Below are 51,664 nucleotides of genomic sequence, written 5' to 3'. Positions count from 1 at the left end.
TATTCGGGATCTCAACCGGCTTATCCGGAGTCGTAGAGGAATCCTCCCAATCCGGAGTCTTGGTCGGCTCCTCGATCTCCACCGTGATGGTGTCAATGACCTTGCCGTCCTTGTCCTTGACCTCAACGACAATCTTGTCGCCCGGCTTAGCATCCTCGTTCGGCGTCACCGTGATGGTGCCATCCTCACCGATCTCAGCAGTACCCGGACCATCGGTCACCTCAACCGTGGTGCCATCCTCAACCGGACCACCCGTATTCGGGATCTCAACCGGCTTATCCGGAGTCGTAGAGGAATCCTCCCAATCCGGCTTTTCTGCCGGAGCATCCGGCTCTTCGACGGTGACAGTGACATCAACGTTGTCCTTGGTGCCATCCGGGTAGGTCACCTCAACCGGAACAGTGATCTCGGTACCAGGCTCAGCATCCCCCGGAACCGTAACAGTGATCTCACCAGTGTTCTCATCAATGGTCACACCATCCGGAACGTTCTCGCCCGGACCGAACTTGGTGCCCTCCGGAGCGTCGACGACCTTGCCCTCACCGTTCTTGTCCTTGAACTCAGGAGCATCAATCTTGACGTCGCTGCCCGGCTTACCAGAACCATCCTTGTAGCCCGGCTGAAGGTTCTCAGCCGCGTTCGGAACCTTCGGGTTGCTGTCATCCTCATCCGGGATACCGTCACCGTCATCATCCGGATCCGTAACGTCAGGCTCACCGTCACCATCGGTATCCAGCTTGAAGTTCGCGTCCGTCTTGTCGGTGCTGCCATCCGGGTAGGTCACCGTAACCGGAACATCGAACTCCTCAACGGTGTCCTTGTTCAGCTTCGACGGATCCGGGACCGTCACCGTGATCTCACCGGTGTTCTCATCGATCTTGACTTCGTAGCCCTCAGGAGCCTCGAAGCCCGGGGTAGTGAACTTGGATCCCTCAGGAGCCTTCGCGTCCTTGCCATCCTTGTCGGTGAAGGTCGGAGTCGACTTGGTGTCCTCGCCCGGAACAACCAGCTTATCCTCGTACTTCGGCTCGAATTCGTTGGACTGGTCGACCTTCGTGACTACCAGCGGGACACGGTCTACGTGACCGGCCTTGATCACCTCAGGTTCCTGTCCTTCCTCCGCAGCAGGGGTGACAATGTCATAGGTGACCGTCACATTTGGATTCTCCTGTGAGGGAGCACCCTCCCCTTCCGGAGTAGCAGTGGTCGGGGTACCCGTGATCTTGCGAGTCTCAGGGTCGAATTCCAGCCCGTCAGGGAGTCCCTCAACCTTGATGTTCTCAGCGACGGCACCCTCCGGGAGACCTTCCGGCTTCACTTCCTGGTCGTAAGGCTTACCGACGACGCCGTCGTTAAGCGGCGTGTCCGTAACGAACAGATCGTAAGACTTCGAGTTCTCAACGGTAGTAACAGTCGTATCACCGGCCTGCAACTCGGCTTCATTAATGACTGTCACCTTGTACGTGCCAGGCTTTTCCGGGGTACCAGAAATGACACCCGTGTTCGGATCGATCTCCATCCCCTCAGGGAGGCCTTCCGCACGGAAGTTCTTGTACGTAACACCATCAGCCGGCTCTGGAGCGACAGTTACGTCCTCCTCGCCGTCCTTGTAGTTCTCACCGACGGACCCAATAGGCAACGGATTACGGACTACGGCGGTGAACGCATCAGAGGCCAGCGGCGTTCGGTTGCCGGTGCCATCCTCAGCCCACAGCGTTGCGGTGTATGTGGTGGTTTCTTCCAAATCCTCCGGTACCTGGAAGTCAGCAGAAGGCAGCGAGTAATTATCTACCGGCAGGTCTTTGTGCTCAGCAACGACATTGCCCGCTGGGTCGGTCCAGATAATGTCGTACTTCAAGTTCTCGTGCGTCAGAAGACCAGTGGTCTCAGTGACGGCAGTGTCGCCCGCTTCAGCGGTATGAAGCTGCGAATCATAGTTAACGACATCGAAGTCCAACGGCGACGGGCTGAGGATGATATTCATGCCACGCTGATAATCCTGAAGCCTATCTTCAGACTTACCGACGGCCACGTTCTTACCGCCAGACCACGGGGCTGGATCAATACCGTTCATCCAGCGCTGGAACTGCCAGCCGGATTGCACGCCGATATTATTCGGCAGATCCACGGGACCAATGTACATCCAGTCCATGTTGATGTGCTTGGAATCAGTTGCACCATTGGACCAACGGCCCTCAGCCCAGGATTTTGCGGGCTGGTGGTATTTCTCGTCAGGAACAATGCCCTGGCGATCGCGAGCGTTTCCGTAAATACCCTTGAAGTAGAGCTTGTACTCACCCTTTTCATTGGTCTTAGTGGTAACGGTCTCTGCAATCCACTCGGGGTGCTCACCCTGGATTTGCTCGCTGATCCACTCCTGCATTTTGTTCTCGTCAGCGATTGTCCAGTCGCTACCGCGCAGATCCTTACCACCGAAGTTCTGCTTCACATACGTCTCGATAGCAAGGATCGCTTCATCGCTCAGATATGAACCAACAAGCTCCTGTCCACCCAAGACGAGGTCGCGCTGCTTACCCTGAATGGCGCCGCCACCCAGAATTGCGCCGGATTCCGCGTCAAGCGCACCATTAGGAACTGCAGAATTCCAGAAGACAACACCGCCAACAGAGCCGTTCAAGCCGTTGCCAACGTTTTCACCTTCGCCCGAAACTGCCCAATCCTCACGAGGCTGAGTCAGCGTGTAATCAGAGTTGCGGATGTAATTGATATCAAGCTGAGAGACCCTGTGGCTGCCCGAATCCCAGGAAACCATGTGGTTAAAGTCCGTAGCCGCCTGTGCAGGCGCCCAAGTGCTCGCGTACTGATTCATCAGACGCAATTCTTCTTTTTGACCGTCGGGCAGCTCTACCCAAACACGAATCTGCTCCCGCCAGCCATCAAGACGAGGGTTACCTGCCAGGTCTTTGAGGCCCGCTGAACCGGTTGAAGTTTCTGCCTCGAACACACGCATCCGATTAAGTTCGTCGAAGAACGGCTTCATCTCGATTGCATAAGAACCCTGCTCATTGGTGGTAGCAGTGTAGATCGGAGAGAAACGAACGTTTTTGTTTCCTTCCTTCCACTGTGCATAAACCTTGGCTCCTGCGATCGGCTTAGAGTAGTCAGCTAGCCCGGCATTCGTGGCCGACTGGGCATACACCTCACGAATGGTGCCCGAAATGGTAAAAGGCCCATTTGCAATACCCTCGGACTCAATTGCGGTCTCAGTGACCGGCACGGGGGCAGCATTATCCTGCGCAAAAGCAACCGGCTGCACCACCGGCGCAACGAGCGCCAGGGAGAGTGCCGCTGCTGCGATGGATGTGCCGCGGCGGCGGGTGATGTTCTTGATGTTCATGTGGTCCCTTTCGAAAAAGACTTTGAACGATGTATGGAGTTCTGGTTCGTGCCCTGCGCTTTGAGCGTTACGACACGGTCCGTACATGAGATGCGTTGGCGTCACTCAGCGCAAGTTGCGGGCACCATACGATTTCTCACAGCTACAGAAACTATCAGTGTCAAGAAAATGTATCCAGCCCAAAAGACTAGACAATTGGATCTGGCGTCACACCATTGGCAACACGCGCAACATACAGCAGGTAGAAGCATGGGCAGATGTATATAACTTTTTTAGTGACGCACGCCACTCAGGCCGGTTTCCCGCCCTAAAAGGGGCCGAAGCAGAGGAGCCACACGCGAAGAATCACAGAAACATTTTATGTTTTCTTTACGCGGCACGATTATTTTCAAGCCTTCAAGAATGGCAAAACCCACCGCCACTTCCCGTTGTGGGGAAGATAGCGGTGGGCTTTCTCAGATGAGAGACCTAGTGAGTCATTTACTCTTCGGTGTTCTCGTCAGCAGCCGGTGCTTCAGCGTCGTTTGCCTCAGCTTCAGCTTCCGGGTTTGCCGGGGCATCCTCGTTTTCCTGGCGCTTGCTGGAAGAGGAGCTGCTCTCCTGCTTCTCGAGCGAGGAGGCGTTGTCACCTTCCTTCTCGACACGGGTAGAGGAACCACCAAAGATCGAGTCGATATCCACATTGGTATCACGGATCTCCGTGTTACCCGGACCGCACTTGACTGCAATCGTGGTGATCGCAGCGATGCCGTAAGCCAGAACCGCGATGCCACCTAGGACGTGGCCCAGGTTTGCACCTGCACCCTTCAGCTGTGCCTGGAAGTCAGCGGCAGCCTTAGCCAGACGCGGATCCATGATGCCGAGCTGGTTCTGCAGAGCAGTGTTCGCATCCTGGATCTGACGACCAACCTGAGCCTGAATGTTCTGCAGACCCGGGATCGCAGTCTGGGAAGCAATACCCAGCGGAATCAGAGCCAGCAGCGGCAAACCAAAGCCAATCAGAGACTCGGTGCAGCCTTCACGGTCGGAGGAGCTGATCGGCTCTTCCTCGATCGTCACCGTGACGGTGTCGATGACCTTGCCATCCTTGTCCTTGACCTCAACGACAATCTTGTCGCCCGGCTTCGCATTGTCATTCGGGGTGACCTTGATGTTGCCGTTCGGCAGCAACTCAGCCGTGCCCTTGTCATTACCCTCGGTCACCTCAACGGTGGCACCTTCCGGAACCTCGAAGGACTTATCCTTCTCAACCTCAACCGGCTTGCCCGGGTAAGTCTCAGCATCGCCCCACGGATCGACGATCGTCACAGTGACTTCGTCAATGACGTTGCCGTTCTTGTCCTTGACCTTGACAACGATCTTGTCGCCCGGCTTCGCATCCTCATTCGGGGTGACAACGATGTTGTCATCCTCGTCGAGCTCAGCCTTGCCCGGCCCCTCTACCTCGAGAGTGGTTCCTTCCGGAACATCACCAGAGCCATCCTTCTTAGGAATCTTGATCTCGTTGCCCGCAGTACCGGTGGTGTCGTCCCAATCCGGTTTCTCAACCGGGGCTGCAGGCTTGCTGTCCGGGTCGAATGGGTCAGAGCACTTCTGGATTTCTTCGATGTTGGACACACCGTCGCCATCCCAGTCGTCACTCTCAGCCATCGGGTTGCCCTTCGCATCGAGCAGCGTGAAGTTAGCCGTAGCCTTATCCTTATCGCCATTCGGGAAGGTCACATCAATCACCGAGTTAGCAGCGAACAGTGGTTTGAGCTTCTCAATGAGATCCTTCGCCTCCTGCTCAGTGATCTCCTCGCCATTCTTGCACTTGTCACCAATGACCTTGCTGTGCTCGGAGGTGTAACGCTCCTTCAGCTTCTGGGAATCAACCTTGGCAACAACGACACCATTCTCATCCGGCTCCTCGATGGTCCACAGACCATCGTGAGTCTCCTGGTTCGGCTGACCATTGTCATCCTTAGCGGTGGCGTACTTAGTGCCCTCCGGGATCTCAGTCTTGTCCTTAGCCGGTACCGGCTTAGCCTTGATATCAGTATCGACCTGACCCTTACCGGGCTCATACTCGACGTCGTAGTCGCCGGTCACAGTGACAGTGACGGTCTCCTTATCAGTCGAACCGTCCGGATAAGTCACCTCAATTTCAACCTCGACCTTATCGCCCGGCTTAGCGTCCTCCGGCGGCGTCACCTTGATGTCACCGTTGTCACCAACAACCTCAACGGTCCAGTCGTTGCCCGACTGATCCTTGACCGTCTCAGGAACCTTGACATCGGAGCCCTCCGGCAGCTTGTCACCCGTGTTCGGGATATCTACCGGCTCATTCGGCTTAGTCTCAGAGTTCTCCCAGTCCGGGGTGGTCTTAGCGGCGTCATCACCATCGTTGGTCGGATCGCCGTCACCATCATCATCGTTCTGAACGGTAACGGTGAACTTCTCAACATCCTGCGAACCATCCGGGTAGGTCACAGTCACCCAAATAGTCGATTTATCACCGGTCTTGGCATCAGCCGGCGGAGTAACCGAAATCTCACCCTCCGGAGTGGAGGTGACAGTCCAGCCCTTATCCGAAACGGCGTCAACCTTCGAACCGTCCGGAATTGCCTCACCAGTGTTCGGAACCTTCACAGGCTCGCCCGCCGGGGTCTTGGAGTTCTCCCAAGACGGAGTAATCTCATCCGCCTGACCCGACTGCCCGTTATCGGTCGGCTTTTCGAAGCCCTCGGTAACCTCAACCGGAGCGTAAATCGTCTCCTTAGAACCATCCGGGTAGGTGGTCACAACAGGGATATTGTACTCGCCGACCGGCGTGTTCTCGTCTGGGGTGACGGTGATGGAGCCATCCGGATTGACCTTGATCCAATCCGGCCACTCCGGGTTACCCTCATCGTCGGCCAGCGGGCCGTCCGGACCAACGACCTGGTTACCCGGAGTGAACTTCGTTCCTTCCGGAAGCTCCGGAACATTACCCTCTTCATCTTCCTGCGTGTTCTTCGGCGCCGGAATCGTGGTGTCCTCGCCCTGCGGAGCAGTGGTCTCCTCATACTCCGGGGTGTACTTACCGTTATCACGTTCACGGTCGATGACCATCAAAGAGTCAGCGGAGACCACACGGTCGCCAACGACGAGCTCTGCATTGATGATCTCACCGCTCGGGTAATCCTCCGGAATGTCGAAGGAGCACTTGGAAGCTTCCGTTGCAGAGCCAATATTCTCGCAACGCTTGAGCTCCTTGCCCTTCTGATCGCGCCAGACGACATTCACCCAGTTCGAATCACCATCGAATGGCGGGAACGTACCGGTGACCTCAATCTCAGCGGTCTCACCAGGCTTTGCCGGGTTCTGGAACGCATCAAAGTTGGTGATGTTCAGCGACTGCTGCTCATTGACCATCACTGCGAAGTGCTGGTTCGCGATCGCTTTTCGTACCGGGCGCTTGTACGGCGTACCCGACGACCATGCGGTGTTGTCGTTGAAGTTGAAGAAAGAGTTGGTGATGTAAGGCGAGTAGGTGTCCATCGTCTTCTCACCAGTGGGATCGGTCACCCACATGAACAGGTTGTCAAAGTCGACGTAATCCGTGTCCTCATTAGAAGGATTCTCTGCATCATCGAAGCGCAGAGTGTAGTTACCCTCCTCATCGGTGTAACCCCACACCGTCTTGAGGATGTACTCAGGGTGATCCTCCAAAAGCTTCTTTGTGGCCGCCGTCTTCTCCGCAGGCGTGGTCAAATCCTTGACCTGCTGCTGGTTAGCAATGGCACCCTCGCGGGTAAGCGTGGAAGCGTAAACACGGTAGCCTGCAGCCGGACGGTCACGACGGTCGCGGTTCGGGGCGTTAGTAATCGAAGTGCCGTTGCCAGCCTCGAGCCACACTTCGCCCGCAATATAACGGTCGAGATCAGTCAGGGTCTCAGCATCACGACGGGCACCTTCCGTGTCCTCCACGGCCTTTTGCATGACAGGAGAGTCCTTGCCGACCATCCACTCAGCCGGACGCTCCTTCATGATCATGCCGGTCAGGTTCATTGCTGCACCCACAGACGGCCATGCACCGTTGTTCTGAGCCGTAGAAACATCAACGAACGAACCGGGAACAATTCCGTTTACCTGACGGAACGGCTCCACCAGCTGACCGCGGTCATTCTCGTATGGGTCGACCCACAGACGGTACTGCTGGCTGCCGCGTCCATGGAAGCGGTGGACCTTACCATTCGCATCCGTCCACTCCATGCCACCACGGCGCTTCGAACCGGAAACCGATTTGACACCATCAGTGCTGTTCTCGATTGTCTTAGCAGCCTCTTCTGCTGCCTTAACCTGCTCCTCATATTCCGGGGTACCCGGCTCAGCCGTGATCTCCGGAACACCCTCCGGAGTATCAACCTGCGGCAAACCAAAAGCGAACGTGCCCTGACCACCGTTCAATCCAACTACGGTGCCCTCCAGGTTGTGCACCTGGGTGCGGAAAATCGGAGAAACAGAGCCATCAACATCACGGAACTGCGCGTATACGTAAGTTCCCTCCGGAGCTGGCACACCGCCAGTACCACCAGAAGTAAACGGGTTCGCGGTCAACGAGTCACCCGGAGTGGCCTCGGTGATGTGACCGGAAAGCAGACCGTAGCCCTGACCGAACACATTCGTCAGGTGGGACGGCTGCGTAATGCGACCCGATGCGATCGGGTCAGCATCAATTACCTGCCTCTCAGCATGGATGGCATCTTCAAGCGAGTTGTCACCCGCAGGAGCTGCCACAGCTGGGCTGTCTGCATCCTGTTGCGCAAAGGCGACCGGCTGCACAGTCGGAGCCACCAGCGCCAAGGAGAGAGCCGCAGCCGCAATAGAAGTGCCACGGCGGCGAGCAATGTTCATTTTCCGCATGAGTTCCTTTCAAGAAACGTCAGTAGGGGTTCTCAAATCCAAAAGAGACGCATGGTGCGTCTTCCTATGAGTTGCGTTGGCGCTACTCAGGAAGCACTAGGAGCACCATACGTTTCCTCACAGAGACGAAACTATCACCGGAATGTATTTAAAGCCAGCTAAAGAATAAGCATCTCTTCGTAAGAGTGCCCTAAATTGTCTAGACAATAGACGTCCATACTGGCCATGGCGTTTTTAAATGTATGTACATATGGTGACAAACATAAATTACCGCCTCTAGCTGTGATGATAAACACTTGATGCGGGCTGGGAATTCTATGGCAGAGGCTGAAAACATCAGCTTCTGCATGAATCCTTTTGCCAAGCTTTTCGTTTTATTTACTGAACAATATACTTTCGGGCACCACATTCTTTTCGGAATCTACACAATTAGCCACTCAATAAACCCGCTTACTACACACGGCAATAATTTATAAACGCGGATTCTGGGGCTGAACAGATGGGAAGGAAGGGGCGTCGATAAGCGAAAAGCGCACACTCCCCTAGAGAGGGAAGGGCGCGCTGCGGCGTTGGTTTAGTTGTCTATGGCGTGTTTAGCGCTCCATGACGTCGTGGCGCACGATCGTCTGATCGCGGCCGGGGCCTACGCCGATGTAGGAAATCGGGGCGCCGGAGAGTTCCTCGAGGCGCAGGACGTAAAACCCAGTGAACCTGGACAGCAGCTTGACGAGAAAATATCATCGGATGCTAACTACGCGACGACAAGGAGAAGACTCATGCACAACGTCTCTCCTCGAACCGCCCGTCAGATTGCGACATACGAACTTCTTCTTCCGGAGCTCAAAATCAATGACCTCAGATTGTCCGACCACCCTGAGCTTTTGAAAGAAATCGATTCGCGCGTTGCCGTCACGCAGGGATCCGCCTTTCAATCGGCGGCCGAAGCGCTCAAAACGTGGATCAAGAACGACGATTACGAGTCGCTAATCGCGGCACTGACTAATCCAGGTGATGAGTTCGAGGCATACCGCGTGGTCAGCCCGCTCATTTCCGTTTTCGGTCACACGGTTTCGCGTTCGCCCCGTGTGGGTGCCGGTATTCAGCAACCGAATATCGTCAGGGGTTGACGGCTGGAGAGGAGCTTCGATCAGCGAAAAGCGCGCCCCCTCCCCTAACGGAAGGAACGCGCTAAAGCGTGAGACGTGGAGTGCAGAACGCGGCTAACGCTCCATAACATCGTGGCGCACGATCGTCTGGTCGCGGCCGGGGCCTACGCCGATGTAGGAAATCGGGGCGCCGGAGAGTTCCTCGAGGCGCAGGACGTAATCTTGGGCGCGCTGCGGAAGCTCCTCAAAGGTGCGGCAGCCGGTGATGTCTTCGTCCCAGGCGGGCATGGTCTCAAAGATGGGCTCGGCGTGGTGGAACTGGGACTGAGTAAGCGGCATTTCATCGAAACGCTCGCCGTCGACGTCGTAGGCGACACAGATGGGGATCTCACCAATGCCGGTGAGCACGTCCAGCTTGGTCAAGAAGTAGTCGGTGAAACCGTTGACGCGTGCGGCGTAGCGTGCGATGACAGAGTCGTACCAGCCACAGCGGCGCTTGCGGCCGGTATTCACGCCGACCTCACCACCGGTCTCCTGGAGGTAATCGCCCCACTTATCAAAGAGCTCAGTTGGGAACGGGCCCGCACCCACGCGGGTGGTGTAAGCCTTCACAATGCCCAAGCACGCGGTGATCTTCGTCGGACCGATGCCGGAGCCAACGCAGGCACCGCCAGAGGTCGGGTTGGAAGAGGTCACGAACGGGTAGGTGCCGTGGTCCACATCCAGCATGGTGGCCTGGCCGCCCTCCATGAGGACGTGCTCGCCACGGTCGAGTGCGGCATTGAGCTCCTGCTCAGCATCGATCACCATCGGCTTGACGCGATCGGCATAGCCCAGGAAGTAGCCCACGACCTCTTCAGGGTCGATCGCCTTGCGGTTGTACATCTTCACCAGCATCTGGTTTTTCACATCCAGAGCGGATTCGATCTTCTGGCGCAGGATGGATTCGTCGAACAGGTCCTGCACACGGATGCCCACGCGCGCGACCTTGTCAGCGTACGTCGGGCCGATACCGCGGCCGGTGGTACCAATCGCACGCTTGCCCAGGAAGCGCTCCTGCACGCGGTCCAACGTCTGGTGGTACGGGGTGACCAGGTGAGCATTGGAGCTAATGCGCAGGCGGGAAGCATTCGCGCCGCGGGCCTCCAGGCCGTCGATCTCCTCGAAGAGGGCCTCCAGGTTCACCACCACGCCGTTGCCCAGCACCGGGGTGGCATTCTCACTGAGAACGCCGGCGGGAAGGAGCTTCAGCTCGTACTTCTCACCACCGACAACAACTGTGTGGCCGGCATTATTGCCGCCGTTTGGCTTGACCACATAGTCGACCTTGCCACCAAGAATGTCCGTGGCCTTACCTTTGCCCTCGTCGCCCCACTGGGCACCGACGATGATGATGGCCGCCATAGAAACGCTCCCTAATTCGCGCTGCGAGTCGCAGTACTCACAGCTGTCGTGTGCGTGCTTACTGCGGGCTCATCCCCGCAGAAGTCCAGCGTTATTGTAGCGCTACGTTGTGCGGGGCTTCTCAGTGAGCACCGCGGGTTAGTTACGAAGGGTGCGATCTTGGTGCTTCGAGTTCGGGGCGGTGTCGCAGAGCGATCTGCGCATATGTCTTTGAAATGGATTGAGGGCACGGGTGACCTAATTCAACGGTTCGAGTGCGCTACCAGGCCAAACATTTAAAGGGAATTAGGACAGTGGGGGCTGGGCGTGTCTGGGCGGGTATCGGGCGAGCCACGTGACTGTCCTAATTAGCAACGGATGATCATGCAGGTCAAGGGATACATAACTGCCAATGAGGTCAGCAGTGCCCTAAATACACATCAGGAATATGCGCGCGGACAGCTCACAGGCTCAAACAATCCCCTCAGCCCAGCGCCGGAAAGACCTTCGTCTCCAGCAAAGGCGCCAGATCCACACCCGCATCGGCCGGGTTACGCGGGTCAACCCAGCGGATTTCCGCAATCTCTGCTGCCGGCACCGGGTCCACGGTGGCGGGACAGGTAAAGATGGTGCCTTCTACTTCACGGCCTGCCTCATTCGCCGCCGCTGTGCGGAAGGTGCCTAGGTGGGTGAGAGTAGCGGCGTCGATAAGCGTGCCAATCTCCTCGCGCACCTCGCGCACGGCGGTTTCGCGCGGGGTTTCGCCGGATTCGGGCTTGCCGCCTGGCAGCATGAAACGGCTCGTGTTCTTCTTGCGCACGGAGAGCACGCGGCCGTCGGTATCGCGGAAGACGACGGCGCACACGCGGATCAGTTCGGTGGACATGGCCCTCAATATACAAAGCGCGCGGGAGTCGCTGTACCGTGAGCGCCATGCGGCTTGTTCATTGCGCGTGCGCTACCAACTTCACCATCGCTGGTGCTGAAATCCATCAGCTTCCGGCGATTCCTACGCGGAAAGACCTGCGTTTCCTCGACGAGATCGCGCGCGAGGTCCTCCCCGTTGATCCGACCCCATCCCTGCAAGAAATCGCGGCATCGCCATCTGTTTCACACCTCGGCGAGCCAGCATTCGCACCGCAACAACCCGCAGAGCGCCTGCGCATCATCGTGTCCGGCTCAGACGCTGCGTTGAGCGCGATCCTCACCCGCATGATGCGCGCGGACTACCTGTGGGCCGAGATCGCGTACCTGCCCGCCGACCCCTCCTCCCCTGCCGCTGTGCTGTGGGGCATCCCTGACGACGCACGCACGCTCGCGCTCGAAGGGCCCGTCCGCCCGATCCCGTGCATCCGCAATGACACAGGTCTCGTCGTCGCCGGCTCCGCCACGCTCACACATGCAGAGGACAAGCCGTTCATCGGCGAGATCGTCGTTGACAACGACGTCCTCCTCCGCAGCGACGGCCGCAGCCGCCTCTACGGCGCACGTCTCGTGCCCACCACCCACGCACCAGGGCTCGCAGCCGCAGTGATGCGCAAGCCACGCTTCCGCAAGCACATGCTTATCGACGCCACCTCCACCCCCTCCGGCCGCGCCCTCCAATCCGGCGGCCTAGACATCGCAGTGACTGTCGACGGTGTCCGAGCCAAACGCCCCGTCGAGCGCGTGACTTTCTACCGGCACCTCCGCGATATTCAAGCCATTCGCAGCTAAGTGAGTTATCTCACATATTCGGTTTCCGGGACACTTTAGTGACCCTTCGTACCCAATCCGTTAACAGCTTCGTTATCAGTCTGAGACACCGCTTAGCAAAAAGTTTGGTACACCAACGCCCGAACAGTATTTATGCAGGTCACGTCTCGTGGACGCGACACTATAACGAATCTCCCCCAAGCTTCCCTCCAACTATTGATTGATATATACCCGTTCAAGATTTCGTCGCTGACAAACCCCAGGGTCGTCGTTACGTTGGGTCTTGTTCGATCACGGACAAACATTAAAAGGAGATTCAAGACAAAATGACTGACGTTAACCGCATCGAAGACCTTGCAAACGCAACCGCTTATGACGTTGATGGCGACAAGGTTGGTGGCGTCCAAGACGTTTACATCAACGACACCACCGGCCAGCCGGACTTCGTCTCCGTTTCCCACGGCCTGTTTGGCACCGGCGACTCCATCGTCCCGCTGCGTGGCCACTCCCTGAAGGATGGCGAGCTCCACCTCGCATTCTCCAAGGACCGCATCAAGGACGCACCGGATCTTGACGAGAACGGCCACCTGACCAACGCCGACCAGGAGGCTTTCTACCGCCACTACGGCCTTGAGAACGCCGAGGAGCGCACCACTTACGAGACCGGCGCTGCTGGTGCTGGCGTTGGCGCTGCAGGTGCAGGTGCAGCAGGCGCTGCCGCTACCGACGCTGATGCTAACGGCAAGCACCACGCTGACGCTGCTGCGAACACTGACGCTGCCCCGGCTGCGGCTGCTGACGGTGAGATGATCCGTTCTGAGGAGCAGCTGAACGTCGATAAGCAGCGCGTTGAGTCTGGCCAGGTCCGCCTGCGCAAGTACGTCGTCCACGACACCGAGACCGTCGAGGTCCCGGTTGAGCGTGAAGAGGTCCGCGTCAGCCGTGAGCCGATCACCGAGGCTGACCGCGCAAACTTCACTGGCGACATCGGTGAGCAGGAAGCATCCGTCACCCTGCACGAGGAGCGCGTGAATGTTTCCAAGGAGTCCGTCCCGGTAGAGAAGGTCTCCCTGGACAAGGACGTTGTGCGCGACACCGAGCAGGTCACCGAGGATGTCGCCAAGGAGCGCATCGAGACCGACGGCGTCGTCGACGAGAACAAGTAAGCCCTCTCTAATCGGGCTTTAACCCGGCACCTTCCCCGCGTGGGGTGGGTGCCGGGTTTTGTGTGGTTGGGGCACGGGGTGACGTCGATAAGCTATCGACCTGCGTGAACAACTTTACATGGCCACGTCAACCTTTGATTCCCCCAATTTTATAACCTCGCGTTTTGGGAACATAAATAATTGGGCATGTAAAATTGTTCACAACCAAGTAAGCGCGTGCGCTATTCCCCACCCTCCTGCTTCGGGCGTTCGGGGAAGCTGCTCGTGCGCAACTCGGGCGGGTAGGCAGGCGTCTCGGAGGTTGGCTTCAACACCGCGACGGCGGACTCGCGGGACCAGCCGCAGATCTGCAGCATGTCCACGATGAGCGAGCGTGACTGCGCCAGGATCGCCGCGCCGGACAAGGTTGCCTGACGCTGCTCCCCCAACGGTTTGGGCATCGGGGTCTTGGTGCCGGCTTCGCTGTGGGCGGTGGCGTTGACCTCATCGGCGTGCGGGCCTTTGAACGGCGAGTACGGGCCGCGCGGGGGCTGGCAGTCGAGATCCAGGACCTCAAGACCGGTCTCCGCGCCAAGCGAACGCAGACGGTTGGTCAGCGATGGCATGCCCTGGACCTGACTGACCTTGGACTTGACTTCAAAGAGCTCAGACATATCAAGCGCGACTGCCGAGAGCTGATCCAAGATCCACAACTGCTTCGGCGAGACGGTGTCCTGGTCCTCAACGAGCACGAGCGCGCGGCGGGCGAGAACGCGGGTGCTGCGGATCGCGTTGTCGGTGGGCGGGACTGTGCGGGACAGGGACTGCACGTAGCGACGTGAGCCCCACAGGAAAGGCGAGAGCTGCGTGGATTCGCGGCCGGACTTGGTGGCGGTGGAGATTGCGTCGATATCCGACTGGGTGCTGCGGATAGCTTCCAAAGCCTCGGCCATTTCGGCGGGGTCTTGGCGGGAGATGCTGGTAGAGACGTCGTCAAGCACGGAGCTCAAAATAGACAGAACCTTGGAGATCTCCTGGCGCGCGTTAGACAGCGGCGCGGAAGGCACGAGCGCGACAACAGCCAGACCGACAGCCGAACCGATGAAGGCGTCGACCGCGCGGTCAAGGCCCGTGACGGCAGCGTCGGGCGGCATGATCGTAGAAATCAAGATTGAGCCGATGGCCACCTGATTTGCCACCAACATCGACTTTGAAAAGAACGACGCGAACAGCATCGAACCGCACACCGCCAGCGCGATCTGCCATCCACCAGGACCGATCGGGGCGAACACAAGGTCGCCGACGAGGACGCCCAGGATGCAACCAAGCGACATATCCAACGCACGCTTGATGCGCTCACCACCGGACAAACCGACGATGATGATCACACTGATCGGCGCGAAAAACGGCTGCGGGTGACCCACCCACTCAAACGCAATGAAATACGCCAGGCCCGCTGCGAAGCCGACCTGGAGTGCCGGCCAGAACCGCCGCGCCACCCTTTTCAGACGCGCCTCAAGCGAATCCTCCACGGCAGCCATACGCTGGCGTGTAGACATGCGCACGCTTTTAGTCTGTCTATCCATCGGCATCAGGATAGTTCTTCGCAATACAAAAAGGCCAGGCCCCTTTCAAGGACCTGACCTTTAGCGCAAACGCGGTTTACTTGGACACAGACTTGCCCACAGAGTTGAGGTTCTCGCACGCCTCAACGACACGCTCAGACATGGACTGCTCCGCCTTCTTCAGGTAGGAGCGCGGGTCGTAGGCCTTCTTGTTGCCCACTTCGCCGTCGACCTTCAGCACACCGTCGTAGTTCTCAAACATGTGCGAAGCGACCGGGCGGGTGAACGCGTACTGGGTATCCGTATCCACGTTCATCTTCACCACACCGTAGGAAAGTGCCTCAGCGATCTTCTCCGGCTCGGAGCCAGAGCCACCGTGGAACACGAAGTCGAACGGCTGGTCACCAGCATTCAGGCCAAGCTTTTCGACGGCCGCCTTCTGCCCCATATCCAGCACCTCCGGACGCAGCTTCACGTTGCCCGGCTTGTACACACCGTGAACATTGCCGAAGGTAGCAGCCAGCAGGTAACGGCCCTTCTCGCCAGTACCGATTGCGTCGATGGTCTTCTCAAAGTCCTCGCGCGAGGTGTACAGGTTTGCGCCTGCCTTCGCCTCAACGCCGTCCTCTTCACCACCGACAACACCGATCTCGACCTCGAGAATGATGTTGGCGTTGTGAGCCTTCTCCAAAAGCTCCTGTGCGATCTCGAGGTTCTCGTCGATCGGGATTGCAGAGCCATCCCACATGTGGGACTGGAACAGCGGCAGCTCGCCGCGGTCCACGCGCTCCTGAGAGATAGCGATCAGCGGACGCACGTACTCGTCCAGAACTTCCTTCTGGCAGTGATCAGTGTGCAGCGCAACATTGATGTCGTAGTGCTTCGCTGCCTCGTGTGCGAATGCTGCCAGTGCCTGTGCACCAGCAACCTTGTTTTTCACCGACAGACCAGAACCGAACTCCGCACCACCAGTGGAGAACTGGATGATGCCGTCCGAGCCAGCCTCCGCGAAGCCGCGCAGCGCCGCGTTGATCGTCTCAGAAGACGTGCAGTTGATGGCCGGGAACGCGAAGCCGCCCTTCTTCGCGCGGTCGAGCATTTCGTTGTAAACCTCAGGGGTTGCAATAGGCATTGGGGTGAAAATCCCTTTCACTCGGTTTCACTCGATGGGTACTCGTGTCGCCCACGTGCTCGTACAAGCCTCGCGGACTCTACGTCTCCCAGTATGCCCCCGCCGGGATTTTCCTGCACGAGGTTTTCGCTCTACTAGTTCGCAGCTTGCTCTTCGCGCTCTTTACGCGCCTTAGACACTCGCGCTGCTGCTTCAAGCAGCATCCAACCGGACAGCTGCACCGACAAATCGCGCTCCGAAATCCGGGAAGTGCCCAAGGCATCACTAATCGAGTTCGGCCCCAACGAATAGTTATGCGGCAACTTCGCATCCCGAGTCCACCTCGCCGGGAAAATCGGCAACCCATCCACCTCAAGACGGTGGTTCCACATTGCCTCCGCACTAGCCATGACCAGCCGTTCAGCTGCCTTCTTGGCACTGATGCTTGCCGGACTGTCATCAGGCAGACGCACCGCCACCTCCGCGAGGTAGCGCACCAGAATCCCCTTGAACAGTCCGCCATCCCCATCACCATCGATCGGGTTATCAATCACCCCACCCGGTGTAGCCACATGCATCGAAATCGCCTGCACCAGCCCACGGATATGCGTGATGTAAAAGACCTGCTCCTCCGGCTGATTCTCCAGTGCCAGAGCGATCTCCAGTGCCGCACCGAGCACAGTTCCCTGGTTGTAGGTGTAAATGGTGGTGGTATTACGAGGGCCGTCGGCAAGCAAGCGAATGCCATCCTCGACGAGCCCGTCATCCGTCATTAAATGCTCAAAGATCCAATCGACGAGCTCCCGCGCCTTATCCAACCGCCCCGTGCGCGCCAACATGATCGCCGCCGGGCCATTCGCCGGCACGTTGAAGAAATTCTCATCCGTACGCCACGGCAACACACCCATTACCGAGTCCATCCCGGCGAGAATATTGAACTCCAGGTCGTCCAACTGCTTCGGACGCGCCACCTTCTCCGAATGTGCAACGCGGTCCAACGCCAACGCCAACCAGGCCTTGTCGTCGTAGTAGCGGTTCTTCACCAGCTTGCCCAGGTTACGCAGCCTGATGCCGCGAATCGTGCGCACAATCGCCGCGCGACGCGCCTTTGTCGAACGCCGTGATTCCGCATCCACCAGACAATCCAGGTAGTGCGCCTGCCACCAATAATGCCAGTGGAAGAACACCTTCTCCTTCGTTGTCGGCGGCCAGCTCACCACCGCCAGGTTCGTCCGCGGCAACCCCCACAGCTTCGTAGCATGCCGCTCCGTGATCGCCATCTCGGCGAGATCCGCGCGGTGCGCCCAAGTTTCCGGCACAAGCCCTCCTTACAAATTGCTACTAGCTTATCGGTTGCCCCGAGTGGCCGTTACTGTTCTATTCCCCTGTTTCCGGCTGGCTTGGTGCCGTAGTTCACCACGCCGCGGTGAGGTCCGCGTGCTGGCGCACCCACGAATGCATCGCGATCCCCGCCGCGACACCCGCGTTGATCGACCGCGTCGACCCGAACTGGGCGATCGAGCAGGTCATCACCGCCGCATCCTGCGCAGCTTCGGTCACGCCGGGGCCTTCTTGGCCGAACAGGAGGAGGCAGCGCTTGGGCAACTCGGCGGTTTCCAGGGGGACTGAACCGGGAGTGTTGTCGATAGCCACGATGGTCAGGTCGTGCTCTTTGGCATATTCAACGAGGTCAGCAACCGTTTCGTGGTGAACGATGTGCTGGTAGCGGTCCGTCACCATCGCGCCACGACGATTCCACCGTTTCCTGCCCACGATGTGCACTGCCTCCGCCAAAAATGCATTCGCAGTGCGCACGACGGTGCCGATATTCATGTCGTTCTCGAAATTCTCGATAGCCACATGAAACGGGTGCCGCTTCCGGTCCAGGTCCGCCTTGATCGCCTCGAGTGACCAGTAGCGGTAATGGTCCACTACATTCCGACGATCCCCTTCGCGGAGAAACTCCTCGTCATACTGCGGGTCATCAGGCCACTCGCCCTCCCACGGACCGACCCCATGACGGCCTTCCTGCCATTCGGTGGGGCCTTTCTCAGCTGAGCTGTTTTCCTCTGGCTGGTTAAGCGAGTCCAAGATCCTCCAAGCCCAGCAGGAATCGGTAGTCCAACCCTGCATCCTTGAGTACATCGGCCGCGCCGGTGGCACGGTCAACGACCGTGGCCACAGCAACGACTTCAGCCCCTGCCTCCTGGCATGCCTTCACAGCAGTGAGCGGGGAATTGCCGGTCGTGGTGGTGTCTTCGACGACCAGGACACGCTTGCCGGTGATGTCCGGACCTTCAATTCGGCGCTGCATGCCGTGCTTTTTAGCTTCTTTGCGGACCACGAAGGCGTCGATAGGCCGCCCCTTAGCGTGCATGACAGCGGTAGCGACGGGATCTGCACCCAAGGTCAGACCGCCGACGGCGTCAAAGTCGAGGTCACCCGTCAGCTCACGCAGCAGGGCGCCGATCAGCGGGCTGGCCTCGTGGTGCAGCGTCGCGCGACGCAGGTCAACGTAGTAATCGGCTTCCTTGCCCGAAGACAGCGTCACCTTCCCGTGCACGACCGCCAGCTCGCGGACCAGCTCGGCGAGGCGCTGCTTTTCAGCAGACAAGGAACCAGCATTATTCGTGTTCTCGCTCATGGTTTCCCAGATTAGTCCGCTTTGCCGTCATCGAAGATTGACGGGGGTTGGGGGCGGCGGGTGATGCGGGTGCCGTCGTTAAGCTGCTCGGGCGGCTCACCCGTCGCGATCGCATCAACCTCATCCGCGCCGACCGTATGAAATTCCATCGTGCCGCGCACGCCACCCGTCGTGCGCGTGGGCATTTCAAGGGGCTCTTCCGGCCTAACGACGACCGGCCTTGCCCCCTCAATCCCCTCACCCTTGCCTGTCGATTCCATCTCGACCGGGTCGCCCATCTCGCGCGTCTTGTGATCGAAATGCAGGTGAGGCCAGGTGCGTGGGGGGAGAGTACGGGCGGCGTCGGCAAGCAGGGCAAGTGGGGCGAAAACCTGCTCCCACGCCTGCGGCCCAGCCGGCTCATCCAACTGCGCCAACACCCACTCCGACTCGAACCACACGGCACTGACCTGCGCCGGAAGCAACTCCAATGCCGTAGTCACACGGATATCCAGCATCCGCTCCGCCGGGCCAGCCTCCGATGCGAACACACGGAAACCCTCCAGCTCCGCCACCGCGACCAGGTCTTCCGTCGGACTCGTGCTCCCCACAGCACGACGCATATCCACGACGACCCCACTGTCCATCCCCGTTCCCATGGCCACCACCGTCGTGGCACCGATATCGGCAACGCGCGTCTCATGACCAAACTGCGTGCCCGTCAGCACATCACGCACCGGCTCACCCGATGCGGCCGCTCCCCGACCCCACTCGTCCTGCAGGAACTCATCATCGCGCGAGTACTCGAAACCGTGCTCTTCCGCCCACTCGCGACGCTCTCTCCGGCCACGCTGCTTCGCCCCCGGCAGCGCACCCGAGATCGTCTCCGTGAACAGCCCCGCACGCCCCGACAGCGCGCCCCAGCGGGAGCGCGGCGCGGGTTTCGGTTCTGTCTTTGGTGCGGGTTCCTCTTCGGGTTCCGGCTCGGTCGCGGGTTCTGGCGCCGGTTCTGGTTCGGCCGCGGGCTCAGGATGAGGTTCAGGCGCTGGTGTTGCTGCCTCGACCTGCGGTTCCTGCTCCGGTTTTTCAGCCTTACTGCCCTTTTCCTGTGCATCTGCGCACCACAAAATCCCCGCTCCAGCCAGAGCGAGTGCCGACAGTCCCAGAAGTATGTAACCCATCAGTACTGAACTTTATCCCCCGAAGGCCCCTGAACTGGGCAGGCGTGGCGAGGCCGAGTGAGCGTTAGATATCGCGCTCGACCGGGTTGCGCACGTCGGCAGACCACTGCGACCAACCACCGATATAGTGAGTCAGCACCGGCAGACCCGCATGAGCGAAAGCGGCGAGCAGCTTGGCGGAGTGGTTACCGGAACCGGAGTAGACGATCACCTCGGCCGGATCAGTCTCGTGAGTGATGCCGAACTTCGCCATGGTTTCCAGGATCTCGCTGGCAGGCTTGATCTTGCGATCCTCCGTAAACAGCAAATCCACCGGCACCGTCTGCGCACCGGGAATGTGGCCGGACTTCAGGTCAAGGCGCTCGCGCTGGCCGACGTAGCGGGAGGTATCGCGGGCGTCGATAAGCATGCCCTTGAATGCGCGCACTTCGTCGATCGTCGCGGTAGGCAGCTGACCTGGCTCAACATCGAGCTCCGTGCGGACCGAAACCGGGCCCGGGCCGGCGACTGTGTCAAAGCCGGCATCCTCCCACGCACGGAAACCGCCGTCGAGAATATGCACGTCCTGCACGCCCGCCCAACGCAGCGTCCACCACACGCGAGCAGCGAAAACGCCCGTACCGGAGTCATACACAACGACCGGGCGCCCCTCCTCGATGCCCCACGCGCGGAACGATTCCTGCAGCAACTCCGCGGACGGCAGCGGGTTGCGCCCCACGCGCGAACCCGGCGTGCCCACCAAATGGTCGGACGGGTCACAGAATTGCGCCGTCGGAATGTGCTCAGACTGGAACTTCGACCACGCGTAACCCACGCGGCCATCCCACAGCGAGGCAAGCACAGTGAGCTTCTGACCAGTACGGATCTGTTGACGCAGCTCTTCGGAGGAAACGAATACGCTCATGGGCCCCAAGTGTAGCTACGCCAAAGAAATGATGCCCTGCGCCTGAAGGCCCTCAAGCCACTCACGGATACCTTCACTCGGAGCATCCGCGCTTATCGACGCCCCCAGCATTCCCCCCGGCCCCACCTCCACCCGGCAACCGAATGCAAGCAGAGTCTCTGGGATATCCGTCGGACCTGGCTGCTGGATCAAAATCCGCACCGTCTCCGCCCCACCGCTGACGACCTTCCGGTTCACATGGAACTGGCCCCCAACCTTCACACATTCCACGATGTCCCCGACCGCCAAACTGGTGTCCAAAAACGGCACACTTGCCACCACAAAATGCCCGCCACCCAGGTCATGGGCGGCGAGCTCTTCATTCTCAACTCCCGGTAGCGGGGTCCGAGTGTGAATCTTCGTGGTCAGTGGCTCCATGCCGGAGATTGTAGTTCCGAAGTCCTTGGCCTCTGTCGCAACCCGGGTCTGTCGTCACTCAGCCCCGCGACGGCCAGCCCGCCCAGCCGTGCCGCTCAGCCCGCCCAGCCGTGTCGCTCAGCCGTCTTCCCGGCGTTCGGTAACTATTCAACGGTAACAATGCCCTCTCTCAGACCCCTATGTCGCTTATAAGAAACCTAAACCCCACGGTTCGCCTCATCATTGTTACCGTTCGCAGATTCTGCAGTGCGGGTCGGCACTCGCCCCGGCTAGGCCACGACTCACCATCAGCCCAGAATGTCTACTGAAATGTACATCGTTGCACTGCACGCCAACCAAGCCCGGTCCACCGTGAAGTCATGGACAAAAACGAAGCCATCAACAAGTTGGTAAATCTCCGCACGGCCAAAGCGGGCCACCCTGCATGGCATCAGCTCGACTCAGGTGTGCTCACTCAGTTGGCCCCCACCCAGGCTATCCCCAGCGAGTATTACCGCGAACTCAAACGACACGAACAGCAATGGCTTCGCGCAGTTGCCGTCGGTAAGAGCAAAACCCGCGCTGTTCTCATCGGCCGGTCGGCAGCACGCATTCACGGAATGTGGGTCGTGCCACGCACGCCCGAATTAGTGGAAACCACCCTGGGAAGCAACGGGTATAAATCCGCCCACAACACCCCGAAGGGGCAGACTCTCCGCAAGCTCACCGTTCCGCCCAAGCAGATCATGCTTGTCGACGACATCCGCGTCCTCACCCCCTTCCGCACCGCCGCCGACATCGCTGCCCAGCACGGATTCATCGAAGGCTTGGTCGCGATGTCGTGGCTGAAGTACCAAAAAATGTCCCATCGATTGATGCTGCAAGCCACTCGTAATCTCGGCCCCATCCGCGGTATCGGCCATGTCCGCGCCGCGATTAAAGCCAGCAGCGCGCGATCGCTCTCTCCATTCGAACCATATGCACAAGGTTTGTTCCTCGAGGCCGGCATCCCTGTGCAGATGCACGTGCGCATGCCTATCGACGCCCACCGCCACATCGAAGTCGACCTCCTCGCTGGACCGAACGGTGAAACCGTCGTGGAAATAGACGGCGGAGTCAAATATGACGGGACAACCTACGGCGGGGTGGAGGAAACCCTCCGCAAAGAGCGTCACCGGGAGAACCTACTGAAGAATTTTGGCTACCCCGTTATCCGACTCACGCCCAGGCAGCTCATGTTCGAACCTGATTACTGCATATCGACGGTCCAAACAACCATCACCCGCGAGCAACAGCGCCGCGGCTTATAGGCTGTCCCGGCAAGCTCGACGCATGCCAAGCTCGCGAACCCCGCCAAAACGGCAAACGGTAACAATCAAACGGTAACTTTGCCCCACCAGGAACCTTTATGTATCTCTCTTAATACCTATCGGGCGGGGGTTACCGTTTGATTGTTACCGTTCGCCAATTCCGGAGCACGACAGGAGCGCCGGCCCCCTTATTGCGGCTGCTTAGTCGGCTGCCTTCGTGACTGTCAGACCAGCGGTGCTACCGACAGAAACATCCACCTCATCATCGGAAGCCGCCTCGCCACCAGAAGGCTGAGCAGCCGGGTCGGCCACGCTGGCATCCACCAGCACCGTGTCGCCGTCGCGGATCTCACCGGCAAGGACCTCCTTGGCCAGCTTGTCGCCGATTTCCTTCTGGATCAGGCGACGCAGCGGACGAGCACCATAAGCCGGGTCGTAGCCGCGTTCCGCAAGCCAGGACTTGGCAGCATCGGTGACGTCCAAGGTCAGGCGACGTTCAGCCAGTCGGTCAGCGAGACCACGCAGCTGGATATCGACGATGCCGACGAGCTGCTCCTTACTCAGCGGGTCGAAGACCACCACGTCGTCGAGACGGTTGATGAACTCCGGCTTGAACGCCCGCTTCACCGCTTCCATGATCTCGTCGCGGGTGCCACCAGCACCGAGATTCGAGGTCAGGATGATGACGGTGTTGCGGAAGTCGACGGTGCGACCTTGGCCGTCGGTAAGCCGGCCCTCGTCGAGGACCTGCAGGAGAACATCGAAGACGTCGGGGTGGGCTTTCTCAACTTCGTCGAAAAGCACGAGGCTGTACGGGCGGCGACGAACAGCTTCGGTGAGCTGCCCGCCAGCATCGAAGCCGACGTATCCCGGAGGCGCACCGACCAGGCGCGCGACCGAGTGCTTCTCGCCGTACTCGGACATGTCGATGCGGATCATCGCGGACTCATCATCAAAGAGGAATTCCGCGACCGACTTCGCCAGCTCAGTCTTGCCCACACCAGTCGGGCCGAGGAACAAGAAGGAACCGATCGGACGATTCGGGTCGGCGATCCCGGCGCGCGAACGACGCACAGCATCGGACACGGCAACGACAGCCTCGCTCTGCCCGACGACACGTTCGCCCAGCACAGCCTCCATATTCAGAAGCTTCTCGGTCTCACCCTCCATCATCTTGCCCGCGGGAATGCCCGTCCAGCTCGACACAACGTCGGCGATCACGTCCGGCGTGACTTCTTCCGTCAGCATCGTCTTCGTGCTTGACGACGCCTCCCTCTCCGCCTCAGCCACCTCTTCCTCCAGTTCCGGAATGCGGCCGTAACGGAGCTCAGAAACCTTGGCGTAGTCGCCCTCGCGTTCCGCGATCTCGGACTCGTTGCGCAGGCGCTCCAGCTCTTCCTTCGCCTGCTGGACCTTATCGATCTCGCTCTTCTCGTTCTCCCAACGCGCCTTCATCTCACCGAGCTTCTCGCGCTGATCAGCCAGCTCGCCACGCAGTGCCTTCAGGCGCTCCTGCGACGCAGCGTCCGACTCCTTGGTCAGCGCGATCTCCTCGATCTCGAGGCGGCGAACTACGCGCTCCAGCTCATCGATCTCCTGCGGGGAGGAATCAATTTCCATGCGGAGACGTGAGCCAGCCTCGTCGACCAGGTCGATCGCCTTATCCGGCAGGAAGCGGTTGGTGATGTAGCGATCCGACAGGGAGGCCGCCGCAACCAGCGCCGAATCCTGAATCCGCACGCCGTGGTGCACCTCGTAGCGCTCCTTCAGGCCACGGAGAATACCGATGGTGTCCTCCACAGTCGGCTCACCGACATAGACCTGCTGGAAACGACGCTCCAAAGCAGCATCCTTTTCAATGTACTTGCGGTACTCATCCAGGGTCGTCGCACCGACCAAGCGCAGCTCACCGCGGGCGAGCATCGGCTTGATCATGTTGCCGGCATCCATCGAACCGTCACCGGTCGCACCGGCACCGACAATGGTGTGCAGCTCATCAATGAACGTGATGATCTCGCCGTCCGAAGACTTGATCTCATCCAACACAGCCTTCAGACGCTCTTCGAACTCACCGCGGTACTTCGCACCGGCGACCATCGAACCCAAATCAAGACTGATCAAAGTCTTGCCCTTGAGGGATTCCGGGACGTCGCCCGCAACGATGCGACGTGCAAGACCCTCGACGATCGCAGTCTTACCCACACCCGGCTCACCAATCAGCACCGGGTTGTTCTTCGTGCGACGGCTCAGAACCTGGACCACGCGACGGATCTCACTGTCACGGCCGATGACCGGGTCGATCTTGCCCTCACGAGCACGAGCAGTCAGGTCAGTGGAGTACTTCTCCAATGCCTGGAACTGACCCTCCGGGTCCTGCGTGGTCACCTTCTGGTTGCCACGGACAGATGGGAAAGCAGCCTTGATCGTGTCGTAGGTAGCGCCGCGCTTCTTCAGCAATTCAGCTGCCTCGTCGCCACCACGCGCAATCGCAGCAAGGAGCACCTCGGTGGAGACATACTCATCACCGAGTTCGCCCGCCAATTCCTGGGCGGTGTTCAGAGCATTAAGACCATCCCGGTTGAAATTCGGGTTGGCCATGTTCTGGCCCTGCGCCTTGGGGTAACCATCGACGATCTCGGCAGCTTCCTTCTGCACCGTCGCCGGGTCAACACCCGTGGCTTTGAGCACCGGTGCAGCGATTCCTTCTTCCTGCTCGAGGATCGCCTGAAGCAGGTGCGCGGGCCTAATATCTGGGTTTCCATTAGCGGAAGCCCGCTGCAGAGCCTGCTGCAGCGCTTCCTGAGTTTTCGTGGTGGGGTTGAACGAGCTCATCTGTCTCGCTCCTTTCCTAATTCTCTATTAATTGGGGTACTTCTTTTGGTCCGAACTTAGTTCGTCAATAGGTACAACGCCGCCAAAGTTGAGTCTGTTCCACTCAAGGCAAAATATTTCTTCGCTTATCGACGCCGACCTCGCCCTCCCCCCTCCCAACACCCGCAGATATATTGCTGCTGGACAATTAGGACATACCTGCCCTATACCGCCCACTAATGACACCTACCTGCACAAACACAGCGAACGAATTAGGGCAGTCCCCCAAGCACCCAGGGCCCCAGTAACGCTCCCCGCCGAGCTCTCAACCACCAACCACCCTCATCCCAAGGAGTGCCCTAAATAGAAGGAGTGTCCTAAATAAAACGCCACAAACACCGAGGCCAGACACCTTTTACAGGCATTTAGGAAAGCAGCGTCCTAAATGTAAATCAACACACCTTCTGCACGTGGAGCTGTCACAGTTTCTTCGCAGACTTATCGCGATGCGCCGCAGGTTCGTTGCAGATGCGCCGCAAGTTCGTCGCAGACCATCCACTGCACACTCCTCCGCTGCACACTGAAGTACACATTCATAACGAGCGTGAACAATCCGCTTTCCCTAGATTCAAACCTGGGGCAACGATCAGCAGAGTAAGCGCAGACAGGGGGAAACTGACAATGGGTGAAGATCGATTCTTCAATCTTCCTCCGCACCCGTTGGACTTGCAGATAGCAGAAACAGAGATGTTCCAGCGGCGCGAAAAAATCGCCCATTTTTTGCGGGGTGCAGAACTGCTCCGAATCTTGCAGACAGGACGCGTGCTGGAGGGAGAGGTTTTGGCGGGACGGATTGGCGTCGATAGGCGAACTCTGCGGAGATATATTGCGCATTTGCGGGAGCTCGGCTTCGGCATTGACTCGAAGCGCGGGGCAAATGGCCGTTACGAAATGGGGCGCGGCGATACCGTTCCCCGATGACGTTCACCGAGGATGAGCTTGAAGTTCTCATCCTGGCGCTAAGTTCTGTTGGCTACCCGGGCGACGAGTTAAGCGAGCGCGCTGGGCGTTTAACTCAGAGAATCAATAGTCTGCTGCCGATGCAGAGATACCTAGAACTCGAGGCTTCTGGCAAGCAGCGCTTTGTCCAAACCTTGCGGATTTGGGGTGCTTATAACAGGGAGCAGGAAGCTCAAGAAGAGGAAAGTTGAGGGCGCTACTTCTTCCCTGAAGCTTGTTTCTTCGCGGGGACCCATTTGAGCATGAAGGTCATGATCACGATGCCGGCAGCGATGATGGTGGACACCCAGCCGAATGTTCCGGTGAAGGACGCGAGTACGGCGATCGGGGCAAGAATGGTCATGCCGATCTCGAAGGGGCCGAAGCCAACGTAGGCGACACCGTATTCGTTGAGTGTGCCGGATTTGAGTTTGGGGTCGACCATCTTGAGCAGGGCGATACCGGTTGCAACTGCTGCGGTTGCCCAGCCCCAACCAAAGATGCCACGTTCGATCCATTCTTCGCCAAAGTACAGCGGTGCCATGACCAGCAGGTAGAACAGGCAGAATGCGAGGCCGAGGACGAAGAGGAGGATGAGGGCCTGCCAGTAGTCGGCAAGCGCGGCGGGGACGATGGAGGCGATGCCGAAGGCGATCATGTAGTCGGTGGCGGCACCGGAGATCGCGGTGACGGTGTCCTTGTCCAGGTAGTTCGGCTTCTTGAACAGGCGCAGTATTCCACGGCCGATGAAGCCGATGACGAAGGACAGGGCGAACAGCGGAATGGAGACATTCTCCCAGGTCGAAGAGATGAAGGCGTTGACCTGGTAGGCGACGAGCACGGTGAAGATGATGAAGCCGCCGTGCAGGGCGAGGGGTTCGATCGACGACGGATTGGTCGTGGCTTTACCAATAGAGGGGCGTTCGGCTTCGTTCTCGATGTAGCCGGAGCGCAGTTCCTTAGGCAGGTCGCCCTGCAGCTCAGTGGCTTTGCCCTTGCGGATACCCCAGTTGGCAAAGATGACGCCGCCGATAATGGCCACGAGTGTGCCCACGGTCGCGGAGGTGAAGCCAATTGACGACGCGGCGACGGCACCCGCGGTGTCTTCCAAGGCGGAGCCGACAGCGGCTGCGGTACCGAAGCCGCCAATGAAACCGACGGGCAGCATCATGCCGAACCAGTCTTCGGTGCCAAAGACGGGCTCAAACAGGTAGAGGCCGAGCAGCACGAACAGGCCCCATTGGAACATGAACATGGTGGTGGAAAAGGCCCACATATTGCGGGCACCCTTTGCCACGGAACCGCCGAGATCCATGGAATAAGCCATGGAGGCGAAGACGACGGCGATCAAAATGGACGTGTATGTGCCCACGTTGTCGGAGAATTTCGCGATATTGAGTACTTCCGGCCCCAGGATGAGCCCGATGAGGCCGGCGGTGATCGGCGCGGGAAGCAGGAGTTGCTGCAGCACACGAACTCGCTGGCGGAGGATGTTGCCGATGATGAGGAGGACGGAGATCCACCCAACGTCGACAAGCATGTCATAGGGCGTGAATTCCATGAACCGGACCTTTCCGCGTCGATAGCTTTCGCAGCTAGCTTAGCGTGGTGCTGCGACACATTAGTCTTGGAAAGCATGGACGAGGTCGTGCAATTGTCATTCGCTGAGCGGGAAGCGCTGCTCAGCCAGCTTTCGGGCGAGGTGCAAGAAGCGGACACGCTTATCGACGCCCTGCTTACCCCCTCCCTCACCACTCCCATCGCGTTGGACCGCCGTCGTTTGGGCACTCCACCGGAGGATTATGAGGAATTGGCAGAGCCACTGGGCGAGGCTTTGGCCTTCGCATTTGAGGACCGCCCAGACGATGTAGGGCAGGTGTGGCAGGTGCTGGTGCAGCGTCTAAATGAGATGGCGCAGGTTGCGCGTCAGGCGGATCTGCAGGGCATTCCGGCGGCGACTGCCGCGCAGGTCACGGCCGTATCCCCTTTGGACGGTACCGGTGAGGGCGATGCGCAGGCGGTGTACCTGGAGGCCCCGATGCCGATTGATTATCTTCCTGGGCAGTCACTGCCGGTGCTCATTCCCGGCGAATATGGCGAGGCGGGACAGTGGTACGAGCTCGCACCGGCTTTGCCGTCGAATCCCTTTGGCCAGCTGGTCTTCTATATTCCTGGTTGGTGGCGTGAGCCGCAGGTCGGTGAGTACTGGACGTGTGGCAATCCCCGTGGCGAGCAGATCGTGTTCCCGGATCATGAGCCGGTGGATGCCACGGGCTACCGGCTGGCAGGTGTGAGGGCGGGGGTTTTCGGGGGCGTCGATAAGCATGTTGAGCTTGTTGTGGACGCGGTTGGTGCGCGCGAGCCTGGGCTTGTGGCTTTGGCGCGCGCGGTGGATTGGTTGACGCTGCGGGAGGTTTAAAGCAGCGGGACTGCCTGCTGCCTACGCTTTGCTTCGGCCGGGTCGATGTCCACAACGATGACTTCTTCGTCGAATCCGCCCTGCGCCAGGACCTTGCCATTGGGCGCGACCGCCATGGAATGACCGACGCCGAGCGGGTCTGTGTTGTGCTGCGCGCCGTGCGCACCTTCGGGATTGGCCTGATTGGGGGCGATGATGAACACGCCGGCATCGAGTGCGCGGGCGCGGGTGAGCGTGGTCCATTCCTCGACCTTGTTCTCGCCGCCAGCCCAGCTGGTGGGCACGATGACGATGTCTGCGCCCCGGCGCGCAAGTTCCTGGAATTGGTCCGGGAAGCGAATGTCGAAGCAGATCGCCGCGCCGACCGTGGCCCCCTCGTGGGTGAATGTGTGCAGTTCAGCGCCCGGTTCGACATTGTCGGACTCACGGTAGGTGGCTGTGTCGTAGGCATGAATCTTGTCGTAGCCTTCGTGTAGCCCGCCGCCAGTGATCAGCGCTGTATTGCGCACACGCCCATCGCTGCCGGGGCGGAACATGCCCGCGACGATGGTCACGCCGAGCTCTTCAGCGAGCGTACGCAGCCCTGTCGCGAACTCACCGTCGAGTTCTTCTGCCTGGTCCTGCAAGGAGCCGGACTCAAATGCCTGCGAGGATGCTTCCGGGCAGGCAACGAGCGTGGCACCCTTGTCCGCCGCTTCCCGGATCTTCTCCGAGAGCACGGCGAGATTGTCCGCGGTACGGGGGCCAGCAGTGAATTGCACGAGTCCAATACGCATGGGACCCAAGCGTATGTGGATAACTTTTCAAATTCCACAGGTTCGCACGCTCGCGGTTGAGCCGGGGTGCTAGCTGCCGTTGGGTTGAATGCATGAATTTTATCTCAATGCCAACCACTGCCCTACCCGCACTTCCTGCCTGGACCGACCCACTTTTAACGCCATTAGCCACCCCGAGTCGCACCGCCTTAGCGCTTGAGCGCGCGCACTCCTGGCTGCAGACAGACCTGGCCGTGCGAAGCCGACGCGTGCACGACCATGCCGCCGACCTGACTCGCTTCGCCGCCGCCGTCCGCGATGTTGATGCCGCCTACGCACAGACTTTCAAGGGGCAATGATGCTGGTCACTACAGAATTAACTCTTGCAGCAGGCTCCTTGCGGCAGGCTTCCGGCACTGTTCGCACGCGTATCGACGACACCGCCACCACCCGTTCCTCCATATCCCTCACCGGATTCGCCGGCCCTGCAGCCGATGCCGGCCTGGACCGCCTGGCGGATCTGGCCCGTGACTTCACTCAACCAGCCGCAGTGATGGAGTCTGTGGCAGGCATCTTGGAGAACACCGCGGCTGCCCAGCAAGCTTTGGACGCGGCCAAACAGGCACTACTAGCGATGGCTGTGCCAGTCCCTTTGCGCGCGGTTCACACCAGCGCGCTCGCTGCCTTGTCCATGTTGGGGCTCGTCCTTGACCAGGCATGCGCAGCTGCAATAGACAATGCCTGCCGGGCTGAGCACGAACAAGATCTCGAGCGGCTGGCTTTCTACCCGGAGACACCGCTTTCATCCATTCACACCGACCGACTTACCACTGCGCCTGCCTCAGTGCGTGAAACCGTCGAAGCAGCTGACGGCATCGTCTTAGAAGGCGGGCCCGACGGATACACAGTCATGGTCGGCGCTTCTTTAGGCCCGGACGGCGAGCCGATCCCACCTACTTCCGTGACCACCATGGTCGCCGGTGTCGGCTCGGGCGATCCCGCCAAATTCGCCGGTGCGGTGGAACAGGCACGCACAATCGCGGCGACCACTGGTGGTGCCGTTGTGGTGTGGCAGGGCTATTCCCCACCGCCGAATGTCCCGGCCGGTTTCAACCGTGCCGCCGCTGCCGCGGGTGCGGACGACCTGGCCACCTTCCAATACGCCCTCCAAGAACGCTTCCCCGAATCGAAGAAACTGGTGGTCGGCCACAGTTATGGCTCCGTCGTAGCTGCCCGCGCCGCAGAGGAATATGGCCTCTTTGCTGACCAGCTCTACCTCGTCGGCTCCCCCGGCGTGGGCGCAGACAGCGCGGAGGATCTGACCTTGTACAGCTCGCAAAGTCCCGGGGTAGGCCAGCCAGAAGTGACTGTTGCGGATGCCTCCTCCGACCCGATCCGCTTGTTGCGCTCCCCGCTCGCTGCGATCCATGGCACTGATCCCGGTTCGGCTCGCTTCGGTGCCGAGAAGGTCCCCGGGATCCGTGGTGGGCACACCGATTATTTCCGTGATGAAGCCATGCTTCGGTCGCTTGCAGAGTCCGCGAAGACTGCATCAAAATAGAACGGCGCAGGTCAAAATGGTGATGTCCGGGGTAAAACAACTAAAACGCGTACGCTTGTATGGCGTAAAAGAAATCGCATAAGTAGATCCAAAAGTGGAGGAAGTATGGCTAAGAACTTCGCAACACAAATTGTCGAGACGCTAGAGCGCAACGGCGTGAAGCGTATTTATGGTCTGGTCGGCGACTCGCTGAACCCAGTTTCGGATGCAGTGGCCAATTCCAGCATTGAGTGGATCCACGTCCGCAACGAGGAAGCAGCAGCCTTCGCCGCTGGTGCTGAATCCCTGGTCACTGGTGAGCTCGCCGTCTGTGCCGCATCTTGTGGTCCGGGCAATACTCACCTGATCCAGGGCCTTTATGATTCGCACCGCAATGGCGCCAAGCTGCTCGCCATCGCATCGCATATTCCAAGCCAGGAAATCGGCTCGAATTTCTTCCAGGAGACCCACCCGGAAAAGATCTTCCAGGAGTGCTCCGGTTACTGCGAGATGGCTAATTCCGCAGCACAAGGCGCACGCATTCTGCACCACGCCATCCAGTCCACGATGGCCGGCAACGGCGTGTCCGTCTTTGTCATGCCGGGCGACATCGCTGGCCAGGAAGCAGCCGATATGCCGCTGCTAGAATCCACCATCGCGCGTGGCGATGACAAGCGCGTCTTCCCCGATCCGGGCGAGGCCGCACGTCTGGTCGAGGCCATCAACAAGGCCGACAGCGTCACTCTGTTCTGCGGCGTTGGCACCGCCGGCGCACGCGAGGATGTCCTCGCACTAGCCGAGAAGATCAAGGCCCCGATCGGCCACTCGTTCGGTGGCAAGATGCACATCCAGCACGACAACCCCTTCGACGTGGGTATGAACGGCCTGCTCGGCTACGGCGCCTGCTACGAAGCATCACATGAGGCTGACCTGCTGATTCTGCTGGGCACCGACTTCCCGTACAACGACTGGCTGCCCACCGGCAACGTCGCCCAGGTGGACATCAAGGGCGAGAATATCGGCCGCCGCACCAAGGTCCAGTACCCGGTCGTCGGCGATGTGAAGAGCGTGATCGAGAATATTCTTCCGCACGTCGAGGAGAAGAAGAGCCGCAAATTCCTGGACAAGATGCTCAAGGAACACGCGCACCTGCTCGAGACCGTGATCAAGAACTACAGCCCCAAGAAGAAGGAAAAGGCCACCCCGATCCACCCGGAGTACGCCGCACAGCTTATCGACGAGCTCGCCGACGACAATGCCCTCTTCACCGTCGACACCGGCATGTGCAATGTGTGGGCTGCCCGCTACATCACTCCGAATGGCAAGAAGGACGAATTGGCTTCCTTCCGCCACGGCACCATGGCGAATGCTGTACCGCAGGCTATCGGCGCCCAGGCCGCTGATCGTGACCGCCAAGTCATCACATTCTCCGGCGACGGCGGCGTCTCCATGCTGCTCAGCGAGCTGATCACAGTGAAGCAGCATGACCTGCCCGTGAAGATGATGGTGTTCAACAACTCCAGCCTGGGCATGGTCAAGCTGGAAATGATGGTGGCCGGCCTCAAAGAATTTGAGACCGACCACGACAGCGTCAACTACGCCAAGATCGCCGAGGCAGTTGGCATCAAGTCCTTCCGTGTGGAAAAGCCACAGGACCTGGAGAAGACCATCAAGGAGGCATTTGCTTACGACGGCCCCGTCCTTGTTGACATGGTCACCGACCCGGATGCCCTGTCCCTGCCGCCGAATTTCGACTGGACCATGATCAAGGGCTTCACCGAGTCCGCGGTCAAGACCGTCCTCGACGGCGCGATCGGCAACATGGTCGAGCTTGCTCGCTCAAATTTCCGCAATATTCGCGGTGCCGCAGCGATCGAGTTCTAATTCGAGCCACTCCGGCGCGGCCTGCGCGACCAGGTGACCACCGCGGTTGACCGCGGCACATGCACCAGCTCGCCGCCGCGTCGCGGAGTGCGGGCGATCCGCTCGCGCAGGCGAGCATTCTCGTCCTCCAGATCATCGATCCGTTCGGTCAGATCGATGATCGTTTTGATTCCCGCTAGGTTCACGCCCTCCTCTTGTGAGAGGCGCTGAATCGTCTGCAGCCGAACAATGTCGCGCTGCGAATAACGGCGCCCACCACCAGAGGTGCGCTTCGGGCTGACCAGTCCCATGCGGTCATAGGTGCGCAAAGTCTGGGCGTGCATGCCGGTCAGCTCAGCGGCGACGGAGATGACGTAGTACTGGTCGACAGCATCAACAGCATCGTCTTTCTTATTCATCTACGCTCACCTCCCTAGCTGCTCGTGCCTGCCCAGCCGGCGCGCGGGTTGAAGCCCGAATCCTTCTCAGCCTGGGCATAGGTGCGCAGCGCGCTTGTCGCTGCCGCATCGAGATTCTTCGGCACTTCCACCTCAACGGTGACCATCAAATCGCCCGCGGTGCCAGATTTCCGCGGCACTCCGCGACCCTTCACGCGCAAGGTACGACCATTCGGCGTACCTGCCGGGACCTTGACCTTCACCGGATTATCCAGCGTTGGCACCGTCACAGCACCACCGAGCGCCAGCTCCGTGAAGCTCACCGGAACCGTCACCGCCAGATCATCCCCATTGCGGGTGAACACCTTGTCCGGGCGGACCGTGACATTGACAAACAGGTCGCCCGCAGGCGTGCCATTCGGACCAGCCTCACCCTGACCAGCCAAACGGACCTTCTGCCCGTCGATCACACCAGCCGGGATGCGCACCGTGATCGAACGCGTCCGACGCACCGTGCCCGAACCCGAACACGTCTTGCACGGATCCTCAATGATCTGGCCCGTACCACCACAACGGGTACACGGACGGGACATCCCGAACGCGCCCTTTTGCTCACTGACAAAACCAGAACCACCGCAATCACCACAAGTCGTGGTCTTGCCCGTCGCCGAACCAGAGCCGTGGCAATCCGTACACGGCGCATCACCAGTCAGCTCAATCGGGATCGTCGTTCCCTTGACGGCCTCACGGAAATCAAGCGTTATTTGCGTTTCGACGTCGGCCCCCCGCGTCGGCCGAGCACTCCTGCCAGTGCCGCCGCCGCGGTTAAAGAGGCCACCGAAGATGTCACCAAGACCGCCTTCCGAAGAAAATCCTCCGCCTTGTCCAAACGACTGTCCAAATCCGAAGTCTTCGAACCCGGTTGAGCCGAAGTCCGACGCGTCCTGCGAGGAGCGAAACCCGCCCGGAAAGCCGGACCCGCCTCTCCCTCCGAAGCGCATGAAGCCTCCGGAGTTCATCATCGCCTTGAATTCATCGTATTCCTTGCGCTTCGCCTCGTCCCCGAGCACGTCATACGCTTCAGCCACCCGCTTGAATTTCTCCTCCGCGGCAGCATTGCCTGGGTTGGAGTCCGGGTGATTCTCCCGGGCGAGTTTGCGGTATGCCTTCTTAATCTCGGCCGCGGAGGCTGACGAGGACAGACCTAAATCGCCGTAATAGTCCTTGTTCGCCCATTCCTGTTGCATGGCCATGGCGCCTCCTCCTTCCTGCTTGAATTCTGTCTAAGTTTTGTTGTTTGTTCTAAGTAAATTTTCTAATTATGAAAAACGCGGCCGGGGAAGGAAGTCTCGTCGATGTGTTGGACAATGCTCCCTCCCTCGGCCGCAAACGCTACTGAGGTTTACCCAGCAGGCTCTGCGTCCTCTTCCGGGTCCGCGATGATCACCATCGCGTTGCGGATCAGGCGGTCACCCACGCGGTAGCCCTTGCGCAGCACCGTGCCGATGACCTTCTCATCGCCCTGCGAGAGGTCCTGCACCGCTTCGTGGATCTCCGGGTCGAAGGCATCGCCTTCAGCACCGAAAGCCTGTGTCTTCTGACGCTGCAGCACTGCCTGCAGATTGTCAGAGAACGCCTTCAGCGGTCCGTCCTCCAGGTCGCCGTGCTGGCGGGCGAGCTCCAAGTCGTCGATAAGCGGGAGCAGCTCCGTGATCACCTTGGCCTTCGCGTCGTTGGCGATCTGTGAGCGCTCGCGCTCCGTGCGACGACGGTAATTCGCATACTCAGCGGAGACGCGCTGGAGATCCTCCGTGCGCTCAGCGAGCTGCGCCTCTACCTCGGAGACCTCCCCGTCACCGTCGGCGTCCGGGTCGATCTCGGCTTCCACGTCCTTCAACGCGTCCTCGAGCTCGGCCTCTAGCGCCTCAGATTCCGCGGCCTCCTGGGCCAAGGTTTCCGACTGGTCAGGGCTAATGAACTCCTCGTCCGTCGCCGCCGGATCACCCGGGTTGTCGGGCATCTGCTCGTTCGGGTTGGTCATACTTACAGCTCCTTATTTCTCGTCGGAGTTGTTGGACTCATCCTCATCGACGACCTCAGCATCCACGACATTGTCGTCAGCCGGGGCATCTGCCTGAGCAGCACCAGCATTAGCATCAGCCTCGTAGATCGCCTTACCCATCTCCTGCGACTCATTGGTCAGCTTCTCGACGGCCGCCTTAACCGCATCCAGGTCATCGCCCTTCAGCGCCTCATCGACCTCATCAGCTGCAGCGGTCACCTTGGACTTGATGTCCTCAGAGACCTTCTCAGAGTTCTCGTCCAGGAACTTGCGGGTCTGGTATGCCATGGACTCCGCATTGTTGCGGGTCTCCTGCTCCTCGCGACGAGCCTTGTCCTCGTCTGCGTGAGCCTCAGCATCCTTGACCATGCGATCGATCTCCTCCTGGGAAAGACCGGAGCCTTCCTGGATCTTGATCGTGTTCTCCTTACCGGTGCCCTTGTCCTTCGCGGTCACGTGGACAATGCCGTTGGCATCGATATCGAAGGTGACCTCAATCTGCGGAACACCACGCGGTGCCGGTGCGATACCGCCCAGCTCGAAGGAACCGAGCAGCTTATTAGCCGCAGCCATCTCGCGCTCACCCTGGAAGACCTGGATCTGCACGCTCGGCTGGTTATCCTCAGCCGTGGTGAAGGTCTCCGAACGCTTCGTCGGAATCGTGGTGTTGCGCTCGATCAGCTTGGTCATCACACCACCCTTGGTCTCAATACCCAGGGACAGCGGAGTGACGTCGAGAAGCAGCACGTCCTTCACGTCGCCACGCAGAACACCAGCCTGGAGAGCAGCACCAAGCGCCACGACCTCATCCGGGTTCACGGACTTGTTCGGATCCTTGCTGGTGAGCTCCTTGACCAGGTCAGAGACAGCCGGCATACGAGTGGAACCACCAACCAGCACAACCTGATCAATGTCGCCGACCGAAAGACCAGCATCCTTGATCACCTGGTTGAACGGCTGCTTCGTGCGATCCAGCAGATCAGAGGTGATCTTCTGGAACTCAGTACGGGACAGGCTCTCATCCAGGAACAGCGGGTTCTTGTCGGAATCCACCGTGATGTACGGCAGGTTGATCGAAGCCTGCTGTGCGGAGGACAGCTCGATCTTCGCCTTCTCTGCCGACTCACGCAGACGCTGCAGCGCCATCTTGTCCTTGGTCAGGTCAATGCCGTGCTGCGACTTGAACTTTTCCACCAGCCAGTCGACGATGCGCTGATCCCAGTCATCGCCACCCAGCTCGTTGTCACCAGCGGTAGCCAGCACCTCAACAACACCGTCGCCGATCTCCAGCAGGGATACGTCGAAGGTGCCGCCACCCAAGTCGAAGACCAGAATCGTCTGCTCGTTATCAGCCTTCTCCAGACCGTAAGCAAGAGCAGCTGCCGTCGGCTCGTTGACGATACGCAGGACGTTCAGACCTGCAATCTGGCCAGCCTCCTTGGTGGCCTGACGCTGTGCGTCCTCGAAGTATGCCGGGACAGTAATAACCGCATCGGTGACCTCATCACCGAGGTAAGCCTCCGCATCACGCTTCAGCTTCATCAGCGTGCGTGCCGAGATCTCCTGCGGGGTGTACTTCTTGTCATCAATATCGACCGTCCAGTCATTCTCGCCCATGTGGCGCTTCACGGAACGGATCGTGCGGTCAACATTGGTCACCGCCTGGTTCTTAGCGGACTGACCGACGAGGATCTCGCCGTTCTTCGCAAAAGCCACGACTGACGGAGTGGTGCGTGCACCCTCCGCGTTGGCGATAACTACTGGCTCGCCACCCTCAAGTACCGAAACAACAGAGTTCGTCGTACCGAGGTCAATACCTACTGCGCGTCCCATAATTCATGTCCTTCCAAAAATTCGGTTTATTTTCGGTGGCTACTTCCCCACCGATGTTCATTTGTCTCACCGAGTTGAGCCTGGTCAGTGTCCCGCTTGAGCAGGTTGACTGCCATTGACTCAACTTCCGGGAGCAACTGTACCACCGGATGGCGACACAGTCTCACAGGGTTGAGCCTGACTCACTCAATCTACACAACTCACCAACGCCCAAAGTTGTTCCCAACTGACTCAACTTTCTTTATCCGCGCTGGTCTATGGGTCTTTTCAGTTGCGCCGTTACCGCCGACCTTTAGTTGTTAACCCCGCGCCCAAAACCAGCAAAAGTCCCGACCCTAACCCCGCATTTAGCGGAGCCTGGACCGGGGCTGTTTCGAGATTGTTTACTTCTTAGCCAGGAACTGGTCCACGAACGGACGCAGTGCAAAACCAAGGATGCCGCTGAGGATCAGCAGACCCGCGAAGCCAGCACCAATCGCAATACCCAGACCCTTCAGGGACAGGGACGAACCTGCCGGGACAGAGCTGGACTTGTTCTCGCCTTCCGCGCAGGCACTCAGCGAACCGGTGTATGCCACAACCGGCGCGGCGACCTGGAGCACATCGTTCTTGACCATGGCCTTCACCGAATTGGTGATGTCATCGAAACCACCCAGTGCGCCACCGAGCAGACCGGTCAAACCAAGGCCACCGACAAGGCCCTTGATGTCGAGACCGAGTGCCTCGCCACGCTTTTCCGCCTCGGCCGGGGTGATGACCTCTTCACGCTCAGTGATCTTGTCCGCCTTCGATGCCTTGAGCAGCGCGATGTACATGTTGTAGTTCTTGCGCTCGCGGTAGTAGATACGGCTCTGAGCTTCCTTGATCTCCGGATCCGGAGCCCACGCATTCGGATCCTCAGCAGTCTTAGCCCAATCGCCGTACAGCTTCGCATCTGCCTTACGCTGCTCCTGGGGGTACCTGTCGGTGGACTCCTTCTGACCCAGCGTGTTCATCAGCTGGTCAGCCAGCAGTAGGTAGATGTTCTTGTACGCCGTGTTGATTCGCTCCTGGTCACGCTCGGTGTACGAGATCGTGCACTTTTCAGTCGTTGCGTCGTAGTCAACGGTGTAGGCATTGGCAGCCGGTGCTGCAACAATAGTGGAGGCCACTGCAACGGTCGTGGTTGCAGCAATAGCGAGGCGACGAATACTCACGGGACAGCCCTTTCGGGTTCAAGGGAAAAATGACTTCCCAGAAAAATACAGCATGCGCTAGGCATTTACACACCTAGCGCATGCTGTATCTTTTTCCGCTACCCCCGCGGGGCACCTACTTCTAGCGGAGAACGCCTGCGTTCTTCCAGAACTTGGTGAAGAAGTCATTCACCAGCGGCCCAACCGCCACTGCAATCAGACCGACCAGCGCGAGTCCACCGAGCACGCCACCGGCAACAAGACCGATGAACTGATCGGTATCCAGACTGGAACCCTTCTTGATCTTGCCCGTGGTGGTTTCACGGTTCTCACATGCGGTCAGAGCAGCTTCGTAGCTCTTAATGGTCGGCTGAATACGCGGGCCGAGCTTGTTCAGGGCCTGCTTTGCCATGTCGGTAGCATCGCCGATCTTGAGGCTTCCACTGATGATTCCCCACAGGCCCGGCGCGACAAGATCGCCCGTCTGGACAGCACCTGACCCCTTCATCTCAGCAGCTTCAGCAGGGGTGATTTTCAGGGTCCGCTCGGCCAGAACCGGCTTGCGCGACTGCTGCAAGAACTTGCCAGCCATGTGATACGGGCCAGAATTCTGACCAATTTTCAAAGTTGCCAGTTTGCGCTGCGCATCCCCAACATCTTTGCCGTTGTATTTGGTACCGAGGTGCCACGCCAAAGGATCCTTGTCCGGATTCTCCTTTGCCCACGGGTACCAAACATCCGCACTTTCCCGATCCTTCAGGCGCTCTGCTGACAGGTCCGCCACCGTCTCGAACAGGAGCGAGTACGCACCATTGATCTGCTTCTGCTCTTCTGCAGTGAATTCCAGGGTGCACAGGCCTTCACTATTTCCTGCCTCTTCGTAGGTCTGGTAGGTGTTCTCCCACGCATTCGCCGGGGCAACGGTGCCGGCAGTCACGACGGCGGTCAGGGCGGTAGCCGCGATGGCGCGACGCATGAAACGGGACATGACGGGTTTTCCTTTCGGGAGGGAACGTAGTTTTGCTGGAAATGCTACGCAATGGACATTGTTTTGTCAGGGAAATTCCAAATTTCTCTCGCCCAAGCAGCAAACCCCATCCGAGCAGTTAGTCGCGTTTGAAATGCACTACACAAAAGCCCAGGTCAACTGTTGCTGATGTGGCGGAAGAACCAAACGCGACTAACCAGCCCTAAGAAACCTGCCCCAAGTAACCACCAAAACCTGCCCCCGCGACCCATATCTGCTGCACAGCGGTATTACTTTTCACGCATATCTGGCACAATATTTGCTCGTGACTGATAACAAACAGACAGATGGCGCGAAGGATTTCGCCACCACCCTCCTCGACTCGGTGGAAACACCTAGTGCGGAGCCAACTCCGGCGCAGGCAGCACGGACGCTGTCGAATGAGCCAATCGACCGTGGCCAGATCCTCGCCTCCGACGGGCGTACCGCAGCAGCATGGGCCCTGCGGTTCATCGTGATCGTGATTGCCACAGCGATCCTGTTCAAGCTGATCGGCGGGATCTGGGTCGGCGTGCTGCCGACGTTGCTTGCGCTGATTTTCTGCACGGTGCTGTGGCCGCCAGTGCGCTGGCTGCGCAACCACAAGGTGCCGGCAGCCCTGGCAGTGTTCATCGTGTTGCTCACGTTCTTTGGTGTGATCGGCGGGATCTTCGCAGCGATGGCACCGACGATCCGCACGCAGTCGGTGGAGCTATACCACCAAGCAGAGGAAGGCATCCAGCAGATTCTGACGTGGGTGGAGACATCCGCGCCGTTTGATGTGGATGTCAGCCAGATCGAGCAGGCAGTGAACCAGGCTGGTGAGTTCGTTCGTGGCCAGGCTTCGAGTATCGCGTCGGGGGTGGCGACGGGTATCGGGGCGGCGGCGTCGATAGGCACAACGCTCGCGCTGATGCTGGTACTGTCCTTCTTCTTCCTCAAGGATGGCGACCGTTTCTTGCCGTGGCTGCGTAAGTACACCGGTGTGAAGGTCGGCTGGCACCTGACTGAGGTGCTCATGCGCTCCTGGAATACGCTGGCGGGATTCATTCGCACGCAGGCGATTGTGTCGCTGGTGGATGCGGTGTTCATTGGTCTTGGCCTGCTAATTCTCGGCGTTCCGCTGGCGCCGGTGCTCGCGGTATTCACGTTCTTCGGTGGCTTCATCCCGATCATTGGTGCGTTCACCGCGGGTGCTCTCGCCGTGATCGTCGCACTGGTTTCGGGTGGCCTGACCAAGGCGCTGCTGGTGCTCGGCCTGGTCATCTTGGTGCAGCAGATCGAGGGCAATGTGCTGCAGCCGATTCTGCAGTCCCGCTCGATGGGTCTGCACGCAGCGATCGTGCTGCTTGGTGTGGCTGTGGGCGGCACCCTGTTCGGCATCATTGGCGCATTCCTCGCGGTGCCGGTCTGCGCGGTCGCAGCAGTGTGGCTGCGCTACTGGGCGGAGATGGTTTCGCTGCGTACCGGTGAGATCACTGCTGATGACATCCAGATCGCTACGCAACAGAGCCAGACTTTGGATTCCCGTGAGGCGTACTTGGCGGTGCGTGACCGCATGCGTTCTCTGGGCACTCGCAAGGGCCAGACCCAGCTTGATGAGGAAGCCGGGAAGCTCGGCTCCACCAAGGTCCCGCGCAAGACTGACGCGGACGCGGATAGCCAGGAAGGCATGGACGCACCAGGCAAGACCCGCGCGATTGCCGAGGATGAGCTTGAAAAGAATCAGGACTAGTCAGCCCTGAGCGAACGCCAGCCCTATGGGTTGGCGTTTTTCTTTACGCTGGGGAGGCATGAGCAATCAAGTATTAGAGAACAAGAAGATCGCAATCCTCGCTACGAATGGTTTTGAGGATTCTGAGCTGACGGAACCACGTGACGCTGTCGCAGAGGCAGGCGCCACGGTAGTTGTTATCGCCCCTGAGGCAGGCACCATCGAGGGCAAGAAGGGGGCTAAGGTCGACGTCGACCAGACCACGGCTGATGCGAATGCCGCAGATTTCGACGCACTGATCCTCCCGGGCGGCACCGACAATGCCGACCACATCCGCATGGATGAGGCAGCCGTTAAATTCGTCCGCGAGCTCACCCAGGCAGGCAAGCCGGTTGGCACGATCTGCCACGGTGCGTGGATCCTCACCGACGCAGAGGCTCTAAGCGGTGTCACCGTTACGTCCTTCCCGTCGCTGAAGACCGACCTGAAGAATGCGGGGGCAACGTGGGTGGATGAGGAGGTCGTCGTGGATAAGCGAATTGTTTCTTCGCGCACCCCGGCTGACCTGCCGGCATTCAACACGGCGATCGTCGAGGAGTTTGCGAAGTGAAGCACCATTTCGAAGTGAAGGTCTCCGGCGGCAAGCTGGTCGTCGCGGACATTACTGACGACGGATCCGTCATCACCGATGCCCAAATTTCGGGCGATTTTTTCCTCGAGCCGGAGGAAGCATACGACGCGATCAACGGCGCACTCGTCGGCGCTTCCATCACGGAATCCACCGACGACCTGCAGAAGCGTATCGACGACGCCCTGTCCCACCTCCCCGACGTATCCCTCCACGGGTTCTCCACGCGCGATGTCGCTGTGGTGTCCCGCCGTGCGCTGCTGGATGCGAAGGACCTGACGGATTATGACTGGACAGTGATCCACTCCCCCGTCCTGCCGACCCCGGTGAATGTGGCGCTGGATCAGTACCTGCTGGAGGAAGTCGCTGCTGGTCGCAGGGGCCCGATCCTGCGCTTCTGGGAATGGGAAGACAAGGCTGTTGTCTTCGGCTCCTACCAGTCCTTCAAGAATGAGCTGGACCCAGAGGGGATTAAGAAGCACGACATCGTGCCGGTCCGCCGTATGTCTGGTGGTGGCGCCATGTTCATGGAGGGTGGCAACTGCGTCACCTATTCCATGTACCTGCCTGAGGACATCGTCGCTGGCCTGAGCTACGTGGACAGCTACCAGTACCTGGATACCTGGGTGCTCGCCGGCCTGCAGGCCCTGGGTGTGAATGCCTGGTACGTGCCCATCAACGACATCACCTCCGACGGCGGCAAGATCGGTGGCGCTGCTCAAAAGCGTGTACCGGGTGCGCTCCTGCACCACACGACCATGAGCTACGACATCAATGCCGACAAGATGATGGAAGTGCTGCGCGTTGGCAAGGTCAAGCTCGCCGACAAGGGCGTGCGCTCCGCCAAGAAACGCGTTGACCCGCTGCGCCGCCAGACCGGTGTGCCACGTCAGGAGGTCATTGAGACCCTGATAAATACCTTCATCTCCCGCTACCCGGCTGAGGTCGGCGAATTGTCAGACGCTGATATCGCCGCAGCCGAGAAGCTTGTCGACGAAAAATTCGGCACCGAAGCCTGGACCCACCGCGTGCCGTAGGCCCTAGCTGGACGCGGACTCTTCCTCGACTGCGGCCGCCCGTGCGACTGCTTCGAGGACTAGGTTGACCTCTTCGGCGTAGTCGAAGGTGGCGCCTTCGAGGACGGCGCGGTCGATGTCGCGGACTCGGACGCGCACGTCGTCGAAGGGCACGCCCTGGATCTCTTCGAGGAAGACGCGGCGCAGCTCACCAGTGTTCTTGAGCAGCAAAATCACGATGGCTTCTTCGGCGCGGGGCTCTGCCTTGCCGTGGAAGATGTCACGGTAGCGGCCGCGCATGGTGGCCTCGATTGTCTCGTCCTTTTCGGGGAAGCGGGTCCACTTCAAGCCGAGGAAGCTTGCGCGCTCCTTGTCCAGCACACCTTCTTCAATGAGACGCTCTGCGAGGGCATTCTTATCGGCGAACTTGCGGGAGTTCAGTGCAGAGTAGACCGTTTGGCCGTTTTTTGCTTCCAGACGGGAAACACCATGTGCCAGTGCTGGGTGGGCAGAAGCACGCTTCGCTGCACCGGAGGTGGCCACGACCTTTGGGGATTTACCGCCCTCGATGCGGGCGAGGTCGGTGGCCACGAGGTCGCAAAGAAGAGCGCCGTTGAGGGCTACGCGCTGGTGACTCACTCCGATCTCAAAGTGGTCAGACTTGTTCGAGAGCAGGAGAAACAGTGCTTCACTAACGAGCATGGCAGTGTGGTCTTTCAGCTAGCGGACGAATGTGGCCCAGTGTAACCCGCCCCCACCGGCTTCTGTCTTTAGCGGCTCGCGGTAACTGGAGCGGTGGTCACAACCTCGTCGGCGGGACTAGCCCCCTCCTTCTCAGCGGCGGCGCGGGAATTGGCCTTAGCTCGCTTCCAGCCACGGTAAGCAAGTGCTGCACCGACGATGATCACGGCGATGCGAACTGCGACCAGCGCCGCGCTGCCGAAACCGAGAGCGCTGAGCACGATCGGAAGGTTCAACACCACGATCAAGGTGCCCACGATCCCGCCGAGCAGAATCGGGTTGAGGCGAGTGACCAGCCATGCGGCGAGTGGTGCGGCGATCACACCACCGATGAGCAGAGCGAACACAGCAGCAAGGTTGGCCACGAGGTCGTGCCACATCCCGATGATGAAGCCGGCGGTCGCGGCGGAGGTGACGAGGAACTCGGCGGTATTCACGGTGCCGACGATCCGGCGCGGCTCACTACGCCCTGCGGACAGCAGGGTCGACGTGGTCACCGGCCCCCAACCACCGCCACCGGTCGCGTCGACAAAACCACCGAAGAGTCCTAGCCCGCCCAAGAATTTCTTGGAGTGCGGCTTTTCAGCGACCTGACGTCGGACGATGCCGCGGGAGAAGCGCCACACCAAGTTGGCACCGATAGCGGCGAGGATGAAGGACATGATCGGCTTGGCGGCTTCCGTCGACAGGTTCGACAGCACCGTCGCCCCGACAAAAGCACCGATCGCGCCTGGGATGCCGATCGCAACGACAGTACGCCAGTCCACGTTGCCGAATTTCCAATGGCTCAGACCGGACACCAAGGTCGTGCCCAGTTCAGCGGTGTGAATGACGGCGGATGCCTGCGCGGGACCGAGTCCGGCGAGCATGATCAGGATAGTGGTGGAGGTGACACCGAAGCCCATGCCAAGGCCGCCGTCGACAAGCTGACCAGCGAGACCGGCTACTGCAATGAGAATGAGCGTGACCATGCGGTTCATGAGTTAAGCCTTTGCGTATGAGGGGGTCAGCGCGCAGCGGTAGCGCGCGGCGATGATGTGCGCGAGGTCCGTGCCAAGTGGCGCAGAGATGGACCCGGGCCACATTCGGCAGGCGCGGTCCAGCAGCAACCCCCTCGTGACAAATAGCGGTAATAAATGGGCATTTTCATCGGCGACAGCTGCAAGGCCATCAGCACCGACGAGTTCACCGTGCCCAGTCGCAGGAACAGTGGTCACAGAAATGCCAGTGAGCTTTTCCACGTCCTGACCCAGCTCAACCGTCTTCCCCGCCGCCTCCTCATTGGAGGTACCCACGGGGTAGAGGATGATGTGTGAGGTGCGGGGGGCGTCGTTAAGCGCGCGTGCGGCGAGCACTTCCGCGATGTCACGGCCTTGGCCCAAACCTTGTGCGGTGATCAGCTCCAGGCCAGTTTCTGCGGTAGCGTCCGCGATCGCTTCAGGCACGTCGTGGGTGGCGTGAAAAGCGTGGGTGAACAGCGTGGGCACGACCACAGCGCGGGAATGACCCTCCTGCGCGAGCTGACGAGCAGCAGAGGTGAGGTCCGGGGTGTCGAACTCGAGGTGAGCGTCGATTCCCGTGACCCCCAGCTGGCGCGCTACCGCGCAGGTGAGCTCGCTGACTCCCGGCTGCGCATCGGGGTGACGCGAGCCGTGCGAGAGCGTGATCAGTGCTGTCTGTTCCACCATGTGCTTACCTCAATCGCGTTCCCACGAGCCCTGCGGCGAGCGTGTTTCCGCTGGCCTGGTCGATGAGCAGGAAATTGCCCACGGCGCCTCGCGCGGCATAGTCCTCGATGGGCAGCTCCTGCGCGGTCTGAATGGTCACGTGCGCGATGTCATTGAGTCCGAGGGATTCCGGGGCGGTGTCATCGGAATTGGATTCGGGTGTGCCGTCGATATCCAGGACACGGTCGACGCTGACCACGCGTGCGCGGACGAGCGAGGACCCATAACGCAGTTTCACTGCCTTACCAGCAGTGATGTCCTTTTCCGTCAGACCGACAATCGTGCCGTGGAATTCGCGGACAGACTCTGGGTACGGCGCTGCAGCGAGGAGGTCACCGCGTGCCAGGTCGATGTCATCAGCTAGGCGCAGCGCAATCGCGTCACCAGCTTGTGCAGTGGTCGCACCGTCAAGACCATCAGCATTGTCGATGTGCGTGACGGTGGTCGTCTTTCCGTTCGGCGCGGTGACGCTGTCGCCAACGCTGATCGTGCCGGCGTTCACGGTGCCGGCATACGCGCGGTAGTCGGTGGCGTGCTCGCGCAGGACGTACTGGATATTGAAGCGGAAGGGCAGGTCGAGCGCGCGGCCGGAGTGGACCGGGATGGTTTCCAGCAGCTCAAGCACGCTCGGGCCCTCGTACCACGAGGTTTCCGAGGAGCGCTCGACCACGTTGTCGCCCTTGAGCGCGGAGATCGGCACGGCATGCGGCTCGGCAATACCGAGTGCGGTTGCGCGTTTCTCAAATTCGGTGCGGATGCCCTCAAAGACTTCTTCGGAGTAATCCACCAGGTCGATCTTGTTCACAGCCAGGATCACTGTCTTCACCCCGAGCAAGCTGGCCACGGTGAGGTGGCGGACGGTTTGGGGTTTGATGCCGTTTCGGGCGTCGACAAGCAAAACGACCACCTGGGAGGTGGACATGCCCGTGACCGTGTTGCGCGTGTACTGCTCGTGGCCAGGTGTGTCCGCGAGGATGAACGTGCGCTTGTCAGTGGCGAAATAGCGGTAGGCAACATCGATGGTGATGCCTTGTTCACGTTCGGCGCGCAGGCCGTCGACGAGCAAGGAGAGGTCAAGGCCCTCGAAACCGCGGTCGGCAGAGGTGCGCTCAACGCTGGCCATCTGGTCGGCGAGCACGGACTTGGTGTCGTGGAGGAGGCGGCCGACAAAGGTCGATTTACCGTCATCGACCGAGCCGGCAGTGCACAGGCGCAATGTGGCGCGATCGGCCAACACATTCGAGGCAGTCATCAGAAGTAGCCCTCCTTCTTGCGGTCCTCCATGGCGGACTCGCTCAAGCGGTCGTCGGCGCGGGTGGCGCCGCGCTCGGTCAGGGTGGAGGTGGCAAGCTCAGCGAGCACCTCATCGATATTGGTGGCGGTGGATTCAACAGCGCCGGTGCAGGACATGTCGCCGACGGTGCGGTAGCGCACGCGGCGAGTCTCTACTTCTTCGCCTTCGCGCGGGCCGCCCCAGTCGCCGGCGGTGAGCCACATGCCATCGCGATTGAATACCTCACGGTCGTGGGCGAAGTAGATGGACGGCAACTCGATCTCGCGGGCGCCGATGTATTCCCACACGTCCGACTCAGTCCAGTTGGAAATGGGGAACACGCGGATGTTCTCACCCGGCAGCTTCTCGCCGTTGTACAGATCCCACAGCTCAGGGCGCTGGCGGCGCGGGTCCCAGCCGCCGAAGGAATCGCGGACGGAGAAGACACGCTCCTTGGCGCGGGCGCGCTCTTCATCACGGCGGGCACCACCCAGGACAGCGTCGTAGCCGACCTCCGCGATGGTCTCCACCAGCGGAACGGTCTGCAGCGGGTTGCGGGTGCCGTCGGGGCGCTCAACAAGGTCGCCGCGGTCAATCCAGTCCTGGACATGGGCGACGCGAAGGCGTGCGCCGGTCTTTTCCACGAGGTTGTCGCGGAATTCGATCACCTCTGGGAAGTTGTGGCCGGTGTCCACATGCAAAAGCTCAATCGGCGGTGCAGCCGGCGCGAAGGCGCGTCGGACCAGCTCGTAGACCACGCACGAGTCCTTGCCGGAGGAGAACAGCAGGCCGATTTTGTCGAACTGCCCAGCGACCTCGCGGATGATGTGGATGGATTCATTCTCAAGATCCCGCAGGTGGGGTGAAAGTGTTTGGCTCATTGGTGCAACCCGCATTCTGTCTTGGAGCTGAACGCCCACCGGCCCGCACGCGGGTCCTCACCCTCCGCGACTGGCAACGTGCAGGTTGCGCAGCCAATGGAGGGGTAGCCCTGCTTGGTCAGGGGGTGGATGATCAGGTTCTTGTTGTCGATGTATTCGTCAGTGTCTTCCAGCGACCACGTGATCATTGGCGAGATCTTCAGTCGCCCGGTCGCATCCAGCGACAGTGCTGGTGCTTGCGCACGCGTCGGACCATCCGCACGGCGCAGCCCGGTCACCCACCCCGCGTACGGGGACAGGTTCACGGCCAGCGGCTCGACCTTGCGCATGCGACAGCACGCGGTCGGGTTCGTGCGGTACAGCGCACGGCCGTACACACGGTCCTGCTCCTCGCGCGACAAGATCGCCTTGGCGCGCACGAGCTTCTGGCCCGGGTAGCGCTCCTCGACCTTGTCGGCTACCTCGAGGGTCTCCGGGAAGTGGTACTCGGTATCCAAGAAGAGGAAGTCAGCTTCCGGCAGGTAGTCCTTGGCCAGCTCCGCCAGCACGGTGTTTTCCATGCTCAGCGTCACCGCGATCTTGCCCGGGGCATGCTCGTGGGCCCACTGCAAGATCTCTTGCGCGGAGGCGTCGTAGAGCTTGTCCGCCCATTCGTCGACAAGCCGTGCGTTCTCTGCAGCTACCTCCGCATCAAGCGGTTCGGTTTCCTTCGGACCTTCCGGGCTGATCTTAGGGTCACGCACATCAGCTTGTGCGCGCGATAAAAAATCGGCCATTATTTCTCCTTCCTCAACACCGCGTCGTGCCCGTGGCGCGCGAGCGAATCCTGGATAGCTTGTTCAGTGGATTTCGCCTGCGCCGGGGCATGTTCCGGGGCGTCTTGCCCGTAGAACTTCACCTCGAAGATACGGAGGCACTCGGTACATTTCCATGCGAAATCACTCGTCTCATCCGGGAATAATCCCTCGCCTGCGCAGTACGGGCAGTGCGTGGGAAAATTCCGGTTCGCGTTCGGTTCGCGCCGAAATCTCACTTCAGGTCCTCCTCGTCGGCGCGCAGCACCCAGTCGCGGAAGATTTCGCCTTCCTTTCGCTTATCGACGTAATTTGCCACCACCCGGCTCACGTAATCCCCCAACTCAGACGACAGAACCTTGTGACCGCGGATCTTGCGACCGAAATTGGCTTCTTTCTCACCATTCGGGGTTTCACGCGTAACAGTGCCGCCGAGGTGGACCTGGAAGCCTTCGACCTTGTTGCCATGGCCGTCGTCCACCATCTGGCCCTTGAAGCCCATGTCGGAGACCTGCGTGCGAGCACACGAATTTGGGCAGCCATTCAAGGTGATGGTGATGGGGGAATCGATGTCGCCGAAGCGGTCCTCGAGTTCGTCGACAAGCTCGATGCCCTTTGCCTTGGTGGTGGTGTGCGCGAGCTTGCAGTACTCCAGGCCCGTGCAGGTGAGCATGCCGCGGCGGAATTCGCTCGGTTTGGAGTACATGCCCATCTCCTGCAGGTCAGCGGCGAGGGCGTCAACCTTTTCGGGATTGACGTCGAGGAACAGGATCTCCTTGAACGACGTCAGGCGCAGGCGGGTCAGCCCATAGGATTCCGCCAGGTCAGCGATAGCGATGAGTTGCTCACCCGTCAGGTGGCCCATTGTCGGCTTCACGCCGAGGTAGACCTTGCCGTCCTTCTGCTCGTGCACGCCGACGTGGTCGCGGTCGATGAGGTTCATCGGCGCACGTGGTCCGTCCGGGAGCTTGTAGCCCAAGTACTCCTCTTCAAGCACCTGGCGGAACTTAGCGACGCCCCACTGTGCCACCAAGAATTTCAAACGTGCACGGTTGCGCAGGCGGCGGTAACCGTAATCGCGGAAGATGCGCACGACTGCAGCCCAGACCTCCGGCACCTCCTCGAGAGTGACGAATGCGCCAAGCGACTGCGCCAGCATCGGGTTCGTGGACAAGCCACCGCCGACGAAGAGCTCAAAGCCGGGGCCGAGCTCCGGGTGTTCCACACCAATGAACGCGATGTCATTGATCTCATGAATCACGTCCTGGCGGGCATTGCCCGAGATCGCGGACTTGAATTTGCGTGGCAGGTTCTGGAATTCCTCGCGCAGAACGTATTCATTCTTGATCTTCTCAATAGCCGGGGTGGCATCGATAATCTCGTCCTTTGCAATGCCCGCGACCGGGGATCCCATGATCACGCGCGGCACATCGCCGCAGGCATCCCATGTGTTCAGGCCGACGGATTCGAGCTTTTCCCAGATCGCCGGGACATCCTCAATGCCGACCCAGTGCAGCTGAATGTTTTGACGGTCGGTCAGGTCCGCGGTGGAGCGGCAGTAATCGCGGGAGATCTCTCCCACTGCGCGGGCTTGTTCGGTGGAGCACTGGCCGCCATCGAAACGCACGCGTGCCATGAAGAACTCATCCTGAAGCTCAAGATTGTCCTTGCCGGTGTGCTCGCCGCCAAGGTTCTGCTTGCGCTGGGTGTACAGCCCGAGCCACTTGAAGCGCGGGTACAGGTCCTCATTGGGAATGGAGGCAAAGCCCTGCTTGGAGTAGGTATCAATCACCCGCTGCTTGACCTCAAGCACCGGCTCAACCTGCTTGAGTTCCTCATCGTGGTTGAGCGGCGCTTTGCCGTCGATCTTCCACTGGCCTTCCGGCTTGGGCTTGCGGGCCGGCCGCTTCCGCGTGGTGGTTGGTGCGGTCATGCCGCCTCCTTAAACTGCTTTTGCGTACCACTCTGTCTAGTACGTTCCGTACTCAATTTCGTTAAGTGGCACGCTACACATACCGCTCGGTCTAATCCATAGAACTTCAGCGCTTTTTGGCGCTACACTGCACTAAAGACTGAATGTAAATGTCGATTCAGCCTTGACGACTTGCGAATCGTGACTATCGTTACAGACCAAGCAGTCTATGCAGAATCTTGAAAGAGAAGGGAACACACAATGACGCACGCCGCTCACCGTGTCGCCGTTATCGGCCACGGCCCCGCAGCCATTGAGACCTCGGACCTTCTCATCTGCATGGGCGACTATTTCGTCGACCTGTTCAGTCAATCTCCTGCCCCCACCTGCCTGATCCGCTTCGGGTCGACCGAACGCAGTGACCACGACAGGAGCCTCGTCCCTCGCCTCCGCCTCTTCGGCAACCTTCGCGTCGGGGCAGGCAAAAACAGCGTTTCTCTCGGCGAACTCACCCACTATTACGACACCGTGATCGTCGCCGACGACGCCACTGGCGAGCTCGTCGTTCTGGGCAATGGCAGCGGCGCAGCTGCCACTTATGATTTCCTCCGCGCCAACACTGCGCTCCCGGTGAGCAGGACTCCGGTAGTCGCGGCTGCAGGTGACGCCGATAAGCCCGGCGCGATCGTTGCGTTGCTTGAATCCCGCAAGCTGCCTTTCACAACATGGACTGGCTGGCACCGTCCGGCCCGTGTTGCGCCAGTCACTGCGAAGCAGTGGTCTTCCCTGGTCAGCGTGGCGTGCGCGGTTCCTGATACACCTTAATTTCCTGCCACAAAAGGCAGTTCACACAGCGTTCATTTTCCGTTACTTTGCTGTCAAGATCCTTGGGATAGCCTGACGCGCGCACAATACTCCTGTCAGTTTCAAGAGGGATCTTATGAGCAATAAGGAACTCACCCGGGATATCGCTGGTGAGCACGAACGCCCCGCGGCCACCACGGCCGAGGAGGACCGTGATGTTGAAGATCAGAACAATGACCCATTGAGCTTCCTCCCCTTCGAAGGCACCGCAAAGCAGGTAGTCAACTGGATCGCCGTTTTCCTCGGCGTCTGGATCCTGCTCAACGGTGTCGGCATGATCGGCGATGGCTTCAAGCTGGCCGCCGGCGACCAGGCTAAGGAACTGTTCTCGTTTGCGGAGAACCCATTCGTCGGTCTTGCCATCGGTATTGTCACCACCGCGATCATCCAGTCCTCTTCTACCACCACCTCGATCGTGGTGGGCATGATCGCCGGTGGTCTGCCACTGGAGATCGCTATCCCGATGCTCTTCGGCGCCAACATGGGCACCTCAGTCACGTCGACCTTGGTGGCTCTTGGCCTGGCTGGCAATAGGCAGCAGTTCCGCAACGGTTTCTCTATGGCGACCGTGCATGACTTCTTCAACCTG

At 59.7% G+C, this 51,664-nt stretch carries 44 protein-coding genes; 15 read left to right on the top strand and 29 right to left on the bottom strand.

Going from position 1 to position 51,664, the window contains the following annotated elements; genetic code table 11:
- Together Q0X21_RS05040 and Q0X21_RS05035 are read right to left on the bottom strand one after the other, a co-directional pair.
- Positions 1-3,358: YPDG domain-containing protein (locus Q0X21_RS05040; RefSeq protein WP_297850683.1), on the bottom strand; the 3,358-nt coding region annotated here is incomplete at its 3' end.
- A gap of 480 nt (positions 3,359-3,838) precedes the next feature.
- Positions 3,839-8,245, bottom strand: a complete 4,407-nt coding sequence (locus Q0X21_RS05035; RefSeq protein WP_297850681.1) for a Rib/alpha-like domain-containing protein — start codon at positions 8,243-8,245, stop codon at positions 3,839-3,841.
- A gap of 776 nt (positions 8,246-9,021) precedes the next feature.
- Here Q0X21_RS05035 and Q0X21_RS05030 point away from each other — a divergent pair.
- Positions 9,022-9,372 (top strand): hypothetical protein, encoded by a 351-nt coding sequence (locus Q0X21_RS05030; protein ID WP_297850680.1) that lies wholly within the window; start codon positions 9,022-9,024, stop codon positions 9,370-9,372.
- Positions 9,373-9,465: 93 nt separating this feature from the next.
- On the opposite strand, the gene Q0X21_RS05025 is transcribed toward Q0X21_RS05030, so the two are convergent.
- Together Q0X21_RS05025 and Q0X21_RS05020 are read right to left on the bottom strand one after the other, a co-directional pair.
- Complete coding sequence (locus Q0X21_RS05025; RefSeq protein ID WP_297850678.1) at positions 9,466-10,755, bottom strand: adenylosuccinate synthase; 1,290 nt, start codon at positions 10,753-10,755, stop codon at positions 9,466-9,468.
- A 463-nt stretch (positions 10,756-11,218) separates the two neighbouring features.
- Positions 11,219-11,620, bottom strand: a complete 402-nt coding sequence (locus tag Q0X21_RS05020; RefSeq protein WP_297850676.1) for an NUDIX domain-containing protein — start codon at positions 11,618-11,620, stop codon at positions 11,219-11,221.
- Positions 11,621-11,667: 47 nt separating this feature from the next.
- Here Q0X21_RS05020 and Q0X21_RS05015 point away from each other — a divergent pair, with 47 nt between their 5' ends.
- Positions 11,668-12,450, top strand: a complete 783-nt coding sequence (locus Q0X21_RS05015; protein WP_297850674.1) for a hypothetical protein — start codon at positions 11,668-11,670, stop codon at positions 12,448-12,450.
- Between the two features lie 305 nt (positions 12,451-12,755).
- Complete coding sequence (locus tag Q0X21_RS05010; RefSeq protein WP_297850672.1) at positions 12,756-13,595, top strand: PRC and DUF2382 domain-containing protein; 840 nt, start codon at positions 12,756-12,758, stop codon at positions 13,593-13,595.
- Between the two features lie 221 nt (positions 13,596-13,816).
- On the opposite strand, the gene Q0X21_RS05005 is transcribed toward Q0X21_RS05010, so the two are convergent.
- The 8 genes from Q0X21_RS05005 to Q0X21_RS04970 all read right to left on the bottom strand — a co-directional run bounded on the left by Q0X21_RS05005 (position 13,817) and on the right by Q0X21_RS04970 (position 21,375).
- Entirely contained in the window at positions 13,817-15,133 is a 1,317-nt protein-coding gene (locus Q0X21_RS05005) for an aromatic acid exporter family protein (RefSeq protein WP_297850670.1), read from the bottom strand.
- 103 nt (positions 15,134-15,236) lie between these two features.
- A complete protein-coding gene (fbaA, locus tag Q0X21_RS05000) occupies positions 15,237-16,271 on the bottom strand; it encodes a class II fructose-bisphosphate aldolase (RefSeq protein WP_297850668.1) in 1,035 nt (344 codons plus the stop codon).
- Positions 16,272-16,405: 134 nt separating this feature from the next.
- Positions 16,406-17,569 carry a glycoside hydrolase family 76 protein gene (locus tag Q0X21_RS04995; RefSeq protein WP_297850667.1) on the bottom strand — a complete coding sequence of 388 codons (1,164 nt, stop codon included), beginning with the start codon at positions 17,567-17,569 and terminating at the stop codon, positions 16,406-16,408.
- Between the two features lie 94 nt (positions 17,570-17,663).
- The gene (locus Q0X21_RS04990) at positions 17,664-18,341 is read right to left on the bottom strand and encodes an RNA methyltransferase (protein WP_297850666.1); all 678 of its coding nucleotides are present in this window, start codon (positions 18,339-18,341) and stop codon (positions 17,664-17,666) included.
- The gene (pyrE, locus tag Q0X21_RS04985; protein WP_297850665.1) at positions 18,328-18,894 is read right to left on the bottom strand and encodes an orotate phosphoribosyltransferase; all 567 of its coding nucleotides are present in this window, start codon (positions 18,892-18,894) and stop codon (positions 18,328-18,330) included. The genes Q0X21_RS04990 and pyrE overlap by 14 nt, the downstream gene beginning before the upstream one ends.
- An 11-nt stretch (positions 18,895-18,905) precedes the next feature.
- Positions 18,906-20,054 (bottom strand): hypothetical protein, encoded by a 1,149-nt coding sequence (locus Q0X21_RS04980; protein WP_297850664.1) that lies wholly within the window; start codon positions 20,052-20,054, stop codon positions 18,906-18,908.
- Positions 20,055-20,118: 64 nt separating this feature from the next.
- Positions 20,119-20,958, bottom strand: coding sequence for a sulfurtransferase (locus Q0X21_RS04975; RefSeq protein ID WP_297850662.1), 840 nt, complete (start codon positions 20,956-20,958; stop codon positions 20,119-20,121).
- A 15-nt stretch (positions 20,959-20,973) separates the two neighbouring features.
- Complete coding sequence (locus Q0X21_RS04970) at positions 20,974-21,375, bottom strand: DUF4265 domain-containing protein (RefSeq protein WP_297850661.1); 402 nt, start codon at positions 21,373-21,375, stop codon at positions 20,974-20,976.
- 359 nt (positions 21,376-21,734) lie between these two features.
- Here Q0X21_RS04970 and Q0X21_RS04965 point away from each other — a divergent pair, with 359 nt between their 5' ends.
- Entirely contained in the window at positions 21,735-22,664 is a 930-nt protein-coding gene (locus Q0X21_RS04965; RefSeq protein WP_297850660.1) for a hypothetical protein, read from the top strand.
- Positions 22,665-22,865: 201 nt separating this feature from the next.
- Here Q0X21_RS04965 and clpB read toward each other — a convergent pair whose 3' ends face one another.
- Positions 22,866-25,496, bottom strand: coding sequence for an ATP-dependent chaperone ClpB (clpB, locus tag Q0X21_RS04960; RefSeq protein WP_297850659.1), 2,631 nt, complete (start codon positions 25,494-25,496; stop codon positions 22,866-22,868).
- Positions 25,497-26,003: 507 nt separating this feature from the next.
- Here clpB and Q0X21_RS10345 point away from each other — a divergent pair.
- Together Q0X21_RS10345 and Q0X21_RS04955 are read left to right on the top strand one after the other, a co-directional pair.
- Complete coding sequence (locus Q0X21_RS10345; protein ID WP_367172723.1) at positions 26,004-26,456, top strand: HTH domain-containing protein; 453 nt, start codon at positions 26,004-26,006, stop codon at positions 26,454-26,456.
- Positions 26,453-26,686 carry a hypothetical protein gene (locus Q0X21_RS04955; protein WP_297850658.1) on the top strand — a complete coding sequence of 78 codons (234 nt, stop codon included), beginning with the start codon at positions 26,453-26,455 and terminating at the stop codon, positions 26,684-26,686. The genes Q0X21_RS10345 and Q0X21_RS04955 overlap by 4 nt, the downstream gene beginning before the upstream one ends.
- Positions 26,687-26,691: 5 nt before the next feature.
- On the opposite strand, the gene Q0X21_RS04950 is transcribed toward Q0X21_RS04955, so the two are convergent.
- A complete protein-coding gene (locus Q0X21_RS04950; protein ID WP_297850656.1) occupies positions 26,692-28,035 on the bottom strand; it encodes a sodium/glutamate symporter in 1,344 nt (447 codons plus the stop codon).
- A 75-nt stretch (positions 28,036-28,110) separates the two neighbouring features.
- Between Q0X21_RS04950 and Q0X21_RS04945 the strand changes: the two genes are divergently transcribed.
- Positions 28,111-28,893 carry a hypothetical protein gene (locus Q0X21_RS04945; protein ID WP_297850655.1) on the top strand — a complete coding sequence of 261 codons (783 nt, stop codon included), beginning with the start codon at positions 28,111-28,113 and terminating at the stop codon, positions 28,891-28,893.
- Here the strand turns inward: Q0X21_RS04945 and Q0X21_RS04940 are convergent.
- Positions 28,890-29,669, bottom strand: a complete 780-nt coding sequence (locus Q0X21_RS04940) for a nitrilase-related carbon-nitrogen hydrolase (protein ID WP_297850654.1) — start codon at positions 29,667-29,669, stop codon at positions 28,890-28,892. The genes Q0X21_RS04945 and Q0X21_RS04940 overlap by 4 nt on opposite strands.
- A gap of 92 nt (positions 29,670-29,761) precedes the next feature.
- Between Q0X21_RS04940 and Q0X21_RS04935 the strand changes: the two genes are divergently transcribed.
- The 3 genes from Q0X21_RS04935 to Q0X21_RS04925 all read left to right on the top strand — a co-directional run bounded on the left by Q0X21_RS04935 (position 29,762) and on the right by Q0X21_RS04925 (position 33,072).
- A complete protein-coding gene (locus Q0X21_RS04935) occupies positions 29,762-30,007 on the top strand; it encodes a hypothetical protein (protein WP_297850653.1) in 246 nt (81 codons plus the stop codon).
- Positions 30,004-31,209 carry an alpha/beta hydrolase gene (locus Q0X21_RS04930; RefSeq protein ID WP_297850652.1) on the top strand — a complete coding sequence of 402 codons (1,206 nt, stop codon included), beginning with the start codon at positions 30,004-30,006 and terminating at the stop codon, positions 31,207-31,209. Before Q0X21_RS04935 ends, Q0X21_RS04930 begins: the two co-directional genes overlap by 4 nt.
- Before the next feature lie 105 nt (positions 31,210-31,314).
- A complete protein-coding gene (locus tag Q0X21_RS04925; protein ID WP_297850651.1) occupies positions 31,315-33,072 on the top strand; it encodes a pyruvate dehydrogenase in 1,758 nt (585 codons plus the stop codon).
- Here Q0X21_RS04925 and Q0X21_RS04920 read toward each other — a convergent pair.
- From Q0X21_RS04920 to Q0X21_RS04895, 6 genes are all read right to left on the bottom strand, one after another.
- Positions 33,069-33,470, bottom strand: coding sequence for a heat shock protein transcriptional repressor HspR (locus Q0X21_RS04920; RefSeq protein ID WP_297850650.1), 402 nt, complete (start codon positions 33,468-33,470; stop codon positions 33,069-33,071). The two genes, Q0X21_RS04925 and Q0X21_RS04920, sit on opposite strands and share 4 nt — an antisense overlap.
- 14 nt (positions 33,471-33,484) lie before the next feature.
- Positions 33,485-34,702, bottom strand: a complete 1,218-nt coding sequence (gene dnaJ / locus Q0X21_RS04915; RefSeq protein ID WP_297850649.1) for a molecular chaperone DnaJ — start codon at positions 34,700-34,702, stop codon at positions 33,485-33,487.
- Positions 34,703-34,851: 149 nt separating this feature from the next.
- The gene (gene grpE / locus Q0X21_RS04910) at positions 34,852-35,490 is read right to left on the bottom strand and encodes a nucleotide exchange factor GrpE (protein WP_297850648.1); all 639 of its coding nucleotides are present in this window, start codon (positions 35,488-35,490) and stop codon (positions 34,852-34,854) included.
- A gap of 12 nt (positions 35,491-35,502) precedes the next feature.
- Positions 35,503-37,344: a molecular chaperone DnaK gene (gene dnaK, locus Q0X21_RS04905; RefSeq protein WP_297850647.1), complete on the bottom strand. Its 1,842-nt coding sequence runs from the start codon at positions 37,342-37,344 to the stop codon at positions 35,503-35,505.
- A 383-nt stretch (positions 37,345-37,727) separates the two neighbouring features.
- Positions 37,728-38,540, bottom strand: coding sequence for a hypothetical protein (locus Q0X21_RS04900; protein WP_297850646.1), 813 nt, complete (start codon positions 38,538-38,540; stop codon positions 37,728-37,730).
- 121 nt (positions 38,541-38,661) lie between these two features.
- Positions 38,662-39,507, bottom strand: a complete 846-nt coding sequence (locus Q0X21_RS04895; protein ID WP_297850645.1) for a hypothetical protein — start codon at positions 39,505-39,507, stop codon at positions 38,662-38,664.
- Between the two features lie 364 nt (positions 39,508-39,871).
- Here Q0X21_RS04895 and Q0X21_RS04890 point away from each other — a divergent pair, with 364 nt between their 5' ends.
- The 3 genes from Q0X21_RS04890 to Q0X21_RS04880 are packed head-to-tail and all read left to right on the top strand — an operon-like array spanning position 39,872 to position 42,904.
- Positions 39,872-41,260, top strand: a complete 1,389-nt coding sequence (locus tag Q0X21_RS04890) for an AI-2E family transporter (protein ID WP_297850687.1) — start codon at positions 39,872-39,874, stop codon at positions 41,258-41,260.
- Positions 41,261-41,318: 58 nt separating this feature from the next.
- The gene (locus Q0X21_RS04885; RefSeq protein WP_297850644.1) at positions 41,319-41,849 is read left to right on the top strand and encodes a type 1 glutamine amidotransferase domain-containing protein; all 531 of its coding nucleotides are present in this window, start codon (positions 41,319-41,321) and stop codon (positions 41,847-41,849) included.
- A complete protein-coding gene (locus Q0X21_RS04880) occupies positions 41,846-42,904 on the top strand; it encodes a biotin/lipoate A/B protein ligase family protein (protein WP_297850643.1) in 1,059 nt (352 codons plus the stop codon). Before Q0X21_RS04885 ends, Q0X21_RS04880 begins: the two co-directional genes overlap by 4 nt.
- Before the next feature lie 3 nt (positions 42,905-42,907).
- On the opposite strand, the gene Q0X21_RS04875 is transcribed toward Q0X21_RS04880, so the two are convergent.
- From Q0X21_RS04875 to Q0X21_RS04840, 8 genes are all read right to left on the bottom strand, one after another.
- On the bottom strand, positions 42,908-43,585 hold the full coding sequence (locus Q0X21_RS04875) for a GPP34 family phosphoprotein (RefSeq protein ID WP_297850642.1): 678 nt from the start codon (positions 43,583-43,585) through the stop codon (positions 42,908-42,910).
- A 68-nt stretch (positions 43,586-43,653) separates the two neighbouring features.
- Positions 43,654-44,595: a sulfite exporter TauE/SafE family protein gene (locus tag Q0X21_RS04870; protein ID WP_297850685.1), complete on the bottom strand. Its 942-nt coding sequence runs from the start codon at positions 44,593-44,595 to the stop codon at positions 43,654-43,656.
- Between the two features lie 12 nt (positions 44,596-44,607).
- Positions 44,608-45,312, bottom strand: coding sequence for a sirohydrochlorin chelatase (locus tag Q0X21_RS04865; RefSeq protein WP_297850641.1), 705 nt, complete (start codon positions 45,310-45,312; stop codon positions 44,608-44,610).
- 4 nt (positions 45,313-45,316) lie between these two features.
- A complete protein-coding gene (locus tag Q0X21_RS04860) occupies positions 45,317-46,603 on the bottom strand; it encodes a sulfate adenylyltransferase subunit 1 (protein ID WP_297850640.1) in 1,287 nt (428 codons plus the stop codon).
- The gene (gene cysD / locus Q0X21_RS04855) at positions 46,603-47,505 is read right to left on the bottom strand and encodes a sulfate adenylyltransferase subunit CysD (RefSeq protein WP_297850639.1); all 903 of its coding nucleotides are present in this window, start codon (positions 47,503-47,505) and stop codon (positions 46,603-46,605) included. Before cysD ends, Q0X21_RS04860 begins: the two co-directional genes overlap by 1 nt.
- A complete protein-coding gene (locus tag Q0X21_RS04850; protein ID WP_297850638.1) occupies positions 47,502-48,281 on the bottom strand; it encodes a phosphoadenylyl-sulfate reductase in 780 nt (259 codons plus the stop codon). The genes cysD and Q0X21_RS04850 overlap by 4 nt, the downstream gene beginning before the upstream one ends.
- Entirely contained in the window at positions 48,281-48,538 is a 258-nt protein-coding gene (locus Q0X21_RS04845) for a hypothetical protein (RefSeq protein ID WP_297850637.1), read from the bottom strand. Before Q0X21_RS04845 ends, Q0X21_RS04850 begins: the two co-directional genes overlap by 1 nt.
- The gene (locus tag Q0X21_RS04840) at positions 48,535-50,232 is read right to left on the bottom strand and encodes a nitrite/sulfite reductase (protein ID WP_297850636.1); all 1,698 of its coding nucleotides are present in this window, start codon (positions 50,230-50,232) and stop codon (positions 48,535-48,537) included. Before Q0X21_RS04840 ends, Q0X21_RS04845 begins: the two co-directional genes overlap by 4 nt.
- Positions 50,233-50,472: 240 nt before the next feature.
- Between Q0X21_RS04840 and Q0X21_RS04835 the strand changes: the two genes are divergently transcribed.
- Together Q0X21_RS04835 and Q0X21_RS04830 are read left to right on the top strand one after the other, a co-directional pair.
- Positions 50,473-51,036 carry a hypothetical protein gene (locus tag Q0X21_RS04835; protein WP_297850635.1) on the top strand — a complete coding sequence of 188 codons (564 nt, stop codon included), beginning with the start codon at positions 50,473-50,475 and terminating at the stop codon, positions 51,034-51,036.
- 115 nt (positions 51,037-51,151) lie between these two features.
- A partial coding sequence (locus Q0X21_RS04830) for a Na/Pi symporter (protein WP_297850634.1) occupies positions 51,152-51,664 on the top strand: 513 nt, incomplete at its 3' end.

Source organism: uncultured Corynebacterium sp., assembly GCF_947253065.1.
GTDB lineage: Bacteria > Actinomycetota > Actinomycetes > Mycobacteriales > Mycobacteriaceae > Corynebacterium.
The sequence above is the reverse complement of the archived record's forward strand: the minus strand, read 5'-3'. Positions and strand labels throughout refer to the sequence as shown.

Excerpts from the sequence above, each read along its gene's own strand:
- Q0X21_RS05035 (WP_297850681.1), bottom strand. The coding sequence starts at position 8,245 with ATGCGGAAAATGAACATTGCTCGCCGCCGTGGCACTTCTATTGCGGCT.
- Q0X21_RS05030 (WP_297850680.1), top strand. The coding sequence starts at position 9,022 with ATGCACAACGTCTCTCCTCGAACCGCCCGTCAGATTGCGACATACGAA.
- Q0X21_RS05025 (WP_297850678.1), bottom strand. The coding sequence starts at position 10,755 with ATGGCGGCCATCATCATCGTCGGTGCCCAGTGGGGCGACGAGGGCAAA.
- Q0X21_RS05020 (WP_297850676.1), bottom strand. The coding sequence starts at position 11,620 with ATGTCCACCGAACTGATCCGCGTGTGCGCCGTCGTCTTCCGCGATACC.
- Q0X21_RS05015 (WP_297850674.1), top strand. The coding sequence starts at position 11,668 with ATGCGGCTTGTTCATTGCGCGTGCGCTACCAACTTCACCATCGCTGGT.
- Q0X21_RS05010 (WP_297850672.1), top strand. The coding sequence starts at position 12,756 with ATGACTGACGTTAACCGCATCGAAGACCTTGCAAACGCAACCGCTTAT.
- Q0X21_RS05005 (WP_297850670.1), bottom strand. The coding sequence starts at position 15,133 with ATGTCTACACGCCAGCGTATGGCTGCCGTGGAGGATTCGCTTGAGGCG.
- fbaA (WP_297850668.1), bottom strand. The coding sequence starts at position 16,271 with ATGCCTATTGCAACCCCTGAGGTTTACAACGAAATGCTCGACCGCGCG.
- pyrE (WP_297850665.1), bottom strand. The coding sequence starts at position 18,894 with ATGAGCGAGAACACGAATAATGCTGGTTCCTTGTCTGCTGAAAAGCAG.
- Q0X21_RS04980 (WP_297850664.1), bottom strand. The coding sequence starts at position 20,054 with ATGGGTTACATACTTCTGGGACTGTCGGCACTCGCTCTGGCTGGAGCG.
- Q0X21_RS04975 (WP_297850662.1), bottom strand. The coding sequence starts at position 20,958 with ATGAGCGTATTCGTTTCCTCCGAAGAGCTGCGTCAACAGATCCGTACT.
- Q0X21_RS04970 (WP_297850661.1), bottom strand. The coding sequence starts at position 21,375 with ATGGAGCCACTGACCACGAAGATTCACACTCGGACCCCGCTACCGGGA.
- Q0X21_RS04965 (WP_297850660.1), top strand. The coding sequence starts at position 21,735 with ATGGACAAAAACGAAGCCATCAACAAGTTGGTAAATCTCCGCACGGCC.
- clpB (WP_297850659.1), bottom strand. The coding sequence starts at position 25,496 with ATGAGCTCGTTCAACCCCACCACGAAAACTCAGGAAGCGCTGCAGCAG.
- Q0X21_RS10345 (WP_367172723.1), top strand. The coding sequence starts at position 26,004 with ATGCGCCGCAAGTTCGTCGCAGACCATCCACTGCACACTCCTCCGCTG.
- Q0X21_RS04955 (WP_297850658.1), top strand. The coding sequence starts at position 26,453 with ATGACGTTCACCGAGGATGAGCTTGAAGTTCTCATCCTGGCGCTAAGT.
- Q0X21_RS04950 (WP_297850656.1), bottom strand. The coding sequence starts at position 28,035 with ATGGAATTCACGCCCTATGACATGCTTGTCGACGTTGGGTGGATCTCC.
- Q0X21_RS04945 (WP_297850655.1), top strand. The coding sequence starts at position 28,111 with ATGGACGAGGTCGTGCAATTGTCATTCGCTGAGCGGGAAGCGCTGCTC.
- Q0X21_RS04940 (WP_297850654.1), bottom strand. The coding sequence starts at position 29,669 with ATGCGTATTGGACTCGTGCAATTCACTGCTGGCCCCCGTACCGCGGAC.
- Q0X21_RS04935 (WP_297850653.1), top strand. The coding sequence starts at position 29,762 with ATGAATTTTATCTCAATGCCAACCACTGCCCTACCCGCACTTCCTGCC.
- Q0X21_RS04930 (WP_297850652.1), top strand. The coding sequence starts at position 30,004 with ATGATGCTGGTCACTACAGAATTAACTCTTGCAGCAGGCTCCTTGCGG.
- Q0X21_RS04925 (WP_297850651.1), top strand. The coding sequence starts at position 31,315 with ATGGCTAAGAACTTCGCAACACAAATTGTCGAGACGCTAGAGCGCAAC.
- Q0X21_RS04920 (WP_297850650.1), bottom strand. The coding sequence starts at position 33,470 with ATGAATAAGAAAGACGATGCTGTTGATGCTGTCGACCAGTACTACGTC.
- dnaJ (WP_297850649.1), bottom strand. The coding sequence starts at position 34,702 with ATGGCCATGCAACAGGAATGGGCGAACAAGGACTATTACGGCGATTTA.
- grpE (WP_297850648.1), bottom strand. The coding sequence starts at position 35,490 with ATGACCAACCCGAACGAGCAGATGCCCGACAACCCGGGTGATCCGGCG.
- dnaK (WP_297850647.1), bottom strand. The coding sequence starts at position 37,344 with ATGGGACGCGCAGTAGGTATTGACCTCGGTACGACGAACTCTGTTGTT.
- Q0X21_RS04895 (WP_297850645.1), bottom strand. The coding sequence starts at position 39,507 with ATGTCCCGTTTCATGCGTCGCGCCATCGCGGCTACCGCCCTGACCGCC.
- Q0X21_RS04885 (WP_297850644.1), top strand. The coding sequence starts at position 41,319 with ATGAGCAATCAAGTATTAGAGAACAAGAAGATCGCAATCCTCGCTACG.
- Q0X21_RS04875 (WP_297850642.1), bottom strand. The coding sequence starts at position 43,585 with ATGCTCGTTAGTGAAGCACTGTTTCTCCTGCTCTCGAACAAGTCTGAC.
- Q0X21_RS04870 (WP_297850685.1), bottom strand. The coding sequence starts at position 44,595 with ATGGTCACGCTCATTCTCATTGCAGTAGCCGGTCTCGCTGGTCAGCTT.
- Q0X21_RS04865 (WP_297850641.1), bottom strand. The coding sequence starts at position 45,312 with ATGGTGGAACAGACAGCACTGATCACGCTCTCGCACGGCTCGCGTCAC.
- Q0X21_RS04860 (WP_297850640.1), bottom strand. The coding sequence starts at position 46,603 with ATGACTGCCTCGAATGTGTTGGCCGATCGCGCCACATTGCGCCTGTGC.
- cysD (WP_297850639.1), bottom strand. The coding sequence starts at position 47,505 with ATGAGCCAAACACTTTCACCCCACCTGCGGGATCTTGAGAATGAATCC.
- Q0X21_RS04850 (WP_297850638.1), bottom strand. The coding sequence starts at position 48,281 with ATGGCCGATTTTTTATCGCGCGCACAAGCTGATGTGCGTGACCCTAAG.
- Q0X21_RS04840 (WP_297850636.1), bottom strand. The coding sequence starts at position 50,232 with ATGACCGCACCAACCACCACGCGGAAGCGGCCGGCCCGCAAGCCCAAG.
- Q0X21_RS04835 (WP_297850635.1), top strand. The coding sequence starts at position 50,473 with ATGACGCACGCCGCTCACCGTGTCGCCGTTATCGGCCACGGCCCCGCA.